49 protein-coding genes and 1 tRNA gene (1 of these 50 only partly in view) are annotated in these 57030 nt (G+C 59.9%); 29 read left to right on the top strand and 21 right to left on the bottom strand.

Annotated features, from left to right (window positions below; genetic code table 11):
* Window positions 1–1194, bottom strand: partial view of an NAD(P)/FAD-dependent oxidoreductase gene (locus tag FY528_RS18225; RefSeq protein ID WP_187632188.1) — the 5' portion only. It extends 48 nt beyond the left edge of the window; only the first 1194 of its 1242 coding nucleotides appear in the window; the start codon lies at window positions 1192–1194; the stop codon falls past the left edge of the window.
* 149 nt (window positions 1195–1343) lie between these two features.
* Here FY528_RS18225 and FY528_RS18220 point away from each other — a divergent pair, with 149 nt between their 5' ends.
* The 3 genes from FY528_RS18220 to FY528_RS18210 all read left to right on the top strand — a co-directional run bounded on the left by FY528_RS18220 (window position 1344) and on the right by FY528_RS18210 (window position 3764).
* Complete coding sequence (locus FY528_RS18220; RefSeq protein ID WP_149072454.1) at window positions 1344–2093, top strand: tetratricopeptide repeat protein; 750 nt, start codon at window positions 1344–1346, stop codon at window positions 2091–2093.
* 63 nt (window positions 2094–2156) lie between these two features.
* Window positions 2157–2906: a 3-oxoacyl-[acyl-carrier-protein] reductase gene (fabG, locus tag FY528_RS18215; protein WP_149072453.1), complete on the top strand. Its 750-nt coding sequence runs from the start codon at window positions 2157–2159 to the stop codon at window positions 2904–2906.
* 180 nt (window positions 2907–3086) lie between these two features.
* Entirely contained in the window at window positions 3087–3764 is a 678-nt protein-coding gene (locus FY528_RS18210) for a YiiX family permuted papain-like enzyme (RefSeq protein ID WP_262384053.1), read from the top strand.
* A gap of 22 nt (window positions 3765–3786) precedes the next feature.
* On the opposite strand, the gene FY528_RS18205 is transcribed toward FY528_RS18210, so the two are convergent.
* Both FY528_RS18205 and FY528_RS18200 read right to left on the bottom strand, forming a co-directional pair.
* On the bottom strand, window positions 3787–4386 hold the full coding sequence (locus FY528_RS18205; protein ID WP_149072452.1) for a hypothetical protein: 600 nt from the start codon (window positions 4384–4386) through the stop codon (window positions 3787–3789).
* A gap of 9 nt (window positions 4387–4395) precedes the next feature.
* On the bottom strand, window positions 4396–5574 hold the full coding sequence (locus FY528_RS18200; protein WP_149072451.1) for an energy transducer TonB: 1179 nt from the start codon (window positions 5572–5574) through the stop codon (window positions 4396–4398).
* A gap of 169 nt (window positions 5575–5743) precedes the next feature.
* Between FY528_RS18200 and FY528_RS18195 the strand changes: the two genes are divergently transcribed.
* The 3 genes from FY528_RS18195 to FY528_RS18185 all read left to right on the top strand — a co-directional run bounded on the left by FY528_RS18195 (window position 5744) and on the right by FY528_RS18185 (window position 9926).
* On the top strand, window positions 5744–7816 hold the full coding sequence (locus FY528_RS18195; RefSeq protein WP_262384052.1) for a vWA domain-containing protein: 2073 nt from the start codon (window positions 5744–5746) through the stop codon (window positions 7814–7816).
* A 308-nt stretch (window positions 7817–8124) separates the two neighbouring features.
* Window positions 8125–8970: a pseudouridine synthase gene (locus tag FY528_RS18190; protein WP_149072450.1), complete on the top strand. Its 846-nt coding sequence runs from the start codon at window positions 8125–8127 to the stop codon at window positions 8968–8970.
* A 2-nt stretch (window positions 8971–8972) separates the two neighbouring features.
* Window positions 8973–9926: an alpha/beta hydrolase gene (locus tag FY528_RS18185; protein WP_149072449.1), complete on the top strand. Its 954-nt coding sequence runs from the start codon at window positions 8973–8975 to the stop codon at window positions 9924–9926.
* A gap of 107 nt (window positions 9927–10033) precedes the next feature.
* Here the strand turns inward: FY528_RS18185 and FY528_RS18180 are convergent, their stop codons facing one another.
* Window positions 10034–10372, bottom strand: a complete 339-nt coding sequence (locus tag FY528_RS18180) for a hypothetical protein (protein WP_187632187.1) — start codon at window positions 10370–10372, stop codon at window positions 10034–10036.
* A 436-nt stretch (window positions 10373–10808) separates the two neighbouring features.
* Here FY528_RS18180 and FY528_RS18175 point away from each other — a divergent pair, with 436 nt between their 5' ends.
* The 7 genes from FY528_RS18175 (at window position 10809) to preA (ending at window position 19729) form a co-directional block, all read left to right on the top strand.
* Window positions 10809–12281 carry a CoA-acylating methylmalonate-semialdehyde dehydrogenase gene (locus FY528_RS18175; protein ID WP_149072448.1) on the top strand — a complete coding sequence of 491 codons (1473 nt, stop codon included), beginning with the start codon at window positions 10809–10811 and terminating at the stop codon, window positions 12279–12281.
* Between the two features lie 64 nt (window positions 12282–12345).
* Complete coding sequence (locus FY528_RS18170; protein WP_149072447.1) at window positions 12346–13698, top strand: aminotransferase class III-fold pyridoxal phosphate-dependent enzyme; 1353 nt, start codon at window positions 12346–12348, stop codon at window positions 13696–13698.
* Window positions 13699–13869: 171 nt separating this feature from the next.
* The gene (gene hydA / locus FY528_RS18165; protein WP_149072446.1) at window positions 13870–15246 is read left to right on the top strand and encodes a dihydropyrimidinase; all 1377 of its coding nucleotides are present in this window, start codon (window positions 13870–13872) and stop codon (window positions 15244–15246) included.
* A 78-nt stretch (window positions 15247–15324) separates the two neighbouring features.
* The gene (locus tag FY528_RS18160) at window positions 15325–15720 is read left to right on the top strand and encodes a four helix bundle protein (RefSeq protein ID WP_149072445.1); all 396 of its coding nucleotides are present in this window, start codon (window positions 15325–15327) and stop codon (window positions 15718–15720) included.
* Window positions 15721–15781: 61 nt separating this feature from the next.
* Window positions 15782–16648 (top strand): nitrilase-related carbon-nitrogen hydrolase, encoded by an 867-nt coding sequence (locus FY528_RS18155; RefSeq protein WP_187632186.1) that lies wholly within the window; start codon window positions 15782–15784, stop codon window positions 16646–16648.
* A gap of 180 nt (window positions 16649–16828) precedes the next feature.
* On the top strand, window positions 16829–18157 hold the full coding sequence (locus tag FY528_RS18150) for an FAD-dependent oxidoreductase (protein ID WP_149072444.1): 1329 nt from the start codon (window positions 16829–16831) through the stop codon (window positions 18155–18157).
* 192 nt (window positions 18158–18349) lie between these two features.
* Window positions 18350–19729, top strand: coding sequence for an NAD-dependent dihydropyrimidine dehydrogenase subunit PreA (gene preA, locus FY528_RS18145; protein WP_149072443.1), 1380 nt, complete (start codon window positions 18350–18352; stop codon window positions 19727–19729).
* A gap of 443 nt (window positions 19730–20172) precedes the next feature.
* On the opposite strand, the gene FY528_RS18140 is transcribed toward preA, so the two are convergent.
* Window positions 20173–20499 (bottom strand): hypothetical protein, encoded by a 327-nt coding sequence (locus FY528_RS18140; protein ID WP_149072442.1) that lies wholly within the window; start codon window positions 20497–20499, stop codon window positions 20173–20175.
* 733 nt (window positions 20500–21232) lie between these two features.
* On the opposite strand from FY528_RS18140, the gene dnaK reads away from it, so the two are divergent.
* The 3 genes from dnaK to FY528_RS18125 all read left to right on the top strand — a co-directional run bounded on the left by dnaK (window position 21233) and on the right by FY528_RS18125 (window position 25770).
* The gene (gene dnaK / locus FY528_RS18135; RefSeq protein ID WP_149072441.1) at window positions 21233–23182 is read left to right on the top strand and encodes a molecular chaperone DnaK; all 1950 of its coding nucleotides are present in this window, start codon (window positions 21233–21235) and stop codon (window positions 23180–23182) included.
* Between the two features lie 284 nt (window positions 23183–23466).
* Entirely contained in the window at window positions 23467–24615 is a 1149-nt protein-coding gene (locus tag FY528_RS18130; RefSeq protein ID WP_149072440.1) for an FAD-dependent monooxygenase, read from the top strand.
* A gap of 48 nt (window positions 24616–24663) precedes the next feature.
* Window positions 24664–25770, top strand: coding sequence for a DegT/DnrJ/EryC1/StrS family aminotransferase (locus tag FY528_RS18125; protein ID WP_149072439.1), 1107 nt, complete (start codon window positions 24664–24666; stop codon window positions 25768–25770).
* Window positions 25771–25810: 40 nt separating this feature from the next.
* On the opposite strand, the gene FY528_RS18120 is transcribed toward FY528_RS18125, so the two are convergent.
* On the bottom strand, window positions 25811–26962 hold the full coding sequence (locus FY528_RS18120) for an endonuclease/exonuclease/phosphatase family protein (protein ID WP_187632185.1): 1152 nt from the start codon (window positions 26960–26962) through the stop codon (window positions 25811–25813).
* 106 nt (window positions 26963–27068) lie between these two features.
* Complete coding sequence (purE, locus tag FY528_RS18115; protein WP_149072437.1) at window positions 27069–27629, bottom strand: 5-(carboxyamino)imidazole ribonucleotide mutase; 561 nt, start codon at window positions 27627–27629, stop codon at window positions 27069–27071.
* Between the two features lie 154 nt (window positions 27630–27783).
* On the opposite strand from purE, the gene FY528_RS18110 reads away from it, so the two are divergent.
* Entirely contained in the window at window positions 27784–28410 is a 627-nt protein-coding gene (locus tag FY528_RS18110) for a MarC family protein (RefSeq protein ID WP_149072436.1), read from the top strand.
* Between the two features lie 79 nt (window positions 28411–28489).
* On the top strand, window positions 28490–29539 hold the full coding sequence (gene hemE, locus FY528_RS18105) for a uroporphyrinogen decarboxylase (protein WP_149072470.1): 1050 nt from the start codon (window positions 28490–28492) through the stop codon (window positions 29537–29539).
* 139 nt (window positions 29540–29678) lie between these two features.
* Here hemE and FY528_RS18100 read toward each other — a convergent pair whose 3' ends face one another.
* The 5 genes from FY528_RS18100 to FY528_RS18080 all read right to left on the bottom strand — a co-directional run bounded on the left by FY528_RS18100 (window position 29679) and on the right by FY528_RS18080 (window position 35523).
* Window positions 29679–30692, bottom strand: coding sequence for a bifunctional heptose 7-phosphate kinase/heptose 1-phosphate adenyltransferase (locus FY528_RS18100; protein WP_149072435.1), 1014 nt, complete (start codon window positions 30690–30692; stop codon window positions 29679–29681).
* Window positions 30693–30895: 203 nt separating this feature from the next.
* Entirely contained in the window at window positions 30896–32119 is a 1224-nt protein-coding gene (locus FY528_RS18095) for a pyridoxal phosphate-dependent aminotransferase (RefSeq protein ID WP_149072434.1), read from the bottom strand.
* A gap of 172 nt (window positions 32120–32291) precedes the next feature.
* Window positions 32292–34382 (bottom strand): glycosyltransferase family 2 protein, encoded by a 2091-nt coding sequence (locus FY528_RS18090; protein ID WP_222931837.1) that lies wholly within the window; start codon window positions 34380–34382, stop codon window positions 32292–32294.
* 134 nt (window positions 34383–34516) lie between these two features.
* Window positions 34517–35131: a recombination mediator RecR gene (gene recR, locus FY528_RS18085; RefSeq protein WP_149072433.1), complete on the bottom strand. Its 615-nt coding sequence runs from the start codon at window positions 35129–35131 to the stop codon at window positions 34517–34519.
* A 110-nt stretch (window positions 35132–35241) separates the two neighbouring features.
* Window positions 35242–35523, bottom strand: coding sequence for an ATP-dependent Clp protease adaptor ClpS (locus tag FY528_RS18080; RefSeq protein ID WP_149072432.1), 282 nt, complete (start codon window positions 35521–35523; stop codon window positions 35242–35244).
* Window positions 35524–35694: 171 nt separating this feature from the next.
* Here FY528_RS18080 and FY528_RS18075 point away from each other — a divergent pair, with 171 nt between their 5' ends.
* Entirely contained in the window at window positions 35695–35958 is a 264-nt protein-coding gene (locus tag FY528_RS18075; RefSeq protein WP_262384051.1) for an alpha/beta hydrolase family protein, read from the top strand.
* A gap of 59 nt (window positions 35959–36017) precedes the next feature.
* On the opposite strand, the gene FY528_RS18070 is transcribed toward FY528_RS18075, so the two are convergent.
* Together FY528_RS18070 and FY528_RS18065 are read right to left on the bottom strand one after the other, a co-directional pair.
* Window positions 36018–38558: a DUF4132 domain-containing protein gene (locus tag FY528_RS18070; RefSeq protein WP_187632184.1), complete on the bottom strand. Its 2541-nt coding sequence runs from the start codon at window positions 38556–38558 to the stop codon at window positions 36018–36020.
* Between the two features lie 82 nt (window positions 38559–38640).
* The gene (locus tag FY528_RS18065; RefSeq protein ID WP_149072430.1) at window positions 38641–39033 is read right to left on the bottom strand and encodes a hypothetical protein; all 393 of its coding nucleotides are present in this window, start codon (window positions 39031–39033) and stop codon (window positions 38641–38643) included.
* 138 nt (window positions 39034–39171) lie between these two features.
* On the opposite strand from FY528_RS18065, the gene FY528_RS18060 reads away from it, so the two are divergent.
* Window positions 39172–39729, top strand: coding sequence for a hypothetical protein (locus FY528_RS18060; RefSeq protein ID WP_149072429.1), 558 nt, complete (start codon window positions 39172–39174; stop codon window positions 39727–39729).
* Between the two features lie 105 nt (window positions 39730–39834).
* Here FY528_RS18060 and FY528_RS18055 read toward each other — a convergent pair whose 3' ends face one another.
* Together FY528_RS18055 and FY528_RS18050 are read right to left on the bottom strand one after the other, a co-directional pair.
* The gene (locus tag FY528_RS18055; RefSeq protein ID WP_149072428.1) at window positions 39835–40482 is read right to left on the bottom strand and encodes a YceI family protein; all 648 of its coding nucleotides are present in this window, start codon (window positions 40480–40482) and stop codon (window positions 39835–39837) included.
* A gap of 42 nt (window positions 40483–40524) precedes the next feature.
* The gene (locus FY528_RS18050) at window positions 40525–40974 is read right to left on the bottom strand and encodes a MarR family winged helix-turn-helix transcriptional regulator (protein ID WP_149072468.1); all 450 of its coding nucleotides are present in this window, start codon (window positions 40972–40974) and stop codon (window positions 40525–40527) included.
* Window positions 40975–41141: 167 nt separating this feature from the next.
* Here FY528_RS18050 and FY528_RS18045 point away from each other — a divergent pair, with 167 nt between their 5' ends.
* Window positions 41142–41726 carry a DUF6799 domain-containing protein gene (locus FY528_RS18045; RefSeq protein WP_149072427.1) on the top strand — a complete coding sequence of 195 codons (585 nt, stop codon included), beginning with the start codon at window positions 41142–41144 and terminating at the stop codon, window positions 41724–41726.
* Here FY528_RS18045 and FY528_RS18040 read toward each other — a convergent pair.
* On the bottom strand, window positions 41719–42765 hold the full coding sequence (locus FY528_RS18040) for an enolase C-terminal domain-like protein (protein ID WP_149072426.1): 1047 nt from the start codon (window positions 42763–42765) through the stop codon (window positions 41719–41721). The genes FY528_RS18045 and FY528_RS18040 overlap by 8 nt on opposite strands.
* A 156-nt stretch (window positions 42766–42921) precedes the next feature.
* On the opposite strand from FY528_RS18040, the gene FY528_RS18035 reads away from it, so the two are divergent.
* The 5 genes from FY528_RS18035 to FY528_RS18015 all read left to right on the top strand — a co-directional run bounded on the left by FY528_RS18035 (window position 42922) and on the right by FY528_RS18015 (window position 49470).
* Window positions 42922–44358, top strand: coding sequence for a dicarboxylate/amino acid:cation symporter (locus tag FY528_RS18035; protein ID WP_149072425.1), 1437 nt, complete (start codon window positions 42922–42924; stop codon window positions 44356–44358).
* A 412-nt stretch (window positions 44359–44770) separates the two neighbouring features.
* Window positions 44771–45457: a hypothetical protein gene (locus FY528_RS18030; protein ID WP_149072424.1), complete on the top strand. Its 687-nt coding sequence runs from the start codon at window positions 44771–44773 to the stop codon at window positions 45455–45457.
* A 146-nt stretch (window positions 45458–45603) separates the two neighbouring features.
* A complete protein-coding gene (locus tag FY528_RS18025; protein WP_149072423.1) occupies window positions 45604–46464 on the top strand; it encodes a T9SS type A sorting domain-containing protein in 861 nt (286 codons plus the stop codon).
* 45 nt (window positions 46465–46509) lie between these two features.
* Window positions 46510–47046 (top strand): hypothetical protein, encoded by a 537-nt coding sequence (locus FY528_RS18020; RefSeq protein ID WP_149072422.1) that lies wholly within the window; start codon window positions 46510–46512, stop codon window positions 47044–47046.
* Between the two features lie 87 nt (window positions 47047–47133).
* Window positions 47134–49470 carry a GAF domain-containing protein gene (locus FY528_RS18015; protein WP_149072421.1) on the top strand — a complete coding sequence of 779 codons (2337 nt, stop codon included), beginning with the start codon at window positions 47134–47136 and terminating at the stop codon, window positions 49468–49470.
* Here the strand turns inward: FY528_RS18015 and FY528_RS18010 are convergent.
* The 3 genes from FY528_RS18010 to FY528_RS18000 all read right to left on the bottom strand — a co-directional run bounded on the left by FY528_RS18010 (window position 49438) and on the right by FY528_RS18000 (window position 51128).
* The gene (locus FY528_RS18010; RefSeq protein WP_187632183.1) at window positions 49438–50103 is read right to left on the bottom strand and encodes a phosphatase PAP2 family protein; all 666 of its coding nucleotides are present in this window, start codon (window positions 50101–50103) and stop codon (window positions 49438–49440) included. The genes FY528_RS18015 and FY528_RS18010 overlap by 33 nt on opposite strands.
* A 97-nt stretch (window positions 50104–50200) precedes the next feature.
* Window positions 50201–50285 (bottom strand) — tRNA-Leu (locus tag FY528_RS18005).
* Window positions 50286–50411: 126 nt separating this feature from the next.
* Window positions 50412–51128: a phosphatase PAP2 family protein gene (locus FY528_RS18000; RefSeq protein WP_149072419.1), complete on the bottom strand. Its 717-nt coding sequence runs from the start codon at window positions 51126–51128 to the stop codon at window positions 50412–50414.
* Window positions 51129–51249: 121 nt separating this feature from the next.
* Here FY528_RS18000 and FY528_RS17995 point away from each other — a divergent pair, with 121 nt between their 5' ends.
* The 3 genes from FY528_RS17995 (at window position 51250) to FY528_RS17985 (ending at window position 56234) form a co-directional block, all read left to right on the top strand.
* Entirely contained in the window at window positions 51250–51906 is a 657-nt protein-coding gene (locus FY528_RS17995) for a class I SAM-dependent methyltransferase (protein ID WP_149072418.1), read from the top strand.
* A gap of 325 nt (window positions 51907–52231) precedes the next feature.
* Window positions 52232–54082 (top strand): M61 family metallopeptidase, encoded by a 1851-nt coding sequence (locus tag FY528_RS17990; RefSeq protein ID WP_149072417.1) that lies wholly within the window; start codon window positions 52232–52234, stop codon window positions 54080–54082.
* A 328-nt stretch (window positions 54083–54410) separates the two neighbouring features.
* The gene (locus tag FY528_RS17985) at window positions 54411–56234 is read left to right on the top strand and encodes a DUF5723 family protein (RefSeq protein ID WP_149072416.1); all 1824 of its coding nucleotides are present in this window, start codon (window positions 54411–54413) and stop codon (window positions 56232–56234) included.
* Here the strand turns inward: FY528_RS17985 and FY528_RS17980 are convergent.
* Window positions 56231–56884 carry a hypothetical protein gene (locus tag FY528_RS17980; protein WP_149072415.1) on the bottom strand — a complete coding sequence of 218 codons (654 nt, stop codon included), beginning with the start codon at window positions 56882–56884 and terminating at the stop codon, window positions 56231–56233. The genes FY528_RS17985 and FY528_RS17980 overlap by 4 nt on opposite strands.
* Between the last annotated feature and the right edge of the window lie 146 nt (window positions 56885–57030).

The raw sequence follows: 57030 nt of genomic DNA, 5'->3' as shown, positions 1-57030 counted from the left end.
TTCCCGCAGGTCCAGGTCCAGGAACATGTTGCTGATGGTTTCGGCCAGGGTGGGGTTGCGGGCGGCACGGTTGGCCACGAAGTTGAACAGCCACGGATACTGCAGCAGGCGCTGCATGGCCCGGCTCAGGCGCAGCTCCTGCCAGAGGCGGTTGTACACGGCCTTATCGTAGCCCCGCAGAAAAGAGGCTGAGAAATCCTGGGCGGCCAGAGCCCGGCCGGCCCAGTCGGCGGCGTGGCGGCCCGAAACCATGGCGTGGCTGATGCCTTCCCCGCTGAAAGGGTCAATCAGGGAGCCCGCGTCGCCCAGCAGCAGGTAGCCTTCCCCGGAGAGGGGCCGGCGCCGGGAACCCAGCGGCAACCCGAAGCCCCGCACCGGCCCCAGCCGGCGGGCCTGGGCAAACCGGTCTTTCAGGGCCGGGTGAGTAGCCAGGATTTCATCCAGCCGCTCCCGCAGCTTCACCTTTTTCTTGGCTACGGCCGCCGACAGCATGCCTACGCCCACGTTGGCCTGACCATTGGGCAGCGGAAACACCCAGAGGTAGCCCGGCAGAAACTCCTTGATGAAGTGCAGCTCGATGAAGTTGTCGGGGTGCAGCCCCGCTACGCCCTCGTAGTAGGCGCGCAGACCCGCGCAATGGTGGTCGGGCTCCAGCTGGTGTCCCCCAATCTGCCGGGCAAAAGCCGACTGGGCCCCGTTGGCCACCAGCAGCACGCGGGCAGTGGCCAGGGTCGTGCCATCGGCGGCCAGCAGCTGCCAGCGCCCATCGGGCAGGCGCTGCTGGCGGGCCACGTCGGTGTTTTCGCGGAAGTCGATCAGGGGCTGCTGGCGCACCTGCTCCACCAGAAAGTTGTCGAAGTCGATGCGCTTGCTGATGTGGCCGGCGGGGCAGTCGGTGGCCGGGTTGTAGTGGGGCTTGAACGGGACGGCCAGGCGCTGCCCATTCGGCGCGTAGAAGTCAATTCCCCAGCTTGGCAGCTGCTGGGGCTCGGCGGCCAGGCGGGCGGGCAGGTCCTCCCCAATGCGGCGCAGCTCGCTGATGACCTTACCGCTAAGGGCGTCGCCGCAGACTTTGTCGCGGGGGAAGGCGGCGCGGTCCAGCAGCAGGCAGCGGTGGCCGGCCCTGGCCAGGTGCAGCGCGGCCGTAGCGCCCCCCGGCCCGGCCCCCAAAATACAGATATCCACTTCGCTCATAGCTGCCAGTTCTGCCGGCGAAGGTACTCAGTTTCGGGTGCTGGCGTGAACTGTTCGCCAGACTAGCGGAGAGCAGCTATTTCCCGGGCATCACCGTACAAGGCACAACTCATTCATTTCCTGCGAATAGCTCCTTCTCTTCTACGAATATGCAAACCTCTTTACGCCGCCTGGGCCTGGCCGTGAGCCTGCTGGCCTTCACCACGCAGTGCGCCACCACCTCCGAAACGGACAACCCCAATAACCGCGCCCTGCCCACCGCGGCAGCGCCTGTGACGGCTGCACCAGCACCGGCAGCCGACGCTACCACAGCTGCAGTTCCCCCCGCTCCCGAAGCAACCGCCACGGCCCCGACAACCGCAGCCCCGGCCGCGCCCGCCGAAAAGCGCCTTACCGCCGCCGACTATAAGGCCCAGGTGAAATCGGCGGATATCCGGCTGAAAACCATGCCGAAGGATTCCAAGGCTTTGCTGCGCCGCGCCAAGGCCCACAGCCAGCTGAAAAACTACACCCTGGCCATGGCCGATTACAACGCCGTGCTCAAGCTGGAGCCCGCCAACGCCGAAGCTTATTTCAACCGGGGCCTCACCCGCCTCCGCCTCGACCAGTACACGCCCGCCATTGCCGACTTCTCCAAATCCTTGCGCTACAACCCCAACGACAAGGAAGCCTTTTTCAGCCGGGGCGTGGCCCGCTTGCAGATGGCCAACTACCGGGGCGCTATTCCAGACTTTACCCGCGCCCTGGCCGTTGACTCGCTCTACGCCGACGCCTACGAGTACCGCGGCATCAGCTACGCCTCGCTCTACAAGCCCAAGGAAGCCCGCCGCGACCTGGAAAAAGCCGTGAAGCTGAACCCCGCCGCCGCGAAAAGCCTGCGCAAATACGCCAAAGACTAGCCCAGACGACGTTTGCCGGGACTCGGAGTTGGCCCGTTCCTGCGCTTCGGCTACCTTCGCCACATGACAAAAACGCTCGAAGGAAAAGTGGCCCTCATTACGGGCGCTTCCAAAGGAATTGGCCGCGCCATTGCGGTGCATTTTGCCCAGCTGGGGGCGCAGGTGGCTTTCACCTACCTCTCCAGCGTAGAAAAAGGCCAGCAGCTGGAAACGGAGCTGGGCGCCCACGGCACCAAGGTGAAAGGCTTCCGCTCTGATGCCTCCGACTACGCCCAGGCCGAAAAGCTGGTGGAGGATGTGGTGGCCGAGTTCGGCAAGCTGGATATTCTGGTTAACAACGCTGGCATCACCCAGGATGGCCTGCTCATGCGCATGAGCGAGCAGCAGTGGGACCAGGTGCTGGCCGTGAACCTGAAGTCAGTGTTCAACCTGACCAAGGCGGCTACTAAGCCCATGATGCGCGCCAAAGCCGGCTCCATCGTGAACATGACCTCGGTAGTGGGTATTAAGGGCAACGCGGGCCAGAGCAACTATGCCGCTTCCAAGGCCGGTATCATCGGCTTCACCAAGTCGGTGGCGCTGGAGCTGGGCTCCCGCAACATCCGCTGCAACGCCATTGCGCCGGGCTTTATCGAAACGGAAATGACCGGGGAGCTGGATCAGAAGGTAGTAGACGAGTGGCGCAAGGCCATTCCGCTGCGCCGCGGCGGCACTCCCGAGGACGTGGCCAAAGCCACCGCCTTCCTGGCTTCCGACGACAGCAGCTACATCAGCGGCCAGGTGCTGCAGGTAGACGGCGGCATGCTCACGTAGGCAGTTAGCTTCTTTTGAACGACACCCTTAGCACGTCATGCTTGATCTGGCGTCCGCTTGTCGAAGCATCTCTACCGAACGATTTCGTGCGAACGAAGCGGTAGAGATGCTTCGACAAGCGGACGCCAGATCAAGCATGACGTACTTTTTTCCCTGCTTCCTTTCTCTGCCAGTCAACTAATGCGTCGCCTGCTGTCCATAGCCTTGGCTGTCCTGCTGCTACTGGTAGTCCTCGCCTACTCTTACCTGATGCCCCGGCGAGGTCCTGGCCGCAACCGGCACCGGGCTGAACTAACCACCTTGCTCATCTCGCTGAAGCTGCACCAAGGGGACCTTATTTTCCATACGTCGCAGTCGGCGCAGAGTCGGGCTATTCAGCTCGCCACACACTCCCCTTATAGCCACTGCGGGATGCTGTTTCGGCAGGGTGGCGAGTGGCAGGTGCTGGAGGCCGTGCAGCCGGTAGGCATCACGCCCCTGGAGAAATGGATTATACGCGGCAAGGGCGGGCACTTCGTGGTCAAGCGTCTGCGCGATGCCGAGCAGGTGCTCACACCCGAGGCTCTGCGCCGCCTCAAACGCGCCGGCCAGCAGTACCGCGGCAAGGACTACGACCAATACTTCGGCTGGTCGGATGAACGAATCTACTGCTCCGAGCTACTCTGGAAGATGTACCAGCAGGCAACAGGCCGCGAAATCGGGAAACTGCAGCACCTGCGGGACTTCGACCTCTCCCACCCCGCCGTGCAAGCCAAGCTGCGCGAGAGGTACGGCCGCCGGCTGCCCCTGGATGAGCGGGTGATTTCGCCGGTGCAGATGCTAGAAAGCCCGGAACTGGTGACAGTGGTGGAGCGGTGAGGATCTAAGGCTAGACGTAAGCTTAATAGTTAGGCGGAAAACATTGAGGCCCCATTGCTCCTCCACCATATTCAAGCACTAACTCGTCTGATTGAATTAGGTACGTACAGCTACGGGCATATTGTTCGCGAAGGCTATCTGGAATGGGTTTCTTGAATACGTTAAAAGAGTACATACCCATTCCACTTCTCTTAAATCCCAACTTTGCAGGCTCTCCATTTTGGATCGAGATGCAATCGGCTGCCTCCAGTTTCTCCTGAAGCTTATCGAGCATAGTCTGAGTCCAGCCTAAGCTGGAAACTATACTATCTATTTTGGCTGGTTTATAATCACTAGCGTAAGTGTAAGTTGGGTTTTTATTTGATCCTTCTTTTACTACTATTCGGCTAATAGCATCATCTTCAACTTCTTTTTCCGGAGGAACTACTGATGCATAAAAGCCAATTGCGTCCTGGATAGCCTCATGGTGTTCAGAATAGCTAGTAATTAAATCCTGACGAGTATAGTCCTTGTCGAACAAGCCGAAAGCACTAAAAATCATCAGCATATATATTACATATCCTATAAACACTGAGATTATCAGTGCGCTAATTTCTATGACAACCTTTATGTAAGTATTCATCGAGTGAGGTTATTTCGCCTTCTCATAAGGAAACGGCAAACTAACCCGAATTTCGTGGTCTTCGCCGGCTTGGTTGGTGAAGCGCGCGGCCCGCATCACGCGCAGGGCTTCTTCGTCGCAGCCGCCGCCCAGGCTTTTTACCACCGTCACATCCTGGGGAATACCTTGCTTGTCGATGCGCAGCTCCAGCGTAACGCGGCCTGCCAGGTGCTGCTGCCGGGCCGCGGCCGGATATTGGAGCTGGGCGTACAGGGCCTCGTAGCCGCCAATCAGCTCTACCGGCGACTTTTCCTCATCCACAACTGGGCGCGGCGCCACGTAGAGGGTCGGCGGGTTGGGGTTGAGGCTGGCCGTGGGCACTTGGTAGGAAATAGACCAACGCCTCAGGTAATCCTCCAGCGGCTCCATCCCGATCTTGGCCCGCCGGGTGTTCACGTTCGGCTCATCCTCAATAGGCTGGAGCTGATATTGGCCGTTGACGGCGGGACCGAGCTGGGAGCCGTACAGCTGCTTTTCGCCTTTCTCAACTTTCAGTCGGTCAATCAGCAAGGCCAGTGACGACCAGCGCAGCTCACCCTTGTCGGCGGCGGCGGTAAGCAGAGGCAGGTACTTATCGTCGGGGTTGTGCTGAATCACGAGAAAGGCTACCGACTGCTGATACTCGCCCACCAACGATTTGCCCGGGTAGCCGTGGACGGTAATCAGGCTGTCGACCTGACGTATCAGACGGCTATCTAGCGTGCTTTGCTGCTGCATAGCGGCCCGCAGCTGCGGAGAGTCGGGGCCGTAGGTGCGGTCGGCCTCGGCGGCTACGCGCCGGAACTGCTGGTCCTGGTGGCCGATTTGCCGGATGAGGGCGAGTAAGGGCTGGTCGAATTGGGCTTCGTGGCGCTGCTGGCGGGTGCGGGCCTGCGCCAGCACTAGAAGCCAGGCAGGTTGGGTCCTCAGCCCGGCGAAATCAGGCTCTTCCTGCAATGTTTCGGGGGAGTAGTAGCCGGTGGCCACAGCGCGTTTCAGGAGCCGCAGGGCGGCCGGCACATTGTTCTGCCGGGCCGCTGTTCGGGCCTGCTGATACAAGGCTGGGCCTGCCTCTTCGGCGACCAGGACCATGGATTGGCGAAAGGCATTTTGGGCTGCGGGCTGGGGCAGCCCCAGGGCGAGCAAGGCAGTGGTCAGATACGGCAGCATAAAACAAGAATAAGCGGCATTGAATAACTAGCTGCCGAAGTAAGCAATTCTTTTTTACCTGCTTGTCCGCCGTCATCTTCCTACCTTCGCTCCCACCCTATTCTGCTCGCCTGCGCAACCCTGCGGCGCTGCTTGGGGTTCTTGGTGCAGCCGCTATTCCCTTCCGCTGTTGATCTTCTCTGCTTCTCCCTGGTTTATCTTGGTGTGCCTGCTGGTGGGCGCGGGCTATGCTGCCCTGCTGTATTCGGCCAAAGCGCCCTGGGGCCGGCCGCTAAACTACGTCCTAGCCTTTATCCGCTTTGCCGTCGTAAGCTTTCTGTGCTTCCTGCTCCTCTCACCCTTCCTCAAAACCACCACCACCACCACCGAAAAGCCCACTGTGGTGCTGGCCGTGGATGACTCGCAGTCGGTGGGGCTGTTTACGCCGGGCGCAGTGCTTTCCCAGGCTACCCGGGGCTTGCAGCAGCTTACCCAAACCCTTACGGAGCGCGGCTTTCGGGTAGAAACGCGCCCCCTCAGCCAGCCCACCCACCTTAGCTCCCCCGATTCGCTGCGCTTCACGGCCGCTACGTCTAACCTCGACGGACTGCTCTCCACTGTCGGCGACGCCTACGACGGGCGCAATCTGGCGGGCGTGGTCCTGGTCTCGGATGGTATCGTCAACCAAGGCCGCTCGCCGGTATATTCGGAGTATCGTTTCCCGGTTTACGCCGTGGGCGTGGGCGACACCCTGCCCAAGAAAGACCTTAGCCTATCCAATCTCACCTACAACCGCGTCGCCTTCAGCGGCAACCGCTTCCCGCTGGAAGTTGAAATCGGCTACGAAGGCTTTGGGGGCAGCCCCGCCACGGTGCAGGTGCGCGAAAACGGCCGGGTGCTGCAAACCCGCCGGGTAACGCTGCCAGCGAATGGCCGAAGGACCAAAACCACGTTTCTGCTCACCGCGCCCGCGCCCGGCAAACGCCGCTACGAAGTACTGATTGAGCGGCAGCCCGGGGAGTTCACCTCCCTCAATAACCAAAAAACGGCTTACATCGACGTGGTGAAGGGCAAGCTGCGGGTGCTGTTGGCCGGCGCCGCCCCCCACCCCGACCTGAAGGCCCTGCGGGCGGCCATTCTCCAGAACAATAACTTCGAGCTAATCACGTACCTGCCCGGCATTGGCGGGCTGCCCGCCCCCACCTACGACGTGGCCATTCTGCACCAGCTGCCCGCCCAGGGAAACCTGGGAGGAGAGCTGCTGGCCCAAGTGCGCATCCGCCGCGTGCCGACCCTGTTCGTGCTGGGCGCGCAGTCGGACCTGGCAGCCTACAACCGCCTGCAAACCGGGCTTACGGTGCAGCCACGCGGCGGCCAGACCGATGAGGTAACCCCCGTTCCGAACCCAGCCTTTGCCCGCTTCACCTTTGAGGAAGACGCTTTGCGCCGCTTTGCGGAATACCCGCCCGCGCCGGTGCCCTTCGGGCAGTTTAGCTTGAGCGGAGCAGCCGAAGCGGCGCTTTGGCAGCAGGTAGGCCGCCTGAAAACACAACGTCCCTTGCTGGTCTTTGGCGGCTCGCCCCAGCAAAAACAGGCCACGCTGCTCACCGATGGCAGCTGGCAGTGGCGTCTGCAGGAAGCCGTGGAGCATGATGCCCGCCCCGAAGCCTACGACCGGCTGATCATCCGCACCCTGCAGCTGCTCACCCAAAATGCCAACAAGAAGCGCCTAGATGTGTACCCCACGCAAGACGACTTCACCACCCAGGACGATGTGACCCTAGGCGCGGAAACCTACAACGCGGTATTTGAGCGGGTGTACGGTCAGCCCGTCACACTCACGCTCACCGACGAGCAAAAGCAGACGCGCACCTTCCGCTTTGTCCCTACTGAGGATGGCGCCCCGCTGCACCTCGGCCCACTGGCCGGGGGCCTCTACCGCTACCAGGCCCGCGCCACCCTGGGTGGCCAGCCCCAGCAGGATGCCGGGGAGCTGCTGGTACAGGAGCAGCAGCTCGAAGCCCTGGATGCCCGCGCCGACCACAACCTGCTGCACCAGCTGGCCCGCCGGAGCGGCTCGCGCCTCTATTATCCGCAGCAGTTTGCCCAGCTTGGGCAGGATATCCTGAAGGCCAATTACAAGCCCGTCATCTACGAGCAGGAAGACTTAAAGGAGCTCATCAACCTGAAATGGCTTTTTTTCCTGCTCCTGGCCCTGGTAACGGCCGAATGGGCAGCCCGCAAGTACTCCGGCGGGATATAAGCCAGTAGCCGCGAAGCCGGACTAGCCTGTCCCCGGGGCACCGTCGTCCAGCCCGGTTCCCCACCACGCAGTTGCTTTACGTTTTTGGAGTGTGTCAAAAACGTAAAGCAACTGCGTGCTGGATTTTGCTTCACCTTTTTAAAGAATGTCAAAAAGGTGAAGCAATTGCGTAGTGGATTTTGCTTTCGGGTTTTACAGCATCCGGAAAACCGAAAGCAAATCCACTGCGCGGGCCGCTGCTTTCTGCTGCGGGTCCGGGAGAAGAATAAGCCGCGGTGGGTTGGCTTATCCCTTGGTACCTTTACGCCATGCGCTACGTCCTGCTCAACAAACCCTACGAAGTCCTCACGCAGTTTACCGACGAAACCGGCCGGCAGACGCTCAAGGATTTCGTGCAGATTCCCAACATCTACCCCGTCGGCCGCCTCGACTTCGACTCCGAAGGCCTGGTGCTGCTCACCGACGACAAGCAGCTCCAGCACCGCCTGTCGGAGCCGCGGTTTAAAGTGCCCAAAACCTACTGGGCGCAGGTAGAGGGCATACCTACCGAGGCGGCCCTGGAAAACCTGCGGCGCGGCGTAGACCTGAAAACCGGCTACACCTCCCCGGCCGAGGTAGAATTGCTACCCGAAGCCCCCGTGCTCTGGGAACGAAGCAAGCCCGTTCGCTTCCGGGCCAACATACCAACCAGCTGGGTGCAGATTCGCATTTCGCAGGGCATGAACCGGCAGGTGCGCAAAATGACGGCGGCCGTCGGCTTCCCCACCCTGCGCCTCGTGCGCGTCAGCATTGCTGATTTGAACGTGGAGAAGCTACAGCCTGGCCAGTGGCGTGAACTGACGACGGCTGAAGTACAGGCCCTGCGCGAGGATATGGCGGCCCAGACTGCGGCAGCCGGCACGTTTAAAGCGCCCGGAAAAGGGGCTGAATTCTGGCCCGGGGGCGTGCCACCCTCCACCAAAGCCTTGAAAGCCGCCGGCCGAAAAGCAGGCCCAGCCGCAAGCAGTGGCCGCAAGCCCGCCGCTGCCGGAACCAGCAGAGCGGCCGGCAAGCCCGCTAAGGGTAGCGCAGCCGGTCGGCCCGGCACTGCCAGCAAACCGGGCGCCGCACCTAAGCCGGGCACTGGCCGCTCAGCGGGAAAACGCGGCCGGTAACCATGCGGCGGCGCACAAAAATCGGGCTGCTGGCGGGGGTACTGGCCTTGCTTGGCCTGAACGCCGTGGCCTTTTTCCACGCGTGGCGCTTTACTCACTTCTCCACAGAAACGGGGCCCCGCACCGGTCACCCCGAGCGGCTAATGGGTTGGCGCAAGCTGGCCGTACTGCTGACCGGCGTGGCTAACCCCAAACCCGTCAACTACGCTACTCCGACATTTCCTTACCAAACGGTGCTCCTGCCGGGCCCCAATGGCCGCCTCGAAGCCTGGTACGCGCCGGTGCCCGGAGCGCGCGGCACGGTGGCGTTGTTTCACGGCTATACCAGCAACAAATCGGCGCAGCTCACGGAAGCCGCCTATTTCCGCCAGCTTGGCTACTCCATTTTGCTTACCGACTTTGCCGGCAATGGTGGCTCCGAGGGTAACCGGTGCACCGTGGGCTACCGTGAGGCCGAGGACGTGCGTGCCGTGTTCCAGTGGCTGCAGCGTCAGCAACCGGGCCAGCGCATTGTGCTCTACGGCGTGAGCATGGGTGCCGAGGCCATCTTGCGGGCCGAAAGTGAGCTAGGCGTGCAACCGACAGCCAACATTGTAGAATGCCCCTACGGCAGCATGCTGCAGACGGCCCGCAACCGATTTACGGCCCTGCGCGTCCCGGCCTTCCCCTTAGCCAACCTGCTGGTGTTCTGGGGCGGCGTGCAGAATGGTTTCTGGGCGTTTGATCTGGATGCTACCCAGTTTGCTACGCGCATCAGCACGCCTACCCTATTGATGTGGGGCGAAGCCGACCCACGCGTCACGCGGGCCGAAACCGATGCTATTTTCCAGCATCTGCGCGGCCCCAAGCAGCGTCAGGACTTTGCCGGTTCCGGCCACGAGCCCTACTGGGTGAAGCATCCCGCGCTGTGGCAGCAACGCATTCAAACCTTCCTGACGGCTGACTTGAGCCAGTAGCCTGTTTCTTCGCAACAACGGCCCGGCCTCCGCCTAGATTGAGGGCAGGGGCCGGGCCGGTGAATTTAAGGAATTGGGAAAGCGCAAAAAGTTCTTGGCGCTTAGGACTACTTCCGCTTTTTGTTGGCCCCATCTACGCTTCCGGAACCTTGGGAGGTGCTGTCGTTGGGCTGGTTGTTGCGAAACTCCTTGTCTGAGCTATCAGCCCCGCGCTCATCTGAGGGAGCGGCGTGGGAGCCTTGCGGGCTCTTGGGGTTAGGGTCTAACTTGCCTTTTTTTGCCCCGCCGCTGTGGCCCTCCCGGCTGGGCACGTTTTCGCCGCGCGTGTTATCGGCCCCGCCTGGCACGGGTCCTTCATACGGCCCGGGCTGCTGCCCGCTTACGCCGCCTACTTGGCCACCAAAGTCACTTTGCTTTTTTTCGAGGTGCTCATTCTTGCTTTTCATATGCATCAGTAAGGCTGGTACAACATGGTTTGCGACCGGTCACGGTGCCTGACTATGGTACGTACAGGAATAACTTATTGGTTATAAATATTCTATATTTTGTTATATTGATGAGCTTCAGAGCTAGACCTCGACCAACCGCAACCTTGTACTCAATTTCTTAGATTGAGCAGTAATGAACTCGCCAGCTCCTAGCATTAGCTAAATAGCATTTTATACAACCCCAGCTTTGGCGTCAGCATTGACACGTCAGCCCAAAAACAGCACCAAATACAGACCACATCTTACTGCCACAGCTCGGACGCAGGCAACTGCTATGATCTATTTCCGTGGCTTACAGCAACCCCAACAGCTGTAGGGTAGAAAATTAAATTTTGACAGCAGTAGGAGGTTTTGTAAAAACCCATTACTTGCGGAAACATACTAGCACCGGCATATGGAAGTAGAAACTGTAAAATACCCAGCTATCCGCAACTATGTAGGCGGCCGTTTTGTGGAGAACACAACGCCGGTATCCTTGGATGTGTACAGCCCGCTTACGGGAGCTGTCATCTCTACCGTACCCTTAAGCGGCCCTGCTGCTCTTGACGCTGCCGTGCAGGCCGCCCAGGCGGCTTACCCAGCGTGGTCGGCGACGCCCATTAAAGAGCGGGTGCAGATTTTCTACCGCTACAAGACGCTATTAGAGCGCGACATGAAGGCTCTGGCCGACTTGGTGCGGGAAGAGAATGGCAAAACCTACGACGAGGCCCGTGCTGAGGTAGAAAAGGCCATTGAGCTGACTGAGTTTGCCTGCTCCATGCCCCAGCTCATTCAGGGCGAGTTTCTGGAAGTAAGCAAGGGCGTGGAAGCCCGCGTGGAGCGCAAGCCCCTGGGCGTGGTAGCCAGCATTGCCCCGTTCAACTTCCCCAACATGGTGCCCCACTGGACTATCCCGAACGCGCTGGTGCTGGGCAACACCATGGTTCTAAAGCCCTCGGAAGTGGTGCCGCTGAGTGCGGGCAAGATTGCCGAGCTGCTCAAGGAAGCCGGCCTGCCCGACGGCGTACTCAACATCGTGCACGGCGACCGGGAAATTGTGGAGGCCATCTGCGACCATCCCGCTATCCAGGCCGTGTCGTTTGTTGGGTCTACCAAGATTGCCAAGGTGGTATATATCCGCGCTACTTCGAATTTAAAGCGCTGCGTGGCGCTGGGCGGGGCCAAAAACCATCTGATGGTACTGCCCGACGCCCACCCCGATATGACGGCCTCCAACGTGGCCGCGTCCATGTCGGGCTGTGCGGGGCAGCGCTGCATGGCGGGCTCTACCATGGTGGGCGTGGGCGCGGTAGACGACATCGTCGCCAAGATTGTGGAGGAAGCTCGCAAGATTGTACCCGGCCAGAACTTGGGCTCCGTCATTAGCAAGGAAGCCAAAGCGCGCATCGAGCAGCACATTACCGAAGCCGAAGCCGCGGGCGCCAAAGTCCTGCTCGACGGCCGCAATGCCCGCGTGGAAGGCCACGAAGACGGTTACTACGTGGGCGCCACGGTGGTAGATTACGTGACGCCCGATATGCGCATTGCCCAGGAAGAAGTATTCGGGCCAGTGCTGGCCATCATGCGCACTAACACCCTGGACGAGGCCCTGGCCATTGAAAACGCTAACCCCTACGGCAACGCCGCCGCCGTGTTTACCAGCAGCGGCAGCTCGGCCCGCTACGTGATGGACCATGCCAACGCGGGCATGATTGGCGTGAACATCGGGGTGCCGGTGCCGCGGGAGCCGTTCTCCTTCGGTGGCTGGAACGAGTCGAAATTCGGGGCCTGCGACATCACGGGCAAAAGCTCCATCGAGTTCTGGACCCAGCTCAAGAAAACCACCACCAAGTGGAACCCTGAGTCGCGGGTGAACTGGATGAGCTAGCAAGCAATAGACCTTCCTGCGGAACACTACCCAGGCATGATGCCCCAATCAAAATAGTCCCCCTATGGAAACCACCTTCGACACCGATAAGCACCAAATTCTGCAGGACAACCTCGACCACACGCTCTTTTCCTGGTCGAAGCAGGCGGGCCTGAGCCCCATCAGCGCCGAGCGGGCCGAAGGGGTGTATCTGTGGGACCGGGACGGCAAACGCTACATCGACTTTTCCTCCCAGCTGATGAACGTGAACATCGGGCACGGCGACCAGCGCGTGACCGAAGCCGTAGCAGCCCAGATGCGGGAGCTGAGCTACGTGTATCCCGGCATGATTACCAAAGCCCGCGGTGACCTGGGCCGGAAGTTGGCGGAAATTACGCCGGCTAACCTGACCAAGGCTTTCTTCACCCTGGGTGGGGCCGAGGCCATTGAAAACGCCATTAAGCTGGCCCGCGTGTACACCGGGCGCCACAAGATTGTCACGCTCTACCAGTCGTTTCACGGGGCTTCATACGGGGCCATCAGCGCTGGCGGCGACCCGCGCAAATTTGCCGTCGACTCCCAGGCTATGCCGGGCGTGGTACACGTCGAAAACCCGTATTTCTACCGCTGCCCCTGGTACAGCAGCACCCCAGAAGAGTGCGCCGAGCGGGCCGCCGCCGCTATGGAGCGCATCATTCAGTATGAAAACCCGGGTAGCGTGGCCGCCATCATTCTGGAAGGCGAGTCGGGCACTTCGGGCTGCATCAAGTACCCGCCCACCTACTGGCAGCGGGTGCGCGCCATCTGCGACAAGTACGGCATTCTGCTGGTGGCCGATGAGGTAATGAGCGGCTTCGGGCGCACGGGCAAGTGGTTTGGCTCCGACCACCACGGCGTGAAAGTGGATTTGATGTGCATGGCCAAGGGTATCACGGCCGGTTACCTGCCCCTGGGCGCAGTAATGGTGGACGAGGCCATAGCCAAATCCTTCGACGACAAGCCCCTGCCCCTGGGCCTCACTTACTCGGCCCACCCCGTTTCCTGCGCCGCTGCCGTGGCCGTACTGGACATCTACGAGCAGGACCACCTGCTTGAAAATACCGTCACGCTGGGCAAGCACCTCGACGCGCGCATGTGCGACCTGATGGGCCGGCACCCCAGCATCGGCGACTGGCGCAACACGGGCCTGTTTGGCTGCATTGAGCTGGTGAAAAACCGCCAGACCAAAGAACCCATGGCACCCTGGAATGCGGCCCCGCAGCAAATGGAAATCATGAACAAGGTGGCGGCCAAAATCAAGGAGCTGGGCATGTACACCTTCGTGCGCTGGAACTACATTTTCATTGCGCCTCCGCTGAGCATAACCAAGGAGGAGCTCGATGAAGGCTTGGACATCATCTCCCAGGCCATTGCCGTGGCCGACGAGTACGCGCAGTAATCCGGGCACTATGGCCTGCTGCGTGCCGAACCCGCTTCCGGCGTAGCGCCTACTTTCTATTGCGTTGTCCTTTAAGGCTTTTTCTACAAAAGCCTAGCGCGGCTTATTTGCTTTTCCGAAGCCGAAGCGGTACATTTTCCTTTTAAACCACTCCCCCTTTTCTTCTACGGCATGGCGTCTTTGCTTATTCGGAATGGTCGCGTGATAACCGCCGACTCCGACAGTGTGTGCGACATTCTGGTGGAGGGCGAAACCATTGTGGCCATCGGCAAAAACCTGCCCGTGCAGGCCGACGAGATAATCGATGCCACCGGGAAGCTGGTGATGCCCGGCGGCATCGACCCGCACGTGCACCTGGATATGCCGTTCATGGGCACGTTCAGCTCCGATACCCACGAAACCGGCACCCGCGCTGCCCTGCACGGCGGCACCACCACGGTTATTGACTTCGTGCTGCAGAAGCAGGGCCATAGCCTGCGCGAGGCGCTAACGGAGTGGCAGGGCCGCGCTACCGGCACCGCCGTAGGCGACTACTCCTTCCACATGGCCGTAACGGACTTCAACCCCAGCACCAGGGAAGAAATTAAGGACATGGTGGCCGAGGGTATTACCTCTTTCAAAACCTTCATGGCCTACAAGGGTGCGCTCATGATTGACGACGCGCAGATGGTGGGGCTGATGCAGGAGGTGAAGAAGCACGGCGGCCTCGTGACAGCCCACGCCACCAACGGCGACATGATTGACACGCTCATTGCCCAGCACCGCGCCGCGGGCAAGCTCACGCCCCGCTACCACTACCTCTCCCAGCCCGAAGTAACCGAAGCCGAAGCGTCAGGACGATTCGCCGACATTGCCAACTACACCGGAGTGAATGCCTACATCGTGCACCTTACCTGCGAGGGTGCGCTTAATCAGGTGCGCCGGGCTACGGAGCGCAACCAGCGGGTGTTCGTGGAAACCTGCATCCAATACCTGCTGCTGGACGCCTCCTTGTACGGCGACGATTTTGAGGGCGCCAAGTGGGTGATGTCGCCGCCGCTGCGGGAGAAAAAGGACCAGGCCACGCTCTGGGCCGGCATCAACCAGGGCCTGGTGCAGGTGGTGGGCACCGACCACTGCCCCTTCATGCTGGAGCAGAAGAAAATGGGCGCCGACGACTTTTCAAAGATTCCGAACGGGCACCCGGCCATTGAGCACCGCATGGAGCTGCTGTTTTCGGAAGGCGTGATGAAGGGCCGCATCAGCCCGCAGAAGTTTGTAGAAGTGACGAGCACCAACGCGGCCAAAATCTTCGGCATGTTTCCGCGCAAAGGCACCATCAGCATCGGCGCCGACGCTGACCTTATCCTCATCGACCCCCGAAAAAAGCACACCATCACGGCCGAAACCCACCACATGAACTGCGACTACTCCGGCTACGAAGGCTGGGAGCTGACGGGCAAAATCGACACGGTGTTGCTACGCGGCCAGGTAGCCGTAGATGCAGGCGAAACAAGGGTTTCTAAAGGATACGGCCGCTTCATTCGTCGCGGGCGGGTTCAGTTTTGAGTTTCGGGTTTAGCGTTTCGAGTTGAATCGGACTTCAAACCCAAAACTTTAAACCCGAAACTCAAAACTGAAAGAATTATGGCTACCATCCAATGTTTCGAGGAGCTGGAAGCTTGGCGGAAAGCTCGGGAAATGGCAAAAGCCATTTATGGGATATCCAAAAAAGGTGAGCTGGCGCGGGATTTTGCCCTGCGCGACCAACTGCGCCGGGCAGCAGGTTCAGTGATGGACAATATTGCGGAGGGCTTCGATCGGGGCGGCCGGGGTGAATTTCTGCAGTTTCTGGGCATTGCTAAGGGCTCGGCCGGTGAGGTTCGTTCTCAGCTATACCGAGCCTTTGACCAACAGTACTTGACCCACGCTGAATTTGAGATGCTCACGGCCCAAACTGATGAAATATCACGCCTTATCAAGGGATTACAAAAATACCTCAATGCCACCACAGTTAGGGGTGAACGATACAAACCCGCTTGATGACACCTTATTAATGGCAACAACTCGAAACCCAAAACTCTAAACCCGAAACCCAAAGTATATGCCCAGAATTGTTAAATCCGGCCTGATTCAGATGAGCCTGCCGATGACGGAAGGCGAAGGCAGCATCGAGGAAATCAAGGAAGCCATGGTGCAGAAGCACATTCCGCTGCTTGAGGAAGCCGGCCGCCAGGGCGTGCAGATTCTCTGTTTGCAGGAAATTTTCAACACGCCCTACTTCTGTCCCGGTCAGGACAAAGCCTGGTACGCCTCCGCCGAGTCGGTGCCCGGGCCCACCACGGAGCGCATGGCCGAGTACGCCAAGAAGTACAACATGGTCATCATTGTACCGGTGTACGAGCGGGAATCGGCCGGTTTCCTCTACAACACGGCTGCCGTCATCGACGCCGACGGTACCTACCTGGGCAAGTACCGCAAAAACCACATCCCGCATACTTCGGGCTTCTGGGAGAAGTTCTTCTTCAAACCCGGCAACCTGGGCTATCCGGTATTTCAGACCAAGTATGCCAAGGTGGGCGTGTACATCTGCTACGACCGGCACTTCCCCGATGGCGCCCGCGTGCTGGGGCTCAATGGGGCGGAAATCGTGTATAACCCCTCGGCCACGGTAGCGGGCCTCTCCCAATACCTCTGGAAGCTGGAGCAGCCGGCGCACGCCGCGGCCAATGGCTACTTCATGGGCTGCATCAACCGCGTAGGTGAGGAGAAACCCTGGAACCTGGGCCGCTTCTATGGCACCTCCTACTTCGTGGATCCGCGCGGCCAGATCATTGCCCAAGCCGACGAATACAAGGATGAGCTGCTGGTAAGCGAGTTTGACCTCGACATGATAGACGAAGTGCGCGCCACCTGGCAGTTTTTCCGCGACCGGCGCCCCGAAACCTACGAGAAACTGGTGGAGCTGTAAGGGTTTCGGGTTTGGAGTTTTGGGTTCCGAGTTGGCTCCCTGCCTGTTTTACGCCCAAAATTCCTGCCTTCTTCCAGGCTGTGCGGACGGCCAGCAAAAAAACCAGACAGAGCAGCTAACAGCTCTATTGTCCACACAGCCTAACCCGAAACTCCAAACTCCTAACCCGAAACTCCCCAAATGGCCGAATACACTCCCCCCACTACCGAGCAGGAATTCGCTGAAAACTTTGCTCAGCTTAGGCCGCTGATGAGCAACTCGGAGGCGCTGCTAGAAAGCTCCCGCTGTCTGTTTTGCTTTGATGCGCCCTGCATCAAGGCCTGTCCTTCCGGCATTGATATTCCGCTGTTTATTCGGCAGATCAACTCCGGTAATGCTACCGGCGCGGCCCGCACCATTTACGAGGCCAACTACTTCGGCAATGCCTGCGGCAAGGTGTGCCCCACCGAGGTGCTCTGCGAGGGTTCGTGCGTGTACACGGCCACCGGAGCCAAACCTATCGAAATTGGGCGGCTGCAAAGCCATGCTACGCGCAAGGTGATGGACCAGGGCAAGCACTTGTTTCAGCCGGGCACGCCTACCGGGTTTCGCGTAGCCGTGATTGGAGCCGGGCCAGCGGGCATTTCCTGCGCCTGCGAGCTGCGCAAGCTGGGCCACGAGGTAGACGTATTCGAGGCAAAAAGTAAGCCTTCGGGCCTGACGCTCTACGGCGTGGCGCCCTACAAAATCACCAACGAGGAAACGCTGGCCGAAATGGCCTACCTGGAAGCCCAGTTCGGCTTTCGGGTACATTATAACTACGCCATCAGCACCCGCCCCGATCTGGAAAAGCTGGAAAAGGAGTACTCGGCCATCTTCCTGGGCATCGGGCTGGGGCACACGTCGGCGCTGGGCTTGCCGGGCGAGAACCGGGAAAACTGCGTGGGCGCGGTGGAATTCATCGAGCAGTTGCGCATCCGGCAAGAGCAAACCGCCGTGGGCCGCAAGGTGATTGTGCTGGGCGGCGGCAACACCGCCATGGATGCCGCTTCCGAATCGGCGCGGCTGGGCGCGGAACGAGTGGTGCTGGCCTACCGCCGCGGCAAGGAGGAAATGGGCGCCTACGAGTTCGAGTATGACCTGGCTAAAGGCGTAGGTGTGCAAGGCTTGTTCAACGTGGCTCCCCTGGAAATCCTGGGCAACGGCAAGGTGGAAGGCGTGAAGTTCGTGCGCACCGCCACCCTGAACGGGCAGGTGCAGATCGTACCGGGCTCGGAGTTCGTGGAGCCCTGCGACATGGTGATAAAAGCCACCGGCCAGGCCAAGCAAACCAGCTTCCTCGGCCTCATTCCCGAGCTGCAGGTCGATGGCAGAGGCTGCATCGTCTTCAATCCCAACACCGGCCAAACGACCAACCCGCGCTACTTCGCCTCGGGCGACGCGGCTAACGGCGGCGCGGAGGTAGTAAATGCCGCCGCCGAAGCCAAAGCTGCCGCTCACGGCATTCACCAATTCCTTACTAAAAGCTAAGGCTAGAACTAGAATACTCCCCTCCTTATTTGAAGGAGGGGTGGCCGAAGGCCGGGGTGGTAAAACCGCCTGCACGAATAATGGCTCTAGCTTTCTAATTCTAGCTCAACCACCCCGCCCTCCGGGCACCCCTCCTTCAAATAAGGAGGGGAACTAGCTTCTTCTAGCTTCTCTCCTTCTAGCCTCCCCATTATGCCTGACCTCTCCATCAATTTTGCCGGTATCAAGTCGCCCAATCCATTCTGGCTGGCTTCGGCGCCGCCCACCAACTCGGGGTATCAGGTGATGAAAGCCTTTGACGCCGGCTGGGGCGGGGCCGTGTGGAAAACCCTGGGCGTGCCCGTGGTGAACGTGTCGAGCCGCTACGGCAGCGTGGACTACCGCGACAAGCGCATGATGGGCTTCAACAACATCGAGCTGATTTCGGACCGCCCCCTAGCCGATAACCTGCGTGAGATTGAGGAAGTGAAGAAGCGTTTCCCGCACCACGCCGTTATAGCCTCCCTCATGGTGCAAAGCCGCCAAGAGTGGCACGACATCGTGCGCGACGCCGAAAACGCGGGTTCCGACGGCATCGAGCTGAACTTCGGCTGCCCCCACGGCATGTGCGAGCGGGGTATGGGCTCGGCCGTTGGCCAGGAGCCCGAAGTGCTGCAGACTATTGTGGAGTGGGTAATGGAAGTAGCGCGCATCCCGGTTATCGTGAAGCTCACGCCCAATATCAGTGACATTACTGAGCCCGCTATGGCCGCGCGACGCGGGGGCGCCAACGCCATTTCGCTGATCAACACCATCCAGAGCATTGTGGGCGTGGACCTGGACTTGTTTGCCCCCTACCCGATTGTGGATGGCAAGGGCAGCAACGGCGGCTACTGCGGGCCGGCCGTGAAACCCATTGCCCTGAACATGGTGAAAAACTGCGCCCAGCACCCCGACGTGCGCCTGCCCATTTCCGGCATCGGTGGCATCGAAACCTGGCGCGACGCCGTGGAGCACATCCTGCTGGGGGCTTCCTCGGTGCAGGTGTGCACGGCGGCCATGCACTACGGCTTCGGCATCATCCGGGAAATGACCAGCGGGCTGGAGCAGTACATGCGCGAAAAAGGATTCCACACCATTGACGACATGGTGGGCCGGGCCCTGCCCAACGTGAAGCACTGGGAAGACCTCAACCTCAAGTACAAAGTCACCGCCCACATCAACCCCGATAAGTGCATCGGCTGCCAGCTGTGCTACACGGCCTGCGAGGACGGCGCCCACCAGGCCATCAAGCTCAACGCGGGCACGCGCATCCCCGAAATCATCGACGAGAACTGCGTGGGCTGCAACCTCTGCTCCCTGGTGTGCCCCGTGGAGCAGTGCATCACCATGGAGCGCCGCGACGACGGCACTCAGCACCAAACCTGGAAAGAGCGCACCGCCGCCGACGATATTCCCGTCACCTTCAACGATGAGCGTGCTGGCGGCCTGCATCACTGGGTACCCGAGCCCGCCGCCGCCCTGGGCAAGGAGAAGCACAAGACGCTGCCGGGTAAGGCGCGGCAGTATCAGGAAGTAGTGGTGACGGAATAACTGAAACGCACCGAATTCCAACTGCACTTAGCACAACGCACCCGAATCCAGCTGGATTCGGGTGCGTTTGGCATTTGATCAATTCCAGTTTCAAGAATTACTGGCGGTGGTATAAATGGAGGTGATTAGGGTTTTCTGGACAGTGGCATTAGTTGCTTTAGGCCCTTTGAGAAGCGGCTTTTGCAAACACTCGTTTTTGTGTGCATCACCTGTCTTTATACCACCGCCGAATTACTTATACTATCATTTAAGTAACGAGCAGGTATTTGCGAAGGCTGGAAATTCATTGATTGTCCAGCCCGATACAAATGCTCATTTGAAAATATGTTGTTGAAGTTATGAACTAAAGTTGAACGTCGAGCCCGAACCGATGTTGATGCTTGGACATAATTGATGTTACAATGTCCAGCCCTACTTTTGCAAATACTCTTGCTGGCAGCATTTTAGCTAATTATATAGTTATATGTTTGCACTAATTTCCATTTGCCATTCTCTTTTCGAAATACAAATGTTCCCCAATATCCACCCAATCCGCAGTTGCAATCTTCATTGATATTTATTATTGCTGTTTTGTTGTCTGATGAAACAATGGGGAGTGAAATCTTATATACAAAATCAAGTTTTCTGTCACAACTGTCAACTATTTCTGTAGAATGTTTTGTATCTGGATTATGTGCATAGTATTCAATTTTATCTTCTTTTATATTTTGTGACTGTAGTATTTTTTGGGTAAAAACATAGAGTTTGTCAAACAAACTAAACTCCTTCATATTATTTTCAAAAATGGCAATCCTGTTGGTTTGTTTATAAACTTTTAAGAAGTAAAGGCTATCGTCTTTTATTATTTCGTTTAGTATTTTATATTTTTTTTGCCTCGGAAGTGAATGTTACTGAGTAATAGACTCCAAGGATTAGCATGACAGATATAAATGTTTTTCTTTTCATTAAGGCTTAAAAATAGGGTGAGTGTCCAAATTGCTGCTAACATTCAGGTTGCCGCTACTCCTCAGCTCTGCAAGTAGCGGCAATCCATCCATAGTACGCTATGAAGTAGCGTAATCTAGCCCAAATTAGGTGGGATTATGCTACTCCCTACTTCAGACGCCAAATTTTTCCGACAAACGACCGGGTCGCGGTTTAATCCCACTTCCGTCGTCGCTCGGCTGTGCCGGGGCGTTCTGCGCCATTCGAACCATTTTTAACAACGGCGCGGCCGGATTCGCGGCACAGCCGCTCAAGCGTAGCCGTCACTCAGCATAGCCAAGCGACGGCGCGGGCTTCTACGCAACGCCCACTTATGCCCGCCTGGCAGAGTATCCAAAGCCGCTTGCACCCGTAGAAGTCAGACCGTCGGGTTTTCGAGCCAACAAACATGCAGAAATGACAATCTGTCACGGAAAACCCGCTTCAACCGGGCTGGTACGCGTCTTGTAATTCCCCCGGCGTGAGTGCTTCGGCGCTCCTGAACCTGACACCTCAACACCCTAACGATACTCCTGAACAATGGGAAAAATAATTGGTATTGACCTCGGCACCACCAACTCCTGCGTGGCCGTAATGGAAGGCAACGAGCCGGTGGTGATTCCAAACAGCGAAGGCCGCCGCACGACTCCGTCGATTGTAGCCTTCCTCGACAACGGTAAAGGCGAGCGTAAAGTAGGTGACCCGGCTAAGCGTCAGGCCATTACCAACCCGCATAACACCATTCAGTCGATCAAGCGTTTTATGGGCCGCAACTTCTCGGAGGTTTCCGAAGAAGCCAAGCACGTGGCCTACGCCCTGGGCAGCGGCTCCAACAACACGGTTGGCGTGAAAATCGGCGACCGGCAGTACACGCCCCAGGAAATTTCGGCTATGGTTCTGCAGAAAATGAAGCAGACCGCCGAAGATTACCTCGGCCAGCCCGTAACGGAAGCCGTGATTACGGTGCCCGCCTACTTCAACGACGCCCAGCGCCAGGCCACCAAAGAAGCCGGTGCTATTGCCGGCCTCGATGTGAAGCGCATTATCAACGAGCCTACGGCCGCCGCTCTGGCTTACGGCCTCGACAAAGACCACTCGAACCACAAAGTAGCCGTGTATGACCTCGGCGGTGGTACGTTCGATATTTCGATTCTGGAGCTGGACAACGGCGTATTCGAAGTACTGAGCACCAACGGTGACACCCACCTCGGCGGCGACGACTTCGACCAGGTTATCATCAACTTCCTTGCGGAAACTTTCTCTTCTGAAAACGAAGGCCTCGACCTGCGCAAGGATGCTATGGCCCTGCAGCGCCTGAAGGAAGCTGCGGAGAAAGCCAAAGTAGAGCTGTCTTCTTCGACGGAAACCGAAATCAACCTTCCTTACATCACCGCTACGGCCTCGGGCCCCAAGCACCTGGTGGTGAAGCTGAGCCGCTCGAAGTTCGAGCAACTGGCCGACTCGCTGATTCGTCGCTCGATGGAGCCGGTGAAGAAAGCCCTGCAGGACGCTGGTCTGAGCACTTCCGACATCAACGATGTGATTCTGGTAGGTGGCTCGACCCGCATTCCGCGCATCCAGGAAGAGGTAGAGAAATTCTTCGGCAAGAAGCCTTCAAAAGGTGTTAACCCCGACGAAGTAGTAGCCGTGGGCGCTGCCATCCAGGGCGGTGTACTGACCGGTGAGGTGAAAGACGTGCTCCTGCTCGACGTAACGCCGCTTTCGCTGGGTATCGAGACGATGGGCGGCGTGATGACCAAGCTCATCGAGTCGAACACGACCATTCCGACCAAGAAGTCTGAGACCTTCTCGACGGCTTCCGACAACCAGCCTTCCGTGGAAATCCACGTGCTGCAGGGCGAGCGGCCCATGGCTTCGCAGAACCGCACCATTGGCAAGTTCCACCTCGACTCGATTCCGCCAGCACCCCGCGGCGTTCCGCAGATAGAAGTAACCTTCGACATTGATGCCAACGGCATTCTGCATGTAACGGCCAAGGATAAAGGCACCGGCAAAGAGCAGAAAATCCGCATTGAAGCTTCTTCCGGCCTCTCGGACGCCGACATTGAGCGCATGCGCCAGGAAGCCCAGGCCAACGCCGAAGCTGACAAGGCCGAGCGCGAGAAAATCGAGAAAGTCAACCAGGCCGACTCGATGATCTTCCAGACCGAGAAGCAGCTGCAGGAGTACGGCGACAAGCTGAGCGGCGGCAACAAAACGGCCGTAGAAAACGCCCTGGCCGACCTCAAGAAAGCCCACGAGAGCAAAGACCTCGGTCAGATTGATACGGCTATGGCCGCCATCAACGCGGCTTGGCAGGCTGCCTCGCAGGAAATGTACGCCCAGAGCGGCCCCGCAGGTCAGCCCGGCGCCGAAGGTGGCAACCCCTTCGGCGGTGCCGGTCAGCAGCCCGGCGGCAACGGCCAATCGGGTGCCGGCCACGACAACGTGACCGACGTGGACTACGAAGAAGTAGACGGCCAGAAGTAATCGGCTGATTTGAGTTAAAAAAGGCCCGGCAGAATATCTGCCGGGCCTTTTTGCGTCTGGGCGTTTTCCAGCACGTCATGCAGAGCGGAGCGAAGCATCTCGCGTGCTGACACTAGGACGTCATTCCGAGCTTGCCGAGGAATCTCGCTAGTGTAGTAATTACCACCGCAACATCAGCACGCAAGATTCCTCGGCATGCTCGGAATGACGATCATAACACCGCTTAGCCTTTGCCGAAACCATTCCGCCGCTACCTTTGGGCCGCACCAAATATCCGCGTTTCTATGGCTAACTTTCTCATCATCGGTGGCGGTATTGCAGGCTTGGCCACAGCCCAAGCCTTGCTACAAGCAGGACACCAAGTGCAAGTGTTTGAAGCGGCGTCGGCCCTACGGGAAGTGGGTGCCGGCGTAGTGCTGGGGGCCAACGCCATGCGGGCCCTGGCCCAAATGGGACTCCACGCGGCCGTGCAGGCCCAGGGCTTTCCGCTCACGGGCATCGGCCTGCTGGAGGAGAATGGGAAACCCCTCAACACGGTAGATACCCGCCCCTTTACCGATCGGCTAGGCTATGACAACCTCGCCATTCATCGGGCTTCGCTGCAGCAAGTACTGCTGGCGGCCCTGCCCGCTGGCTGCGTACACTTGGGCAAGCGCCTCGCTCGGTTTGAGCAGCACGATGCGCAGGTCACGGCTTATTTTGAGGACGGCACCCAGACTACGGCCGACGCCCTTATTGGTGCCGACGGCATCCGGTCGCGGGTACGGCTGCAGCTATTGCCCGGCAGTCAGCCGCGCTACGCGGGGTACACCTGCTGGCGCAGCGTGGTGCAGGCATCGTCCCTGGGCCTCACGGCGGGTCAGACAACCGAGACCTGGGGGCGCACGGGGCGCTTTGGCATGGTGCCGCTGGGCAATGGGCAGGTGTACTGGTTTGCCTGCATCAACAGCCCGGAAGCGAATCATGCGCCCTTCAAAGCATTCCGCATGAGCGACCTGCAACAGCACTTTGCGAGCTTCCACGCCCCCATTCCGCAGCTGCTGGCTTTAAGTACCGATGAGCAGCTGGTGTGGGGAGACATTCTGGACCTGAAGCCGCTGCCGCACTTCCACTTTGGCCGGGTGCTGCTCATTGGCGACGCCGCCCACGCGACGACGCCCAACATGGGCCAGGGCGCGGGCCAGGCTGTGGAAGATGCTGCCTCCCTGGCCCGCTGCCTGCACGCTACTCCTGACCTGCCGGCCGCCTTTCAGCAGTTCGACCAGCGCCGCCGCCCCCGCACCACGCGCATCGTGGAGCAGTCGTGGCAGCTGGGGAAAGCGGCGCACCTGAGTAACCCCTTGCTGATAAAGCTGCGCAATGTGGCTATGCGGAGTTTGCCCAGCAGCCTCAACACCCGCCAAATGGCCTTTCTGTACGAAGGCGGAGAGTAGGCCCGGCGCGTACTACCTTGCGGTTGTAGTTTCCCTGTCCTGCCTCTTATGCCCGTTCCTTTTTTTTCCTTCACTACCCAGAACCAACAGATCCGGGCCGCCACGCTCGAAGCCATGGCCCGGGTCTTCGACTCGGAGTGGTATGTGCTGGGTGAGGAAGTGCGGGCCTTTGAAGCAGAGTACGCCGCTTTCGGCCACACGGCACACTGCGTGGGCGTGAGCAGTGGCCTAGCAGCCCTGCACCTGGCGCTGCTGGCCCTGGGCATTGGCCCCGGCGACGAAGTGCTGGTACCCAGCAACGCCTACGTGGCTACCTGGCTGGCCGTATCCTACGTGGGCGCTACCATTGTGCCGGTAGAGCCCGACGTGGCTACCAGCAACCTCGCCCCGGCGCGGCTGGCCGCCGCCATTACGCCGCGGACCCGCGCTATTATACCCGTGCACCTTTACGGGCAGGCCTGCGACATGGCTGCTATCATGCAAATGGCCCAGAAGCACGGCTTGTGGGTAGTGGAAGACAACGCTCAAGCGCACGGCGCTACCAGCCACGGCCAGCTTACCGGGTCTTTCGGCCACCTGAACGCCACCAGCTTCTATCCCACCAAGAACCTCGGCGCCCTCGGCGACGCCGGTGCCCTTACCACCAACGATACTGCCTTGGCCGAGCAGCTACGCGTGTTGCGCAACTATGGTTCCCGCCAGAAATACCAGAACGAAGTCATTGGCCAGAATGCCCGGTTAGATGAGCTGCAGGCCGCCATCTTGCGCGTAAAACTCCCTCTCTTACCCCGCTGGACTCTGGAGCGCCAGCAGCTGGCCGCCTGGTACAATAACCACCTGGCGGGTATTCCGTGGCTGCAGTTACCCGAGCAGTTGGCTACCTCCTCCCACGTCTACCACCTCTTCGTAGTGCACACGCCGCACCGGGCTGCGCTGCAGCAGCACCTCGCGGCCCACGGAATCGGCACGGCGGTGCATTACCCGGTGCCCCCGCATCTGCAGCCGGCTTACCAGCACCTGGGGTTTGCCAAAGGGCAGTTCCCTCTTGCCGAACAGCTGGCCACCACCTGCCTTAGTCTTCCGCTCTGGCCCGGTATGACGGCAGCACAGGTAGCGGAAGTTGCCCACGCAATACGGGCGTTTCAGCCGAAATAACGCGCGTCATCCTAAGCAAAGCACAGGCGCTGCGAGCGGGCTACGTCGTCAGCTCTTTCTTGGGCTGGGGATTGGTAGCCTCGTCCTCTTCCTCCTCGTTTTCCTCTTCGAAGCCTTCCTTTATTTTTTCCAAGGCCTCCTCATGGTCACTGGCATCCGCTTCCTCCGCGTTTACCTCCTGAATGACTTTGTGCGCGGGTTCGTAGCTGAGCTTGATGTAGATGGGAAAGTGGTCGGAGCCCACGTAGGGCAGGCGTTCCATATCATCTACCTTGAAGTGCGGTGATACAAACACGTGGTCGAGGGGCCAGCGCATGAGGCGGTAGTCGGCGTGGAACGTGGGCAGCAGACCGCGGCCCACACGCGGGTCGAGCAGCCCGCTGATGCGGCGGAACAGCTCGGAGGTGTGCGACCAGGCTACGTCGTTCATGTCCCCGAACACGATGGTCGGCTCGTCGCGGCGGTCAATTTCTTTGCCTACCAGCAGCAGCTCAGCGTCGCGCTTGGTGCTGGTTTTGGATTCCTGGGGCGCCGGCGGTTTGGGGTGCAATCCGTAGATGCGCACCCGGGTTTTGGTGCCGGGCAGGTCCACGTAGGTGTGGATGGACGGAATGTCGTCGTCCAGCAAGTACTTAATCGTACAGTTTTCCAGGGGCAGGCGCGAGAAGAACAGCAGGCCGTAGGTATTGTCGAGGGGCTCGTGGCAGGTGTAGGGGTGCGTCTTTTCCAGCGGCCGCAACTGGTCCAGCCACCACTGGTCGGTTTCTACCGCCATGATGATATCGGGGTCCATTTCCTGAATCACGGCCAGGGCCCGGGCTCCTTGCTTATTAAACTGCAATACGTTCATCATCACCAGGCTCAGGTGGCCCTGGCTGGCTTTGGCGGTGCTGTCGCCCACCTGCTTGCGCACCAGGCGGGTATAGGGCATGATGCGAATCAGCTGGTAGACCACGACAACGGCCAGCATGCCCAGCAGCGTGAGGCCCCAATAGCCGGGCAGCTGGTGCCAGCCCAGCACGAGGCCGGTAGCCAGCACCAACATCGTAACGCCCACAATCTGCAGGCGGGGGAAGTCGCACACGCGAATCCACCACGCCGTTTGGCGCAGCAAGGGCAGCAACGTAGCCACCACGGCGGCCACTGCGAGCAGCAGCGCCAGACCGTGAAGAATAATCAGCCAAACAGGCATAGCGCTAAAATCGGGCACTGCGGGGAGCGGAATGGGGTGGGAAGTTTTGTACGCTAGAGCCCCGTTACGGGGTTTAGCATACCGGAAAAAGACGAGTTTCGCCGGATCAATCGTCGCTGAACCCGCCTTTACGCAGCTCGTCGATGGTGCGCATCACCTTATCCTTGAGCGAGGTTCGGTACTTTTCCAGGACATCGGCCAGGCGGGCATTGCTCAGGCCCAGAATTTGGGTGGCCAGCACGGCGGCGTTGGGGGCCCCATCAATGGATACCGTAGCCACGGGCACCCCCGCCGGCATTTGCACCATTGACAGCACCGAGTCGAGCCCACGAATAGACGTAGTGGAGTTGATAGGTACCCCAATCACGGGCAGCGTGGTGAAGGCGGCTACCATGCCCGGCAGGTGGGCGGCCCCTCCTCCCCCAGCAATGATAACCCGCAAGCCACGCTTGCGGGCGGTTTCGGCATATTCTACTAAGCGGTGGGGCGTGCGGTGGGCCGACACGAGTGTCATTTCGAAAGGCACCCCAAACTGCCGCAGCAACTCGGATGCCCCGTTCATCACCTTCAAATCGGATTGGGAACCCATGATAATGCCCACAATGGGCGTAGCATCGGGCGTGGCGGGCGAGTCAGTGCCCGAGGGCGCGGGGGGTAAAGTAGTCATGGACACAAGAACGGAAATAGGAAAGCTCAACCTGCTTGCGCGGTTCTACGCGCCGTGGGCGCGGTGGTTGGCTCCTTAAACATAGCATTTTTCCTCTTTGCTGATTCTCAAAGGCTCGTACCTTTGGCTTGCCCCTGCTTCCCGCGCGCCGCCCATGGAAATCCTGCTCGCCACCTTCACTACCTTGTTCTCCGTTGTGAACCCCTTCGGGGCCATGCCGGTATTCCTCACGCTCACTGAGGGCGACACGCCCCAGGAGCGCGCCAACATCGGCCTGAAGGCCTGCCTGTACATGATTGCGGTGCTTACCGTGTCATTTTTCGCGGGGCAGTACGTGCTCAATTTCTTTGGCATCAACATCCACCACCTGCGCATCGCGGGAGGCATTCTGCTCATGCGCTCCGCCTTCGACCTGCTCACGCCCGGCGGCAACCGCGCCAAAGTTTCGGACGCCACATTGGAGGAAAGCATGCACAAAAACGATATTTCGTTTACCCCGCTGGCCATGCCCATGCTCTCGGGGCCGGGGTCCATGGCCGTGTGCATTGGCTTGTTCGCCGGGCACCTCTCCTACTTGGACATGGGCTTTATCATCCTCGGGTTTGTGCTGGTGGCGCTGGCGGCCTATATCATCCTGATGTCGTCGCTGCGGCTCACGCGGTTTCTGGGACGGCCCGGTATGGCAGCCCTGGCGCGCATTATGGGCTTTATCACGCTGGCCATTGGGGTCAATTTTCTGGCTACGGCCATCAAGGCGTTGTTTCCGGGGCTTACGCATTAAAGGCAGAATGAGTGGGCGAAAGCGCGAACATCAACACCGCGCCTTCACCCACTCATTCCCCCTTTGTACCTTTGCCCCGATTATGCTGAAGAACGACCTCCTGCTCCGTGCCGCCCGCGGCGAAGATACCGAACGTACCCCCGTGTGGCTGATGCGCCAGGCGGGCCGCATCCTGCCCCAGTACCGCGCCCTGCGGGGCCGCCTGAGCGGCTTCAAGGAACTAGTCGAAACGCCCGAGCTGGCCGCCGAAGTAACCATTCAGCCCGTCGATGCCCTGGACGTAGACGCGGCCATCATCTTCTCCGATATTCTGGTGGTGCCCGAAGCCATGGGCCTCACCTATGAGATGGTGGAAGCCCGCGGCCCGCTGTTCCCCGAAACCATTCAGAACGCGCACGACGTGGCCCGCATGCGCATCGCCGATCCTGAGGAGCACCTGGGCTACGTGCTGGAAGCCATCCGCGTAACCAAGCGCGGCCTCAACGGACGCGTGCCGCTCATCGGTTTTGCCGGCGCCCCCTGGACGATTCTGGCCTATATGGTGGAGGGCCACGGCTCCAAAACCTTCAGCAAAGCCCGCCGCCTGCTTTACACCGAGCCAGCCCTAGCCCACGAGCTGCTGCGCAAGATTACGGCCACGACCATTGCCTACCTGCAGGCGCAGGTGGAAGCGGGTGCGAACCTCATTCAGGTATTCGACTCCTGGGCGGGTATTCTGCCTCCCCACCACTACCACGAGTTCAGCACGCGCTACATCCGCGAAATCTGCGAAGCCCTGCCCGGCGTACCCGTAACGGTATTTGCCAAGGGCGCTTTTTTTGCCGTGCCCGAGTTTGCCACGCTGCCCTGCCGTACCATCGGGCTGGATTGGAACGAGGACCCGCAGACCGTGCGTGCCGTGGTGGGCGAAAGCAAAACCCTGCAAGGCAACCTCGACCCCTGCGCCCTCTACGGGACGCCGGAACAGGTGCAGCACGCCACCATCCAGATGCTGCGCCGCTTCGGGCCCCAGCGCCACATTGCCAACCTGGGCCACGGCGTGTACCCCGACACCAACCCCGACAACGTGAAGGTGTTCATCGAAACTGTAAAGGAGTTCAGCACCCTGGCCCGCGAAGGGCAGATTTAACTCGTCCTCTGCGCAGTACGAAACGCCCTTTTACCAGCAAAGCCCTTTCCCATTGCGTATGGGAAAGGGCTTTTCTCATTTTGGAGCTAAGGGCGTTGCTCGGGGCGTAGATTACTGCGGCTCGCAAGTACTACATCAGCTATTGCAGCTTCAGGCCTTTTTCCTGGGCTTCGGCCAGAAGCAGTTGCTTTTCGATGGGAACTACGCCTACCTGCTCACACACCAAGCCGCCACCCAGGTTGGCCAGCGCCGCCGTAACGGGCGCGGGCAGGCCCAGAGCCACGCACAGGGCCGCAATGCTGATAACGGTGTCGCCAGCGCCCGAAACGTCGGAGATAGTGCGTAGATGCGCGGGAATGTACGTGCGGGTCAGCTCGCCGTCTTCCACGAATACCCCTCGTTCCGACAAGGTGACCAGCACTATTTCGGGGTGCAGCACCTCGCGCAGCTTTTCTACGGCCGCTTCAAAATTGGGCCGGTCGGCGTCGTTGAAGTCCAGCTTAAGGCCTTCGCGCAGCTCTTTCAGGTTGGGCTTGAACAAGGTACAGTACTGGTAAGCCAGGAAGTTTTTCTTCTTGGGGTCGACGACCGTAGGAATACCTTGCTCACGGGCCAGGGAAATAAACTGCCGGATGCTTTCCGCGTTGAGTACACCCTTGTCGTAGTCCTCGAAGATGACCACATCGGCACGAGGCAGCAGCAGCTGGAAGCGGGCGGTAAGGTCGGCGTTTTCCTCAGCGTTCAGGTCGGTTTCCACTTCCGAGTCGATGCGCAGCAGCTGCTGCCCCTGGGCCAGAATGCGCTGCTTTACCGTGGTAGGCCGATGCGTGGAGCGTACCATTCCCTCGGCTGAAAGCCCCCCGGCGTGTAGCAGATCCAGCAGCTGGTCGCCGCCTTGGTCCTGGCCGACCACGGCGCACAGCAGCGGGGTAGCCCCCAGGGCCTGCACGTTCAGGGCCACGTTGGCGGCGCCGCCCAGACGCTGCTCCTGCCGGCTCACGTTCACCACGGGCACCGGCGCTTCAGGCGAGAGGCGGGCGGCCTTGCCCCACACGTAGGCATCCATCATCACGTCGCCCACAATAAGCACCGTGAGACCATTGAATGCAGTAAATAAATCGGGCAGGGAAGCGGGCAGCGCAGCAGCAGGCATCAAAGAAAAGTCAGGTACAGAACTACAAAGGTAGGAAGCCCGGCCACAACGCTGCACATACGGCCAGCCAGTAAGCAAAACGTCATTCCGAGCGCAGGCGAGGAATCTTGCGTGCTGATGTTGAATTACTACTCAAACATCAGCACGCAAGATTCCTCGCCTGCGCTCGGAATGACGGTCTTTCCAAAAAGGATTTGCGCTAGCTACGCCAGCTTGGACACGCTGTTTTTGATGCGCTGGAAGGCCTCGCGCAGCTTGTCATCGGCGGCGGCGGTGCTGAAGCGGATGCAGGCCGGGGCCCCGAAGGCCCCCCCATCCACGGCGGCCACATGGGCGTCGTTGAGCAGGTACATGGCCAGGTCGGCGGCCGAGCTGATGGTTTGCCCCTCGGGCGTGGACTTGCCAAAGCAGCCGCTCACATCGGGGAAAACGTAGAAGGCGCCGCTGGGCGTGGGCGTACGGAAGCCGGGAATGTCTTTGGCCAGCTCCAGCACCAGGTCGCGGCGGCGGTGGTAGGCCGTCACCATTTCATCGGCGGAGCTGCGGCCGCCCTGCAGAGCCGCCAGGCTGGCGCGCTGGGCAATAGAGCACGTGCCGGAGGTAATCTGGCTCTGGATTTTTTCGCAGGCGCTGGCAATTTCCTTGCGGGCCACCAGGTAGCCTACGCGCCAGCCCGTCATGGCGTAGCCCTTCGAGAAGCCGTTCACGGTAATCACCCGGTCCTTGATTTCGTCGAACTGGGCGATACTCACGTGCTCCCCCACGAAGTTGATGTACTCGTAAATCTCGTCGGCCAGCACGTGCACGTGCGGGTTTCGAGCTACTACCTCGGCAATGGCGCCCAGCTCTTCGCGGCTAAACACCGAGCCCGTGGGGTTGCAGGGCGAGGAGTACATGATTAGGCGGGTGCGAGGCGTGATGGCGGCTTCCAGTTCGGCGGCCGTTACCTTAAAGTCGTTTTCCAGGGAGCCCACCAGCGGCACCGGCACGCCTTCGGCCAGCTTCACCATTTCCTCGTAGCTCACCCAGTAGGGCGCAAACACGATTACCTCGTCGCCGGGGTTTACCAGGCTCATCACCACGTTCACCAGGGCCTGCTTGGCGCCCGTGCTCACCACCACGTTCTCGGGCTTGTAGCTGAGGTTGTTTTCCCGCTGGAGCTTGTCGCAGATAGCCTGGCGCAGCTCCAGGTAGCCGGGCACGGGCGTGTAGAGCGTGTAGCCTTGGTCGAGGGCCTCCTTGGCGGCGTCCTTGATGTACTGGGGCGTCTGGAAATCCGGCTCACCGAAGCTCAGGTTGATAACATCGAAACCCTCGGCAGCCAGGGCCCGGGCCTTTTTGGCCATGGCAATGGTTTGCGACTCCTGCATGGAGTTGATGCGGTCGGACAAGACGAGGGGCGCGAGGGTAGTAGCGTCAGCGGACATTAGAAGGTTGATTGAGAGAAAATGAGCGGACCAGCACAAAAGTAGGCGGAATGTACGGAGTGCCCCCGGAACTACAAGTACTTGCTTTCGGTGGTTTTACAGTTTCTAACGTGTCGGGAAAGGTATCTTCTTACGACGGTCTGCCCGCCATAAGGGCCTGTCACTGGTCACCTCACTCCTCTTCCTGGCCCAGTTCCCGGAAGCACCGCAGCAGCAGGCGAATATCGGTGCTGGTTTCGTAGTCCTTGGCGTAGAGTAGCTCCAGGCGGCGGCGCGTGGTCCCGGTGAGGGGGGCAGCAGCCTGCACGGCATCAGCGGGAGAAAGAATGGCGCGAGCCAGGCGGCGCGGGGCCGCGGCGTAGCGCAAACCCACCCAGGTACGGGAGCCGCTCAGCACCCGCAGGCAGTTGCGCAGAAAGCCACCTTTGTGTTTTTGCCCCCACAGCAGCAGGGGAGCCAGCACTAGAAACCCGAGGCTCGAGACAAAGTCTACGACCCGCTTGTTGCGTACCTGCTGGGGGCGGAAGAGGTTGAGGGTAATATCCAGGGCGTAATAGTCGCCGGGGGAGTCTTTACCGGAACTGCCAATGATGTACTCACTATCCTGGGGCAGAATTTTGTAGGCTACCGGAGGGTGTTGAGGCACGCTCACCATGAGCCCGATGATCTGGCTGGCTGTCAGGTCGCGCCCGCAGAAGATTAGCTCGTTGAGGCCGTAGATGCGAATAATATCTTCGAGCTGCCGCACCTCGCCCAGCAGGTCATCCACGGGCGCCTCCAGCGTGTCGGGGGCTACGAGCGTAGCCGCGGCCTGGGAGCCGGCGGCAGGCTGGGCGGCATACCCGCCGTACGCTGCTCCCACCCGCGAGGCTTTGCCGGGGCCCGGGAGCCGGTTGGGCTCGATGTAGCCAATCACCCGGGCCGGCACGGCGGCGTGCTCCAGCAGCTGGCGCACCCGCTGGCTTTCCTCAAACGACCCCACAATGCCCACGTTCTTCGGCTGCTGGGTGGTGAGGCTGAAGGTGCGGTAGCGCAGAAAGTTGGTGACCAGCCGCCGAAGGATCAGCGCCGCCACTGCCCACACGCCCCCAAGCACAATCAGAGCTTTGGAAAAGCGCCAGGCATCCAGGAAGTTGCTCACGGCTGAAATCAGGAGGGTGCCAAGGAATACGCCGCGCACGATGCGCCGGGCCTTGGTCGGCTGGTCGTAGGCCCCGCTGAAAAACGCGGATACCAGCCACACCGCCACGTACACCGGCACGGCCACCAGCATGTACTTTTCGGGGTAGGGCACGCGCACGTACTTGTGGTTGTGCTCCCAGTAGGTTTTCAGGAAGTACATGCCCCCATACAGCAGGCCCGCATCGAGCAGCACGGGGGCAGCCTGAGCAGCCAGGCGCTGGGCTACGGCCGCCCCCGCCCGCAGCCAAATGGCCAGGTTGATGAGGAAACTGAACGTGCCGGCCCGCCCAGGAGCAAAGTGCTTGCGGGCAAAGATGACCATGGCGCGGTAGAACACGAACACGTAGTTCACGCTCGTGCGCTTGGTGCTTTCGCCTTTGTAGTGAATGATGCGCGTGCCGGGGAAGTAGAAGTTCTGCCAACCGCCCTGGGTAATCCGGTACGAGAGGTCAATGTCTTCCCCGTACATGAAGTAGTCCTCGTCCAGCAGTCCTACCTGCTCCAGGGTAGCGGCGCGCATGAGCATAAAGGCTCCGCTGAGCACTTCTATTTCGTGGGTCTGGTCTTTATCAAGGTAGCCCAGGTGGTAGCGCCCAAAGCGCCGCGACTTCGGAAACAGCTTGGCCAGCCCGAAAATCTTGTAGAAAGCCACCCAGGGCGTGGGCAGGCCCCGCTTGCTTTCAGGTAGAAATTTGCCCTGCCCGTCGAGCATCTTCACACCCAGCCCACCGGCCCGTGGGTGCGCATCCATAAACGCGCAGCACAGTCGGAAAGTATCCTCCTCCACCACCGTATCGGGGTTGAGCAGCAGCACATACTCGCCGCGGGCCACGCGCAGGGCTTGGTTGTTGGCTTTCGAGAAGCCGGGGTTGTCGTGGTTTTCGATGAGTATTACCTCCGGGAACCGGGCGCGCACCATGGCCACCGAGCCGTCCACGGAGTTGTTATCGACCACAAATACTTCTACCGGCTGGCCCAGCTTTTCCACCGCTCGCCGCACCGACAACAGCGCCTGCTCCAGAAAGTAGCAGACGTTATAGTTGACGATAACAACAGAAAGCTTCACAACGGGCGAGGGCACGGGCAGGAGAATAGGCCGCGAAAGGTAAGCAGTCGGGTTGTTATTGCGAACCTGCGCCGCCGTATTGGCTGAAAACAATAAGCCCCGGAAGGTAAAACCATCCGGGGCTTGTGCTAGGTGCAGCCAGTCGGCAGCTACCGGGCCTGGCGCTGGCGCTCCACAATGGAGCGGCCCAGGGTAATTTCGTCGGCGTATTCCAGCTCGCCACCCATGGGAATGCCCCGGGCAATGGTGCTCACGTTCAGCTCAGGCAGGTCGCGGAGCTTGCGCGAGAGGTAGAAGGCCGTGGTGTCGCCCTCCATGGTGGGGCTGATGGCGAGAATGACTTCCCGGATTTCGGAGCCCTCCTTCGTCACGCGCTCCACCAGGGAGTCAATGGTCAGGTCGCTGGGGCCGATGCCCTCAATGGGCGAGATAACGCCGCCCAGCACATGGTACATACCTTGGTACTGGGCCGTATTTTCGATGGCAATAACGTCGCGGATATCCGAGACCACGCACACGGTGCTCTGGTCCCGAAACTTGCTGGCGCAGATGCTGCACTCCGGCGTATCGGAAATGTTGTGGCAGGTGTCGCAGTAGCGGATTTCGAAGCGCATCTTCGCCAGTGCCTCCGCCAGCGAAGCGGTAGTGTCCGTTTCGGCTTTCAGCAGGTGCAGGGCCAGGCGCAGGGCCGTTTTCTTTCCGATGCCCGGCAGCTTCGATAATTCGCCAACGGCGTTTTCTATCAGTTTGGAAGGAAATTCCATTCAGTGAATGTGCTAGTGTGCATAATGTGCTGAGGTGTTGGAATGTGCTGAGGTGCTAATCAAGAACAATCATTAGCACCTCAGCACATTCCAACACCTCAGCACATTAGTTAAATAACGTCGGCCGAAATACCCCGGTCGTGGATGGCCGTGCACATGCCCGCCAGCTCATCGAAGGTGCCGTGCTTAACGGTACACTGCCCTTTGTAGTGAATGAGTAGCGTACATTGCTCAGCCTGCTCGGGCTCGTGGCCGCACACGTCAATGAGCGTCCGGATGACGTGGTCGAAGGTGTTTACGTCGTCGTTGTACACCACCAAGTCGCGCACATCGGTGGTTTCTTCCAGGAGCAGAACGTCCTCGTCGTACTCAATCTGCGGTTTGCTGTTCATGGGGCAAAAATACGGAAAATCGGGCATAGTGCCGGGTTTCGGAGGTAAACCAGACTGTATATAACCCCTTGAGCAGCCGAATCGTTTCCCGACGGGCGAAGTAAAAAACGGGCTTCGCAACCACTGCTAGCAGCCTTTGTAGGTTGGCGCGCCCCAGCCTTCGTAGGCTGGTTGTATAAGCTACGGGGGAAGCTTCTGCTCATCCAGGGTACCATCGACGATGTGGTGGTGTGGCAGCACAGCCTCAACTACCTGAAAGCTGCCGTCGACAAAGGCAGACAGCTCGACTATTTCGTGTACCCGGGTCATGCCCACAACATAGGTGGCAAGGACCGGGTACACCTCTACAACAAAAGCACGCAGTACTTTGATGAGCAGCTATGGCGCCTGCTGGGGCTGCTTATCTCAAAACATTGGACAAACCCCAAGCACTAAGGCCTCGGCTGTTTAGCCGAGGCCTTAGTGCTTGGGGGCTGATCTACTACTGCCTTGCGTTACCGGTGCTTAATCTGCCGTACTATTGTTTCGTCCGTGATTTTGTCGTCGTCCATGAGCAGTAAGGCTTTGCTGAGGATGATGGACAGCACAGCGTCGCCCTCAAAAGGCAGGAATACATCGGCGGTACCAGCTGATTTGGCAGAGCGGTCAGGCACAATGCACAGGTACTGGTCGTTGGGGGTCATGAGAATATTGCCCGAGCCAAGGTGGATTTTGTAGGTCCGCAGGTGGCCGCGCACTTCCAGGAAACTGTCTTTGATTTCACTTACCCGCCCGATTTTCAGGCGCGGCACCAGCCGTTCCAGGGCTAGTTTGCGGGTTTTGGCCACTTCGCTTAGCTCCCCAAAGCTGTAGCTTTCCCAGTAGTTGCGGTACTGCACCAGACCACCATTGTCGCGCCAGAGTGGGTCATTGCCCACACTGGCCACGCCCACAAACAAATCTACGTCGCGCATCACCTCCGAAAACACCAGCGGCGGCACCTCGGGCAGCGGCACGGCTCCGTGCGGGTTTACAAAGCGCACCTGGTCGGTACTCACGTAGTTCCAGATACCGGCGTCGTTCCAGGCTTGGTCGGCGTTGACTTCGCTCACCCAGAACTGTGCCTGCAAGCCGTGGGCCGGCAGCTCCAGGGTGGTAGAGTCGGACTCATAGCCTTTGTCGTAAGCGCCCATCAGGCGGTACGTCCAGCCGCGGCCCCGCGCCAGGGCGCTGAATTGGTGCTGGCGCAGCACGTGGGCGGCCATGCGGTTGGAGTAGGTGCGGGTGTGCTCCTCGGGAGGCGTCAGCAGGTATACTTCGCGGTACGCCTGCTTGAAGGGCTGGCGCAGCTGTTGTTCGTCCAGCCAGCTGCGCCAGGCCAGCACTTCATCGGTGGAAGCCAGCACCGGGTGCCAGAGCTGTATGGTGTCGGCCTCAGCAGGCTCAGGCAGATTTTGGCCTTGGGCATTGCGCCAAATGTTGTTTTGCCACAACGCATCGTGAAAGGAACCGTCGGGGTGATGGATGCGCCAGATTAGGGCGTGGGTTAGCCGGCCCATGAGACCGTGCTCGAGGTAATAGCGCCGGAAGCGGGGCCAGGCCAGGCACCGGCCGCTGATGTAGCTGCGGTCGAGCCGGTCGCGCTGGGCAGTGTATGCCTGCTGAACCTGCACTTGGGTGAGCTTGAGGTGACGCAGCGCTTCGGCGTGGGTGCTTTTAAGCGCTGCCGGAGCCGATTTTAGCGGCTTCCCGGCTTTACTCCAGTTAAGCTCGGCTTTACCGCCTACCAGGACCAGCACAACCTGATAGTCGCCGAAGGCTTGTTCCGAACGCCCGTCTATCAGCCCGAAGTCCGGCACGGCCATGTCTTCCAGTTCGGCGGGCGTCATGCCCAGCGCCAGCGAAGCCTTTTCGAGGTAGCGCCCAATCAGGGTCTGCGTGTTAGGCTGCTTTACGGCACCGTAGAGGCGCGAAAGTTGCGCCACACCGGGCAGGCCACCCTGGGCTAGCACCCACACGCCCGCGTTGCCCAGGCTTGGTGCCAGCTGACCCTTTGCCGGAATTTTGCGGTAGCACTTGGCTGTCAGATCCGCTACGAAATGCAGCATGGCGGTATTCAGCACGGATACGCTGGTCCAGAGCAGGCCCTTTACCGCATCCTGGTTGGTCTGGCTCAGAAAATGCCACTCAGTATAGGTATAAGTCTGGCCGGCGTAGTTGTTGGTGCGGTTGAGCTCCTGCACCGGCAGCCTGGCTAAAGCCCCCAGCCATACCTCGTAATGCTCGGCCACGCTGGGGGTGCCGATGGCTGCTACGGCAGCCTCGGCTTCTTTCTGAAACTTAGCCGTGGGCTGCCCACCACTGGCCTGCTGCCAGAGTTGCAGCAGGCGTAACCACGGCCCGGCGTTGGGGTCTGCGCTTAGACCGCGGACAAACTCATTCAGGGCTTCGCCAAAGGCGTCATCGGCAGCAAATACCACTGTGGGGAGTTCTTCAGCCCCGCTGAGCCGCAGTATTTCCTGGAGCTTGGCCCGTAGCTTCACCACGCCGGCATCAGCCGTGTAGGCCGCCGATTTTGCTAGCAGCTTGCTTAGATAAGTTAGCAGCTCTTCGGCCAGCGGCTGCTTTTTCGCTTGCTTTTCCAGTTGGCCCAGCGTCAGAAGCACCGGAAACAGGGACAGCACTTGCCCCAGCGTTTTCGAGCTGTCTTCGAGCCCGTAGAGGTGAAACAGCTTAATCCAGGCGGTGGGGGGCAGCGCCAGCGTGGAGCGAAGCAGCACCTGCAGCAAAGCATCCAGCTGGTACCGGGTTGCGTATTCGTTGGCCGTACTGCCCATGGCCTCCACCGTTGCCAGCACCAGTCGCCCTTTGTAGGCAGGATCCTGGTTTTTCAGCGTTTGGTAGGCCAATAGGTCCGACAGCTTCAGCTCCCAGTAGCCCAGGTTGCGGTCCTGAATTTCGGTAAGGAACTGTTCCAGCACCGGCCGCATTTCGGAGGCCTCGGGACTGGTGCTACGCAGAATGTTGGCAAACGACTTTTTTTCCTTGGTGGTCATAGCAGAGAAAGTGTGGGTGGAAGAGCTTGGGCTGGCCCACACGCGTAGGCGGCTCAGCCAGTCAGACCAGAAAGGCCTCATCTCAGCCACCAACCAAGGGCGTGAGCTTAATGAAGCTGGCCGTAGCGCCGGTGCCCACCCACACTTCTTCGTCGAGGCTTTCTACTTGCCGGTTGTTGACGAGCACAAAGTAGCCGTTCTGCTGAAATCCTTCCAAGGCCTTGTAGAGCTGCTCTTCGACGTCAATAGGTTTAGGCTGGCGCAGCCGAAAGCCGTTCAGCACCCGCTCCGACTGCGTGGGCTGCACCAGCCCATTGAACACCCCCGACTGCCGGCGATTATAGGCTGCTACTTCCTGCTGTACACGCTGAGCAATCAGGTCACGTACTGTGAGCGTTTCCTGCGCAATTTCCAACTCCAGTTGGTTGAGGATGCTGCCGGTAGCGGTTTCATCCTGGATGGTAAGGAGGGCCATAGATAAGCTGTTTTGCTAAAGATTTAAATTTACTAATTTTTTTAGCATCAACCAAAAAACTGGCGGCGGCTTTTCTTTATCGGCGCCGCAGCCGTACTCAACTTCTGACTTCCCATCTTCGCATTTCAATTTCAGCAAATGCCCGTTCCCTCCGCCGATTTCAAACGCGCCCTCAAGCGCCTTATGGACAAAGAAAAAGAAGCTCTGCTTTTGCGGGCCGCGCGCCGCGACGCCGAGCTTTACGACACACTCTGCTACGAGTTGCTGCCCGAGGTAACCACGGAAACTGTATTCGAGCAGGCCTCCGACCAGATTCACGAGCTGTTTGCGGTGGGCGCTACCGGCCGCTTACTTAACCGCAGCCTCACCAAGGCCCTAAGCAAAGCCACCAAGGAAGTAGCCCGGGCCCGCCGCATTACTAAGGACAAGCGCCTGGAAATCGACCTGAACCTCTACACCCTGCGCCACATCTTCGAGAACTATACCGGCCAGTTTGAGAGCGTGTATGCGGGCTTTTACACCGGCACGGCCCGCCTGGCGGCGCGCACCACCCAGCTTGTGCTCCAGAACCTGCACGAAGACCTTTGGCTGGAATACAAGCCCGAGCTAGATGACTTTTTGCAGCAGCTGCACGCCCGCAGCAAAAGCCGCAGCCTCAAGTTTGAGCTGCCCCGGGAGCTGGTGCTGCCGGATTAACGGTAGTAACTGCACAAAAAAGCCCCGCTGGATTGCACCAGCGGGGCTTTTTCTACTACCTGATCTGCCAATCATCCATTCGGGGCGGGCCAGGCAGTAGGCCACTTACTTCTTGGCAATAACGTTGAAGCTCAGCGTAAACTCGTTGTCAATGGCTTTGTCGCCGATGCTTTCGAAGAACGACTTGGAGCCGTAGCGGATGTCGTACAGGGTACGGTCGATGGTGGCCACGCCGCTGGCGGCTGCTACCCCGTTTTTCACCCCGATTTTAGCGGGGAAGGTCACGGGCTTGGTAATGCCTTTGATGGTCAGGTCGCCGGTAATGGTGGCGTTGTTGCCCTGGGCATCGGCCTTGATGGGCGCAATGCTGGTGATTTTGAACGTAGCCGTGGGGTTTTTCTCGATGCTGAAGAAGTCATCGGAACGCAGGTGACCTACCAGCTTGCCGTTCGTGCCTTCGTCTTTGATGTCCTCTACTTTCAGCGAGTTCATGTCGGCCGTGAACGTGCCGCCTACCAGCTTGTTGCCGCGCACCAGCACGTCGCCTTCCTTAAACTGCACCGTGCCGTTGTGCTGGCCGGTTACTTTCTTGGCCAGCCAGCCCATGGTGCTCAGTTGGGGCTGTACTTTATATACCGTAGCAGCTGCCTTGTCGGTACCCGCCGTGGTTTTCTGGGCCATGGGCTTTTGAGCGAAAGCGGGAGCAGCAGCCAGAACAGCGGCCACGAGAGCCGGGAAAAACATTTTTTTCATGACAATGAAAAAGAAAAGGGAAAAGAAGTACGCGTAAAAAAGTTAGTCTCGAAGTTTATCCAGCAGGTAGTTGAGCTGCTCAACCTCCTGGTCCGACAGCTGCCGCAGCCCGTGCGCCTGCTGCTCTACCATGGGCTGCATGGTTTCCAGCAGTGCCAGCCCCGCCTCCGTGATGCAGATGTCCACGGCCCGACGGTTGCTGGGGCACACCCGGCGCGTTACCAGCTGCTTGGCCTCCAGCTTATCTACAATGCGCGAGGCGTTGCTGGTTTTATCCAGCATGCGCTCAATGAGCAGGTTCACGGTGGCCGGCCGGGGATGCTGGCCCCGCAGGATACGCAGCACGTTATACTGCGGAAGCGTCAGGTTGAATTCCTTGAAAGCCGCGGCCTGCCGCAGCTGCAGCCAGCCAGCCGTGTACACCAGGTTGATGTAGGCTTTCTGGTATTCGCTTTGAAAGTTGGGCTGTTTGATTTCGTCTTCAATTCTCATGGATTGGGACATGCTCTCCAGGAATTACGCTGCAAATATATGTACATACATTTAATGTACAAACATCGTTTCCTGAAATGGAAGATTATTTTTTCGGAAGCAAGTTCCCATTTATCCCTGATACCTTCGGCTGCGTATCAGGCTCATACTCCTGATTTCAACCCGCTATGCGCCATTTCCTGTCCTCTGCTTTCGTTGTGCTGGCCCTCACGGCCTCGCTAAGTGCCACTGCCCAAACCAAAACCACGCCGAAACCCGCCGGCGCCGTTACCACGGGTGCCTCCGACCGTTTCCTGATGCAAAACGGCAGCGTCGTGCTGGTGCAGAATGGCCGGCCTACCCCGCTCACGCAGAACGTGCGCCTGGGCAACGGCACCAAAGTCAATTACAAAAGCGGCATTGTGGAGCTGCCCGGGGGCAAAATCACGACCCTTCAGGAAGGCGACTACGTAACCAGCAAAGGCGAAATTGTGTTTGCCACCCCAGCCAGCGCGGCTGCGGCCCGGGGCCAGAAAGCCGAGCCTGGGGCCAAGTTTGACCCTTATGTAGAGCGCGGTGCCGCCCTCTCCCCCGCCGACGTGGACGCCCGCCTGACCACGCTGAGCACCCGCCTGGATCTGATGGCCCAGAAGATTCAGCTGCTCAACCAAAAGATTTCTTTGCTGAGCGTAAATGCCCAGCGCCCCACCGATACAGCCCAGCTCGACCAGCAGATCCAACAACTGGAGCAGCAGCTACAGCAGCTTAAGTAAGCCCGTTACCTGGTTGCGGTACGGCAGACTGCGCCACTATGGCCCCTTGGGTTTCCTGCACGAAGCCGAAGGGGTCTTTTTTTATAACCAGAAAGCCGTCCAGGTCGTGCACTTGGGCCAGGCCGCTTACCTGCACCGCCGACCAGATGCCCAACGACGTTTCGACCATGCAGCCTACCATAGCTTGTAGGCCGTGCGCGTGCGTTTGGCGCAGGATTTCCACCCCCTGCCGGTAGCCGCCGGCTTTCATGAGCTTCATATTTACCCCGTGAAACTGCCCGGCAATTTCCCTAAAGTCGGCGTGGTGCGTCACGGATTCATCAGCAAACAGCGGGTATGGGCTGCGTGGGCGCAGGTACTGATAGTCGGGCACGCAGGCGGCTGGCAGAGGCTGCTCCAGCACCTGTACCTGCAGCCCCGCTACTGCTTGGCACTGTTCCAGAAACTGCAGTAGGCTGTCGGCATCGGGCCAGGCTTCGTTACCGTCCACGATAAGCGGCTTGCCGGGCAAGGCGGCCGCTACGGCCCGCAGCAAAGCCAAGCCACTTTCCTGGTTTACCTTCACCTTCAGCAAGGCAAACCGGGAAGCTTGGTGCTGCTGCAGAAAAGAGGCGACGTCTTCGGGCGCCATAATGGGCAAAGAAAACGCGGTGGGCACCGCTGCTGCCGGGGCCGGCACGCCCAGGTACTGCCACACTGGCTGCCCGAGCCGCAGCGCCTGATAGTGGAGGTAGGCGGCCTCCACCGCAAAGCGCAATGCCTGCGCTACGGGGTGAGCCTGCAGCAGGGCAGCCAGTTCCTCCTCGCTGCCTACCTCGCTCAGCCCCGCGCCCTGCAGGGCCGCAAATTCGGCTTGCAGCCGCTCCGGGGTTTCACCGTAACGCACATTGGGTGCCGCTTCGGCCCAGCCAGCCAGCGGCGGCTCTCCCTGGCTTCGTACTCCAATGAGCAGGTTGACTTTCGCATCCGAGGCATTGCGGGAAATTTTCCAGGTATAGCGCAGGGGCAGCGGGCGAGCTTCAATAGTCCAGAGTAGCATAGGGCGGATATAAGCAGGAAAGTGCCAAGGTAAGCAGGAGGCGAGGTTGCGGCACTACCAAGCTTCAAAGCTTAGGAATAATGCCGGCACAAGCTGCGCCGGCCTAATAACCTATCTTTGCTAGCACTTCCCACTTCTATCCTGCCTGATTTTCGCATGAAGTTCTCGCGTTATGCTTTGTTGGCCGGGCTCCTGCTCGTGCTGGCCGCCGTTCTTACCGCACTCGTCAACGCTCACCTGCTGGCCCTCGACCCCGTAGTGCCGCTCATTGCCCGCTGGGGAGCCCTGGCCGCCATGGTAGCCTACGCCACGCAGCGCCGCTCCCTCACGGTCTGGATTGTGGTTAGCATGTTCGTGGGGGCCGAGGTAGGCGCCGACTTCCCCAAAGAAGCCCAGAGCCTGAAGGTGCTCAGTGACGTGTTCCTGCGGCTGGTGAAAACCATTATTGCGCCCCTGGTATTTGCGACGCTGGTCGTGGGCATTGCCGGCCACGCTGACCTTAAGAAAGTAGGCCGCATGGGCGTGAAGTCCCTGATTTACTTTGAAATAGTCACCACGTTTGCCTTGTTCATCGGGCTGGCCGCTATTAACCTAACCAAGGCGGGTCGTTTGTCGCCGACGGTGCTGGCGGCAGCCCGGGCCAATAGCAACGTAAACGAGGTCATTGCCCAGGCGCCCAAGCAAACGGCGGCCGATATTATCACCCATATCTTCCCGGAAAATATTGCCAAGTCGGTAGCGGAGGGGCAGGTTTTGCAGGTGGTCGTATTTGCCATCATCTTCGCCATTGGTCTCGCTATGGTACACGGCAAGCACCGCCAGGCTATGCTGGATTGGTCGGAAAGCTTGTCGGAGGTGATGTTCAAGTTCACCAACGTGGTTATGTTCTTTGCCCCGCTGGGCGTGGGTGGTGCCATTGCCTACACCGTGGGCAAAATGGGCTTCGGGCCGCTGCTGAATGCCGTGCAGCTGCTGCTCACGCTCTACGCGGCCCTCATTGCCTTCCTGATTCTGGTGCTGCTGCCGGTGGCCCTTATTGCGCGCATTCCCATCAAGCGCTTCATTCAGGCCATTGCGGAGCCCGTCAGCATTGCCTTTGCCACCACATCCTCGGAGGCTGCCCTACCCCGGGCCATGGAAGCCATGGAAAGTATTGGGGTGCCGCGCCGGGTGGTGGCCTTCGTGATGCCTACGGGTTATTCTTTTAATCTGGATGGCACTACGCTGTACCTTTCCCTGGCGGCCGTATTCGTGGCCCAGGCAGCCGGCATCGAGCTGTCGTTTGGGCAGCAGCTGGTGATGGTGTTCACGCTGATGCTCACCAGCAAGGGGGTAGCGGGCGTGCCACGGGCGTCGTTGGTTATTCTGCTGGCTACGGTGGCCTCGTTCAATCTGCCCGACTGGCCGGTGTTCATCATCCTGGGCATTGATGCGCTGATGGATATGGCCCGCACTGCCGTAAACGTAATCGGCAACTGTCTGGCCTCGGCGGTTATTGCCCGTTGGGAAGGGGAGTTTGTGGATAACTACGTAGCCTCCGACCCGGTGCTGGATTTGGCCGAAGCCGACAGCAGCCTGGCGCACCCAGCCTAATCCAGCATTTGTACCACCTAGTCGGCCCCGGTTCTGTCTGCAGAGCCGGGGCTTTGTTTATTGGCAAGCCTTGCATACTCCCGGCATGCCCGCAACCCTGGAGCCCATGCCGGGGCTTACCGGTCGGGCTTACTTTCAGGCTTTGACAGGATGCTCAAAGCCATCTAGCGCCATTATCAAAATTTTCTTTTTATAGTTATATTATATTTTACAACATATTCAGGTGATTTGGCCACTTAAACCTTACATTTTGTAGCATGCTGCTGTTTAAAAATATAACTTAAGCAACAATATCAAGCTAAAAAGAAATAGAACAAAAAATAATTGTTATTATTCTATTTTTGCGTGCACGTATTTATCTATCAGTATGTTACCTTCGAAATCTTAAACCCTGTCCCTCCCCGCTACTCTTATGCTGACACTACGCTACGTTATGGTGCTTTGTGCTTTTCCGGCATTGTTTCTGGGCAGCTGCCGCTCGGCCGACCGAATCATGTTTAAGCCCAATCCCTCGGCTCTGTCTACCCGCCTGCCAGCCCTGGAAGTAGCGGTAGAAAATGGCCCCCTCAACCGCATCGAGGACGAGGCCACGACGGATCCTATTCAGCTGTTTCAGCGGGAGGCCAAGCAAAACCTGCTGGAGTCGAACGACAGTAGCGCCAAATTCGGGTTCGTAAAGCTGCAGGTAACCGAGGCCAAGCTGACGCGGGCTGGCAAAGGGTTTCACGTTATTCAAATGCTGGGCATGCTCACGCCTAGCCTGCTAGGTATTCCCGTAGAATATTTCCGCACGCGCCTGCGCGCCGAGCTGCAAGTGCTGGATGCCAACGGCGAAGTGGTAGGCTCTTACGTGGGCACGGGCAACTCTAATGTGCGCGTGGCCATGTACCACGGCTACTCCCAAACCTCAGCGCCCCGCCTGGCCGATACCGAAGCCCTGCGGCAGGCTCTGGCCCAGATCAAGCCCCAGCTCGATAGTGCCTCTGCCCGCCTGCGCACCCGGCTTATCAGCACCGGCCCCATGGAGGTAGCGGGCACGGCAGCTGGCTACGAACTCCCCCCCGCGGCGGCATCTACTACGCAGCCAAACGAAGAGTAGCCCTGCCTCAGACCGGCAAACCACTTGAATACCAAAAGAAAACCCGCTTGGGCTACCTGCCCGAGCGGTTTTTCTTTTGCCTCATTAAACTCCAGAAAGTCCGCTGGCTCTATAGCAACATGGTCGGTTTGTTCGTTGCTGTCTTTATGAAGCCATTTTTCTCTTCCCTGGCGCGCCTTGCGGTGCTGTTGGTATTTCCTGTTTCACTTTCTCTGGGGGCGCCCCGTCCGCAGCCTCCCGGCCACCGGGAAGCGCGAACCTACGTGCGCCAGCAAGTACTGCCTCTGGTACGCCAGCAGCGCCTGAAGCTGGAGCCCTACCTGACGGCCGCCGACCAGGCCCGCCTCGCCGATTACCGAACCCAGCTTCGCCGCCTGCAGGAGCAGCACACCCTGCTGCGGCGCCCGGGACCGGAAAAGCAGCGCACTGAAGCTCAGCACCAGCAGGCCCGGGAACTACGCGCTGCCCGCCAGCTGCTGCTCCGCGAAGTGGCCCAACTGGCCCAACCCTACGAAACGCTTATTGCGCAGCTGGCTTCCGATGTGCAGCCTCAGCGGGCACAGTGGTCTACCGACTTGCGGGTTATCCGGCAGAAGTATGCCTCCGGCTCTCTGGTTCGCGCCGCCTCTGGCCGCCCCGCCCCGGAGCTCATCCAGCCCGACGTATATTTTGCCCCGGTGCGCTTTCTGCTGCTGGTACCGAAAGCAGCCCCCACGCTCCGCCCCGGCGCCGTCACTGAGCAGGCAAAGGCCACGGGGCCTATCACCATCTTCCCCAACCCCATAGTGCCGCTTAGCAAGGTACAGTACTTCGTGCCCAAGCCGGGCAATGTGCTGGTGGAGCTACTCAACAACCAGGGCACCGTGGTGCGCACCTTGCTGCAGCAAACGCAGGAGAAAGGGGAACATGCCTTGCCCCTGCCCACCCAGGAGCTGGCACGCGGGACCTACTACGTCAAAATCACCACGCGCACCGGCACCGAAACCCAGCGCTTCGTGAAAAACTAGCGGGCGGGGCCCCGCCGTGCTGCCGGCGCCCTATCTTTACGCCTGATGGCACCACGTTTTTCTCTCGGCACTTTATTGGTTGGGCTCCTGGCGGGTCTGGGAGCCTGCTGCGGCAGCACTGCCTGCGACTGTCAGGATGCCCACGCCGATGCTTTTTACCTGCAGTTCAGCCTCGATTCTGCGGCAACGGGTCAGGGGTTTCGGGCGGCAGAGCTGGACACCATCCAGCTGATTCGCCGCACCATCAGCGAGAAAGTCCCGCGCCGGGCCGATACGGTGCAGGTGGTGCGCAGCCGCCAGGCGCTGGCCGCTCCCCTCCTGCTGGAGCGCACTACGCCTTTCCCGGCCCGCGACACGCTCCAGACGACCGACTATACCTACAGCCTCCTGCTGCCTAAAGCGAATCCGGCCCAGCGCTACGAGCTGACGGATGTGGTTATTGACGGCGGTTTTGAGGCCGATGGCTGCTGCACCTGCTACCAGAACCGCAAAAAATCCCTGCGGGTAGACGGACAACCCTATGATGTGGTCGACCCGGCGGCCAATAACGGCGCCGTTCCCATCAAGCTCGTCCGTAAGTAGGCCACCCAAGCGGCGCTTTTCGCGTATAGGGCTGCACGGCCATTGGCGCAGCTTGTTTGCCTTGGCGCCGCGCCTCGACTCCCGTTTATGACCACTACTGCCACGCTGGAACGCCCGGCCTCAACCGGTTTTTTTCCGTTTAAAACCTCGCTCAGCTTTGAGCCCCTGATTCGCTACTGGGAAAGCCGACAGCAGGATGCCAACCAAGGCACGGCCATGCTGGCGAAGGCCATTATGACGCAGGTAGAGCAAGCCGCCTGGAGCCGGGGCAACATCACCGACCTGCGCGACCTGGAATGCGGCTGCGACCTGACGGAAACGCTGATGCTGGCCGTGTTTCCGCCAGCCTCCTTTGATACCGATATCAGCGGCGTGACGCCCCCGTTCACCCGCTACAGCTTCTACCAGACCCCGCGTTTTGCCGAGGTGCTGCTCAACGCCAACCATAGCGTGAAGCAGCCGCTGAATGTAGACGCCGCCACCATGGAAATTTACATGGCGCGCATGGCCTATATGCTGATTCTGGACAAGGTCTACGGCGTGAAGCTGCCCCTGAACAGCACCATTATTTTCACGGTGCCCGACTACAGCATTGGCCTTTACCGGCACTACGGAGTAGAGTTCAACTCCACGTTTGTGGAAGTGCAGGTAGTAGATACCGCCCCGGAGCTTACCTCCGAGCAGATCGAATACCTCAGCCACAACCTGCACCGGCTGGATGTCTGGAAGGAAGTGCTGCCGCCGGAACATTTTGAGCTGAGCGGCTTCAACATCATTCACTTAGTAGACGTCACCGACCAGGAAATTCTCTCGGAGCTCAAATACGACCTGCTGGAGCGCGACGTGCTGCAAGCCTCCGACCGGCTAGAGCAGATCCAGGAGAAGCTGCGGGTGCTGTTTGGGCGGCCGTTTTTACAGCTGGGCATAGCCGCCTACGACGAAAAGAAGCGGGCCTTCGTGGACTTTGGCCGCAAAATCAACCATAGCTTTATTACCAAGCAGCTGGCCAAGCAGCAGGAAGCCAGCGCCGGTTTTCGCCAGCTCTACGCCCGCCTGCTCATTGACCGCCAGCCCCTGGTGCTGGAAAACGTAGAAACCGCCGACCTGCCCGAAGATCTGCGCCAACAGATTCTGGCCCTGGGCATCCGCTCGGCTATTCTGGCCCTGCTGCCCTATGGCGACGATACAGTAGGGCTGCTGGAGCTCGGCTCGCCCCAGGTGGGCGACCTGGACGAGTTCTGCCTGGAGAAAGTAAATCAGTTTGTGCCGCTGTTTGCGGTGGCCGTGAAGCGCAACGCCGAGGAAATTCAGACGCGGGTGCAGGCCATTGTGAAGGAGAAATTCACAGCCATCCACCCTACGATGGAGTGGCGCTTTACCGACGCGGCCCTCAACCTGCTCAGCCAGCTGGAAGACGGCAACAAGAACGCGGAAATGGAAGACATTGTCTTTCACGAAGTGTACCCCCTGCACGGCTCCAGCGACATCCGGGGCAGCAGCACGGCCCGCAACGAAGCCATCCAGGGCGACCTAATTGAGCACCTTACCCTGGCCAACAAGGCCCTGAAAAAAGCCTCCGAACTCCAGGCCCTGCCCATTCTGGATGAGCTGAAGTTCTACGTAAACAAAAACCTGCGCCGCCTGCGCCAGGGACTGGTAACGGGGGACGAAGTCACCATCCTGGACTCGCTGCGCACCCAGGTAGAGCCCTTGTTCGAGTACCTGGCGCAGAACACCCCGGAGCTGCGCCCCGTGATTGGCGAGTACTGGAACAACATCGACCCGGAGCTGGGCATTCTCTACAAGCGGCGCAAAGCCTTTGAGCAGAGCGTGACCATGCTCAACGATATGGTGAGCGACTACCTCGACGAAGAGGAACAGAAGGCTCAGCAGATGTTTCCGCACTACTTCCAGCGCTTTAAAACCGATGGCGTAGAGTTCAACATTTACGTGGGCGCCTCCCTGGTAGAGAACAAGCCCTTCGACCTAATTTTCCTGAAAAACCTGCGCTTGTGGCAACTCCTGGCCATGGTGGAAATCACGCGGCGCACGGCGGCCCTGAAAAAGCAGCTGCCCCTGCCCCTGGAAACCACCCAGCTGGTGCTGGTACACGGGCAGCCGCTCAGCATCCGTTTCCGGCAGGACGAGCGGCAGTTTGACGTGGACGGCGCCTACAACATCCGCTACGAAATCATCAAGAAGCGCATCGACAAGGCCACGGTGCAGGGCACCGGGGAGCGGCTCACCCAGCCGGGCCTCCTGGCCCTGGTGTACAGCCAGGCCCGGGAAGCCACCGAATACATGGAGTACATCGACTACCTACAGGACCGCAACCTGCTGGAGCCCGAGGTAGAAGAACTGGAGCTGGAGGAGCTGCAGGGCGTGAAGGGCTTACTTGCCCTGCGCGTGAAAGTTAAACTCTAGCACCAACCGGAGCAAAGCCAGCCACATTAGTCCGGCCGCAAAACCGGCCAGCACATCGGTAGCGTAGTGCACGTGCAGGTAGATGCGGGTGAGGCCAATAAGCAAAGCCCAGCCCAGCAGTACCAGGGCCCACCCCGGCCGCCGGGCGTGGCGCCAGAGCAGCCAGGCCAGGCACCCGTACAAAGCCATACCGATCATGGCGTGGCCGCTGGGAAAGCTCAGGCCGGGCTGGGGCAGCAGAGCCGAGAGGGGCCGCCCGCGCTGGTAATGCACCTTCAGCAGCTGGTTGAACAAGGCCGACCCGGCTACGGCCAGCAGCACTTCCCAGGCCTCACGGCGGTAGCCGGCCCGGGCCAGCCCTCCAGGAATCAGCAGCCCAGCTGCTACCAGAAAAGGCAACGAAGCAAATAGAGTGATACCACGAGCCAAGGGCGTCAGGCCCGGCCAGGCAGCTCGTAGGGCGTCCATCTGCTGAAAAGCCCAGCTATCCAGGGCCGCCGACTTCTCCACGAACACCACCCGGGTGAGGTAGAAAAACAGGAGCAGGGCCGCCCCAAATACCAGCCCCAGCACCGCGGCTTCGGTGGTAAAAACAGCTAAGCGGGCCAGCAGACGGGCAACAACGTTTCGCATACGCATTTTCTCAACGCAGCCTTTTCCTGGGAGGTCAGGACGCCCCGCAGACGAAGGCCCAAACAAAAAAGCCGGCCCTGAAAAGGGCCGGCTTTCGTGGTGCGCTCGGAGAGACTCGAACTCTCACACCTTGCGGAACTGCCGCCTGAAGACAGCGCGTCTACCAATTTCGCCACAAGCGCAGCTTTTGTCTTGGGCTTAAACTCCGAGGGGTCTGGCCTTTTGACGTTGCAAAGATACGCGCCTAATTCCGGGAATGTCAAGGCAGGCGTTACTTTTTTCGTAAAATAAATTGCGAATGCGCGCTACTAGGCCTGTTTTTCAGTTAATTGCGGGCTGTGCTTAAACTGTTTTTTGACCGTTTTTTCCAGCCTTCGGAGTAGCGGAATAGCCATGAGCAACCAGGTGCCACCCGCCAGCAGGCCCGCCAGTACATCGGTGGCGTAGTGCACCCGTAAATACACGCGAGTGGCCCCAATCAGCAGAATCAGCAAACTCAAAAACCCGATCAGGGCTATGCGCAGCCAACGCTGCTGCCGTACGTGCGTGTACACCAGGTAAATGAGCAAGCCGTAAAAGCAGGCCGAAATCATGGCGTGGCCGCTGGGGAAGCTCAGGCCGCTGGCCGAGGTGAGCGGCAGCAGGGGCCGGGGGCGCTGGTAGAGGTTTTTGAGCACCAGGTTCAGGCAGATGCCGCCCAGCGCCACAACCGGCACCATGAGCGTGTACCAGCGGTGCCGGCGCAGCACCAAGAACCAGGCAATCAGCGCCAGGGACGCGGGCACGATGAAGTTGCGCGAGGCCAGAAAGGTAATGGCCTCCACCCACGGCTGCCGCCCGGCCCCAAAGAAGGCCTTCGTCCAGCGGAAAGCGGCTTCGTCAAACGGGGCGGCATCCTGGTCCAGCACTTCCCGGCTGATGTAGAGAAACCCGGCTACGCCCAGTACCCCCACCAGTAGCACCAGGGCAAACTCCGTGAGAAACAGAACGGCTCCGGCCAGCAGGCGGCGCAGGTGGTGGGTCATAGAAATGCAGGGATGCGTAAAGGAGTGAGTAGCTTTAACGGCCCCGTGGCAGAAAAGCTGCATTGAGGTGCTGGTTTGCCCCACGCCCGGCCACCTCCAGGCAGTTTAATATTTCGATTTTTTGGCTGTTTCTCCTTTCCATAACGACGCTGGCTTCGACCGGGTGGCGGCTTTCTACGACCCACTCTCCCGGCTGGTGTTTGGCCGCAGTCTGCAGCGGGTCCAGCGGCAGGCCCTGGCTTGCTTGCCTACGGGGGGCCCACACGTCTTGCTTATTGGCGGGGGCACCGGGTGGGTGCTGCCCGAGCTGCTCCGCCTCCGCCCCCAGGCCCAGGTGCTGTACCTGGAAGCCTCGCCCGAAATGCTGCGGCAGGCCCGGAAAACGCTGCGCCGGCAGGCCCCCCAGCACATGGAGCAAGTAGAGTTTCGGCTGGGCACGGAGGCAGCCCTGGCCCCGCAAGAGCAGTTTGATGCCGTGCTGACGTTTTTCCTGCTGGACCTCTTCGCCCCGGCCCGGCTCCACGAGCTGGTTCAGCGGCTAAACCGGGCACGCCGACCGCAGGCGCCGTGGCTGGTCGCCGATTTTGCCCCGCCCCGCGCCTGGTGGCAGCACGCCCTGCTAAAGGCTATGTACTGTTTTTTTGGTTTTACCACCGGCATCAGCGGGCGGCAGCTCCCCGATATCCGCGCTGCCCTGGCAGGCGTGGGCCTGCTGGCCGGGCCGGCGCAGTCTGGCTACGGAGGAATGGTAGAAGCGGTGGGGTTTTACCCGGCGTGAAATTGGTAGCCCGGCGGCCGGCGGCCCCGCGGCCCCAAGGCTACGCATAGCACTTTCCCAAGGAAGGCAACTGTACTTCGGGCGTAGTAGCTTCGTTGTTGGTTCGTAGTAGCTTCGATGTAGCTTCGTATAACCCGCAGGCAGAACGGCAGAACGCCGGATTGTACTCTTCCCGAACCACCCCCGGCAGCAGCCTGCTGGCGGGTGGCCCGCTACCGGCTACTACCGCCCCCACTTGCCCGCCCGATTGCCGCCCGGGTAAGCGGCTGGTTGCCGGTCGTCTGCTACATTTACCCTACCGACTTCTTCCCTATCTTCCTGCTCTATGCCAAAATCTACCGTTTCTCTTCTGCTGGCGCTTGCCTGGCCACTGGCTTTTGGGGCGGGTGCGCGGGCCCAGTCTCCCGTGCGCTACGCGCTGAGCTTCCCCAATGCTGTGCACCACGAAGCGCAGGTACAGGTGACTTTTACCGATTTGCCGGCGGAAAAGCCCCTGCAGGTGCACATGGCCCGCTCTTCCCCCGGGCGCTATGCCCTGCACGAGTTTGCCAAGAACATCTACGAGGTGCGGGCCACCGACGCCCAGGGCCGTGCCTTGCCCCTCGCCCACCCCGACCCGTACAGCTGGACGGTGACGGGCCACGGCGGCACTGTCCAGTTCAGCTACACGCTCTACGGCGACCGGACCGATGGCACCTATGCCGGGATTGATGCCCAGCACGCTCACCTCAACATCCCGGCAACCCTGGCCTACGCCGACGGCCTGGAGCAGCGCCCGGCCGAAGTACGCTTTGCCCTGCCGCCCGGCTGGCAGGTAGCTACCCAGCTGCAGCCCACGGCCACGGCGGGCGTATACACCGCTCCGCACCTGCAATACCTCATGGACTCGCCTACATCCCTGGGCCCGCAGAAGATGCGCTCCTGGCAGGAGCAGGGAAAAACCATTGAGCTGGCCGTGCTGCACACCGGTACTGATGCCGAGCTGGATGCCTACGCCGACCAAACCAAGAAGATAGTAAAGGAAGCCGCGGCCATCTTCGGCGGGCTGCCCGACTACGACTTCGGCCGCTATACGTTTGTGGCCAACTACCTGCCCCAAGCCAGCGGCGACGGGATGGAACACCGTAACTCCACTTCCGTTACCAATGCCCGCCCGCTGAGCAAGGAGGGCGCCCTCGGCAACCTGAGCACCGTGTCGCACGAGTTCTTCCACGGCTGGAACGTGGAGCGCATCCGCCCGCGCGACCTGGAGCCTTTCCGCTTCGACCGGGCCAACATGAGCAGCTGCCTTTGGTTTGCCGAAGGCTTCACCCAATATTACGGCGACCTGCTGATGCGCCGCTCGGGTGCCCTCACCAATGAGCAGTTTGCTGCCAACGACCTGTCGGGGCTGGTAAATGCCATGCTGAATGCTCCGGGAGCTAAGCGGTTCTCGCCGGTGCACATGAGCCAGCAGGCGCCCTTCGTGGATGCCGCCGCCGCCATCGACCCGAATAACCGCTCGAATACCTATTTGAGCTACTACCTTATTGGCGGGGCCAATGCCCTGGCCCTGGACCTGGAGCTACGTCAGCGGTTCAAAACAGACCTCGATGCTTTCATGCGCGAAGTGTGGCAGCAGCACGGCAAGCCCCAGCGCGACTACGCACCGGCCCGGCCCTATACCCTGGCAGATCTGCAGCGCATCTTAGGCAAAACAGCCCGGGATACTGCCTTTGCCGGTCAGTTCTTTCGTCAGCACATTCAGGGGCATACATTGCCCAATTTTACGGCATTGCTGGCCCCGGCGGGCATGGTGGTGCGCAAGGCCCACGCCGGCCGTGCCAGCCTGGGAGTCAGCCGCCTGCAGTTTGTCAACAATCAGCTCACCGTTGGCTCGGGCACCCTGCTCGGCGACCCGCTGTACGTGGCGGGCCTCGACCGGGGCGACCAGCTGCTCAAACTGGACGGCAAGGCGCTGAAAGACCAGAAAGCATTTGAGAAGCTGCTAGGCAAGCACAAGCCCGGCGACGTGGTGCAGGTAGAGGTACGCTCCCGGGGACAGGTGCGCACCCTCCCGGTTACCTTGCAAGAGGATGAGGAGCTGGAGGTAGTACTTACGGAGAAAACCGGGCAGCAGCCCACCCCCGAGCAGTTGGCCTTCCGCGCCGCCTGGCTGGACGCCAAAGCCAAGTAAGGACTGAAGGCACCGAACTCAATCGGCTACCTACTTCCTTCAAAAAGCACTGGTAAATCCCCGTAGCTCTGCCCCGGTTTGCTGGCGGCCAGGGCTACGGGGATTTGCTTTCCGGCAGCCTGCCTTCGGCCAGCAGTGGTTTGAAGCTGGGTGGTCCTGATAGAAAACAGCAGCGCCAAAATACCCACATCCGGGTATTGTAGCTGCTGAGTTGGCCTCGCATCTTGCTAAGCTTAAACTGCTAGCAAATCACTACGCTACCAGGCGGTTGGCTTTTTGCCGGCCGCCTGGTCCTTTTTGCTTCGCTCCTCCCTCCTATTACCTGCCTATGCAACTTTCTACCCGTCTGACGCTTATCCTGGGCCTGGCCCTCTCTACCCCGGCCCTAAGTCAGCCCACGCTCAGTCCGGCCCACGGCAACTACCACGGCCTGGGCGAAGTGCTCTGGAACCCGGCCACCGTGGCCGACAGCCGCTACCTGTTTCAGCTGCAGCTTTTTTCCCTGGATGTCACGGCCTCCAACACGGCGTATGCCTACACCGGGCCCTGGTCGCTGAAAAACCCGGGCAGCGGCCTAGAATTTTCCCCCGAGTACCTCACCCTGCGCAACGACAAGCCCCGGCATTTGGTGGGGCTGGGCCTCGATGCCCGCGGCCCCGGCTTACAGGTGCGCCTGAATGCCAACAACGGCCTGGCGTTTCAGACCCGGGTGCGCACCGCTTTCCAGGGCAATGCCGTGTCGGCCTCCTTGCTGCAGGATGCCGTAAACGAGTTTGAGGGCGTGCGCCGCTCCGATGATAATACGTTCAATTTCAACATGAACGCCTTTGCGGAGTGGAACCTGACTTACGGGCGCACAGTCATCAACGACGAAGCCCACTTTCTGAAAGCCGGAATTACGCTGAAGCGGCTGATTGGACTGGGGGCCGCCTATATACAAAGCCGCCAGCTCGACTACGAGATATTGCCTGATAACGCCACTACCGGCGATACGGTGCTGCGCCTGCACCGCTTTGAGGGTGGTGCGGGCTTTTCCAACCCCAGCGAGCTGGCTAACCTGGACCTGAACACGGCCCGGCGCTGGCTCACGAAAGGCTCCGGCCCCGGCAGTGGCTGGGGCGCCGACCTGGGGGTAGTGTACGAGTTCCGGCCTGACCATGCCACGTATTATTACACCACCAAAAAGGGCGAGCGGCGGCCCGACGCTTCGCGCAACAAGTATAAATACCGCGTATCGGTGGCCCTGACCGATATTGGTGGCATCCGCTACCGCACCAACGCCGCCGCTTACGACGTGACGGCCTCGAACCTGGGCGTCAGCCAGGCTGATCTGGAGGGCATCGACGAAGACAACGTGGAGGAGCGGATTCGCGCTATCCTGCGCACCGACCGCTACGAGGAGCAGACCAGCTTCCGGATGGGCTTGCCCACCACCCTGAACGTGGACGTGGACTACCACCTAAGCTGGAAGTTTTACCTCAACGCGGCCGTGCGCCAAAACCTGCGGGGCCGCTTTGCCCCCGGCATGCGCACGTTCTCCTATGCCTCGGTCACGCCCCGCCTGGAAACCCGCTGGCTGGAAGTGGCTACGCCCGTGCTGCTCACCAATAACTACCGCACGGCGGCTTTTGGGGTATCGGCGCGGGCAGGAATCTTCCTGCTGGGCACCAACGACCTGGGCTCCCTGCTGGGCGGTAAAAACCGGATGGGCAGCAACGTGTATTTCGGCGTTTCGCCCCTGAGCTGGGCCAACTGGCGGCCTTCGGCTAAATCCCGCAAGAGCAAGGTCAGCAAGGTGGCGCCGGCCCTCAAGCAGCCGGTAACGCCGCCTGCCACCCCGGCAACAAGCACCCCTGCAGCGCCCGATTCCCTGGCGGCTCCGGTTTCTGCACCGGTTACCGCCCCAACGGACTCGCTGACGACGCCAGCGGCCGCCCCCGCCACTGCACCAGCAGATTCCAGCGCTACGCCCGCCGCTACGCCAACGACAGTACCTACTACCCCGGTTACGCCGGCTCAACTCAGGCTTCCATTTTTCCTTCCCGGCCGCTATACGGTGCTGCCCCGGCAATATTGCTTCTCAACCCGGCACTGGTCCAACCAGTACGCTGCCTGCTTCCGGGGGCCGCGGCACAGCCCCGTCGGCAGCTAGAAACCGGCGTACAAGCTCAGGCCAAGCCACACCAATGCCCCAATGCAGCCTAGCACTAGGATATTGCGCCCATGCTGGCGGTCGGAGGCAGTGAAGGCGGGCCGCTGGGAACCATCGTGCAGCTGTTTCTGGTGCGAGTAGAGGTGCCAGCCGATGAACACCGCCAGCAGCCCGCCCAGCAAGGCCATCAGATAGCCCGCCAGAATCCAGGCCCGCTGGCTTTCCTCGGGGCGGGCCAGGACCTGCAGCCGGTTGCGGCGCAGCAGCCGCACCACGTCGGCCGATACATCGTGGCCCCGCTCGCGCAGTAGCTGGCGGGCCAGGGTCACGTCAAAGCTGCTCCACTCATCGGCTTTGGTCAGCACCTCAAACAGTTCATCCGTGCTGAAAGCCAGCAGGTAGTAATCGGGAGCGAGGGTATCGGCCTGGGGCTGGTTGGCTGCTTCTTCTAGGCGGCGTACCGTTTCAAAGTCAGCCGGGTAGAGTTTTACTTCCAGTCGCGGGTTGCTGGCGGCATGCCCGAAGTTGACATCAAAGGGCGGCCGATCGTAAACCGTTTCAAACGGAATCTGGTGCTCCCGCAGCAGGGCTAATAACGGGTAGGCGGCTCTGGCCGTGGGAAAGGCCTGATAGGTGCGTAGCTCTGCCATAAAGAATAGAACAGGAAGCTAGATAACCCAAGTTGCGGGCTATTGCGGTCATAAAAAAAGTCTGTTCGGCGTGAACAGGCTAGGTTTGGGTCTCTGACCTCCCAAGCCCCTGCCACTCATGCGCGAACAGACCGTTGCAATGTACT

The organism is Hymenobacter lutimineralis (assembly GCF_008271285.1).
Classification (GTDB): domain Bacteria; phylum Bacteroidota; class Bacteroidia; order Cytophagales; family Hymenobacteraceae; genus Hymenobacter; species Hymenobacter lutimineralis.
Note: the sequence above shows the minus strand (reverse complement) of the source record. Positions and strands in the feature narration are given on the sequence as shown.

Excerpts from the sequence above, each read along its gene's own strand:
- FY528_RS18030 (WP_149072424.1), top strand. The coding sequence starts at position 44,771 with ATGCTGACACTACGCTACGTTATGGTGCTTTGTGCTTTTCCGGCATTG.
- FY528_RS18060 (WP_149072429.1), top strand. The coding sequence starts at position 39,172 with ATGCCCGTTCCCTCCGCCGATTTCAAACGCGCCCTCAAGCGCCTTATG.
- dnaK (WP_149072441.1), top strand. The coding sequence starts at position 21,233 with ATGGGAAAAATAATTGGTATTGACCTCGGCACCACCAACTCCTGCGTG.
- FY528_RS18130 (WP_149072440.1), top strand. The coding sequence starts at position 23,467 with ATGGCTAACTTTCTCATCATCGGTGGCGGTATTGCAGGCTTGGCCACA.
- FY528_RS18190 (WP_149072450.1), top strand. The coding sequence starts at position 8,125 with ATGCGCTACGTCCTGCTCAACAAACCCTACGAAGTCCTCACGCAGTTT.
- fabG (WP_149072453.1), top strand. The coding sequence starts at position 2,157 with ATGACAAAAACGCTCGAAGGAAAAGTGGCCCTCATTACGGGCGCTTCC.
- FY528_RS18160 (WP_149072445.1), top strand. The coding sequence starts at position 15,325 with ATGGCTACCATCCAATGTTTCGAGGAGCTGGAAGCTTGGCGGAAAGCT.
- FY528_RS17980 (WP_149072415.1), bottom strand. The coding sequence starts at position 56,884 with ATGGCAGAGCTACGCACCTATCAGGCCTTTCCCACGGCCAGAGCCGCC.
- FY528_RS18065 (WP_149072430.1), bottom strand. The coding sequence starts at position 39,033 with ATGGCCCTCCTTACCATCCAGGATGAAACCGCTACCGGCAGCATCCTC.
- purE (WP_149072437.1), bottom strand. The coding sequence starts at position 27,629 with ATGACTACTTTACCCCCCGCGCCCTCGGGCACTGACTCGCCCGCCACG.
- preA (WP_149072443.1), top strand. The coding sequence starts at position 18,350 with ATGCCTGACCTCTCCATCAATTTTGCCGGTATCAAGTCGCCCAATCCA.
- FY528_RS18055 (WP_149072428.1), bottom strand. The coding sequence starts at position 40,482 with ATGAAAAAAATGTTTTTCCCGGCTCTCGTGGCCGCTGTTCTGGCTGCT.
- FY528_RS18205 (WP_149072452.1), bottom strand. The coding sequence starts at position 4,386 with ATGAATACTTACATAAAGGTTGTCATAGAAATTAGCGCACTGATAATC.
- recR (WP_149072433.1), bottom strand. The coding sequence starts at position 35,131 with ATGGAATTTCCTTCCAAACTGATAGAAAACGCCGTTGGCGAATTATCG.
- FY528_RS18170 (WP_149072447.1), top strand. The coding sequence starts at position 12,346 with ATGGAAACCACCTTCGACACCGATAAGCACCAAATTCTGCAGGACAAC.
- FY528_RS17985 (WP_149072416.1), top strand. The coding sequence starts at position 54,411 with ATGCAACTTTCTACCCGTCTGACGCTTATCCTGGGCCTGGCCCTCTCT.
- FY528_RS18175 (WP_149072448.1), top strand. The coding sequence starts at position 10,809 with ATGGAAGTAGAAACTGTAAAATACCCAGCTATCCGCAACTATGTAGGC.
- FY528_RS18210 (WP_262384053.1), top strand. The coding sequence starts at position 3,087 with ATGCGTCGCCTGCTGTCCATAGCCTTGGCTGTCCTGCTGCTACTGGTA.
- FY528_RS18000 (WP_149072419.1), bottom strand. The coding sequence starts at position 51,128 with ATGACCCACCACCTGCGCCGCCTGCTGGCCGGAGCCGTTCTGTTTCTC.
- FY528_RS18050 (WP_149072468.1), bottom strand. The coding sequence starts at position 40,974 with ATGAGAATTGAAGACGAAATCAAACAGCCCAACTTTCAAAGCGAATAC.
- FY528_RS18155 (WP_187632186.1), top strand. The coding sequence starts at position 15,782 with ATGCCCAGAATTGTTAAATCCGGCCTGATTCAGATGAGCCTGCCGATG.
- FY528_RS18095 (WP_149072434.1), bottom strand. The coding sequence starts at position 32,119 with ATGTCCGCTGACGCTACTACCCTCGCGCCCCTCGTCTTGTCCGACCGC.
- FY528_RS18150 (WP_149072444.1), top strand. The coding sequence starts at position 16,829 with ATGGCCGAATACACTCCCCCCACTACCGAGCAGGAATTCGCTGAAAAC.
- FY528_RS18025 (WP_149072423.1), top strand. The coding sequence starts at position 45,604 with ATGAAGCCATTTTTCTCTTCCCTGGCGCGCCTTGCGGTGCTGTTGGTA.
- FY528_RS17990 (WP_149072417.1), top strand. The coding sequence starts at position 52,232 with ATGCCAAAATCTACCGTTTCTCTTCTGCTGGCGCTTGCCTGGCCACTG.
- FY528_RS18070 (WP_187632184.1), bottom strand. The coding sequence starts at position 38,558 with ATGACCACCAAGGAAAAAAAGTCGTTTGCCAACATTCTGCGTAGCACC.
- FY528_RS18010 (WP_187632183.1), bottom strand. The coding sequence starts at position 50,103 with ATGCGAAACGTTGTTGCCCGTCTGCTGGCCCGCTTAGCTGTTTTTACC.
- FY528_RS18045 (WP_149072427.1), top strand. The coding sequence starts at position 41,142 with ATGCGCCATTTCCTGTCCTCTGCTTTCGTTGTGCTGGCCCTCACGGCC.
- FY528_RS18140 (WP_149072442.1), bottom strand. The coding sequence starts at position 20,499 with ATGAAGGAGTTTAGTTTGTTTGACAAACTCTATGTTTTTACCCAAAAA.
- hydA (WP_149072446.1), top strand. The coding sequence starts at position 13,870 with ATGGCGTCTTTGCTTATTCGGAATGGTCGCGTGATAACCGCCGACTCC.
- FY528_RS18080 (WP_149072432.1), bottom strand. The coding sequence starts at position 35,523 with ATGAACAGCAAACCGCAGATTGAGTACGACGAGGACGTTCTGCTCCTG.
- FY528_RS18040 (WP_149072426.1), bottom strand. The coding sequence starts at position 42,765 with ATGCTACTCTGGACTATTGAAGCTCGCCCGCTGCCCCTGCGCTATACC.
- FY528_RS18200 (WP_149072451.1), bottom strand. The coding sequence starts at position 5,574 with ATGCTGCCGTATCTGACCACTGCCTTGCTCGCCCTGGGGCTGCCCCAG.
- FY528_RS18125 (WP_149072439.1), top strand. The coding sequence starts at position 24,664 with ATGCCCGTTCCTTTTTTTTCCTTCACTACCCAGAACCAACAGATCCGG.
- FY528_RS18015 (WP_149072421.1), top strand. The coding sequence starts at position 47,134 with ATGACCACTACTGCCACGCTGGAACGCCCGGCCTCAACCGGTTTTTTT.
- FY528_RS18100 (WP_149072435.1), bottom strand. The coding sequence starts at position 30,692 with ATGCCTGCTGCTGCGCTGCCCGCTTCCCTGCCCGATTTATTTACTGCA.
- FY528_RS18220 (WP_149072454.1), top strand. The coding sequence starts at position 1,344 with ATGCAAACCTCTTTACGCCGCCTGGGCCTGGCCGTGAGCCTGCTGGCC.
- FY528_RS18185 (WP_149072449.1), top strand. The coding sequence starts at position 8,973 with ATGCGGCGGCGCACAAAAATCGGGCTGCTGGCGGGGGTACTGGCCTTG.
- FY528_RS18120 (WP_187632185.1), bottom strand. The coding sequence starts at position 26,962 with ATGCCTGTTTGGCTGATTATTCTTCACGGTCTGGCGCTGCTGCTCGCA.
- FY528_RS18180 (WP_187632187.1), bottom strand. The coding sequence starts at position 10,372 with ATGAAAAGCAAGAATGAGCACCTCGAAAAAAAGCAAAGTGACTTTGGT.
- FY528_RS18020 (WP_149072422.1), top strand. The coding sequence starts at position 46,510 with ATGGCACCACGTTTTTCTCTCGGCACTTTATTGGTTGGGCTCCTGGCG.
- FY528_RS18035 (WP_149072425.1), top strand. The coding sequence starts at position 42,922 with ATGAAGTTCTCGCGTTATGCTTTGTTGGCCGGGCTCCTGCTCGTGCTG.
- FY528_RS18110 (WP_149072436.1), top strand. The coding sequence starts at position 27,784 with ATGGAAATCCTGCTCGCCACCTTCACTACCTTGTTCTCCGTTGTGAAC.